Origin of the sequence: Vibrio sp. SCSIO 43009 (assembly GCF_023716525.1) — a bacterium.
Lineage (GTDB): Bacteria > Pseudomonadota > Gammaproteobacteria > Enterobacterales > Vibrionaceae > Vibrio > Vibrio alginolyticus.
On sequence record NZ_CP071843.1, the window covers coordinates 748974 to 806644 of the forward strand.

The window sequence follows — 57671 nt, forward strand, 5'->3', positions numbered from 1 at the left end:
TACAGGTGCTGCAGGACGCGCGTTCAACGACGGTTTCGTTGTTGTAATCCTATTCTTAGCCAACGCATTTGGCTACTTCATGAACTACCTCTATTTTGCTCCAAAGTTCCGCCAACTACGTGTAGTGACGGCGATTGAAGCAATTCGTCAACGTTTTGGTAAGACTTCAGAGCAGTTCTTCACTTGGGCTGGTATGCCAGACAGCTTGATCTCGGCCGGTATTTGGTTGAATGGTCTTGCGATTTTCGTGGCAGCGGTCTTCAACATTCCTATGGAAGCGACCATCATCGTTACGGGCTTAGTGCTAATGCTAATGGCGGTAACAGGCGGCTCTTGGGCGGTTGTTGCATCTGACTTTATGCAGATGCTGGTTATCATGGCAGTGACGATCACTTGTGCGGTGGCGGCATACTTCCATGGTGGCGGTATTGGCAACATCGTGTCGAACTTCCACGGCGACTTCATGCTGGGTAACAACCTGAACTACTTCAGTATCTTTATCCTTTGGGTTGTGTTCATCTTTGTTAAACAGTTCGGTGTCATGAACAACAGCATCAACGCTTACCGCTACTTATGTGCAAAAGACAGTGAAAACGCACGTAAAGCTGCAGGTCTTGCATGTGTGCTGATGATTGTTGGTCCTATCATCTGGTTCCTACCACCTTGGTACGTTGCGGCATTTATGCCTGATTTCGCAGAGCAATACGGCTCAGTAGGTGGTGATGCAGCATACCTAGCATTCGTACAAAACGTAATGCCAGCAGGTATGGTGGGTCTTCTGATGTCAGCAATGTTTGCGGCGACCATGTCTTCAATGGACTCTGGTCTTAACCGTAACGCGGGCATCTTTGTGATGAACTTCTACAGCCCGATTGTGCGTCCACAAGCGTCGCAAAAAGAACTGGTTATCGTGAGTAAAGCAACGACTATCGTGATGGGCTTCATCATCATTGGTATCGGTCTATTCATTAACTCACTACGTCACTTGAGCCTGTTCGATATCGTACTGAACGTCGGTGCATTAATTGGCTTCCCAATGCTGATTCCTGTACTACTTGGTATGTGGATTCGTAAGACGCCGGATTGGGCTGGTTGGGCAACACTGGTTGTTGGTGGCTTTGTTTCTTACATCTTCGGTATCTCTCTACAAGCACAAGATGTTGAGCACCTATTCGGACTAGAACAAGCTCTAACAGCACGTGAGTGGGCTGACCTTAAAGTTGGCTTGAGCTTAGCGGCGCACGTTGTCTTCACTGGTGGTTTCTTCTTACTAACAACACGCTTCTACAAAGGCTTGACGCCTGAGCGTGAAAAAGAAGTGGACCAATTGTTCGAGAACTGGAATACGCCACTTGTGGCTGACAGCGAAGAGCAGCAGAACCTAGATACAAAACAGCGCGGCATGCTTGGCAAGCTTATCAGCGTAGCGGGCTTCGGTATCCTAGCTATGGCTCTAATTCCAAATGAACCATCTGGTCGACTACTGTTTATCTTGTGTGGTGCGATTGTTCTCTCGGTGGGTGTTCTATTGGTGAACGCAGCACGAGGGCCTAAAAGCCCAAAGTTAGCTAACGCGAAAAGCTAACCAAAGTTAAAGACTCTCAATGAAAAATCCCGCGGTGTTAAAGCCGTGGGATTTTTTGATCACGCTGACTGAGAAAGCGTGGCGCATCGTTTGTTGTTATTCGTTGTATTGGGGAACTCCCAATAAGGTGCGACTATATTCGCATTAGAGTCGTCAGCCTAAAGCGAAAAAGCAATCTAACTTTCTTTGCACGCTGTGTTTACACTTTACACCCCAAACCTGATGCTTTGTCTATTTAAATAAATATGTGTGCCTTCTTAGCAAAGAAAAAGCATTAAATCAGACGTAGCTTTAATGAGGCGTACGCCAGAAATAGGAGAGAGGTTTTGAAGTGTTAGTGGAAAATATATAAGAGAATTGGAAGAGGCAGCCCTGCAAAACCTTAATGGAGTGGCTAGGGTATCAAGGAGTGATGAGCGTCAGGGGAAGAGGAAAAACAAAAAAAGCCCAGCTACATTAGTAGCTGGGCTTTTAGTCACAACTGAGTGTGACTAAGCTTCTAGCTCTGCAAAGTAGTCGAAGATGACTGGAACGTCATTTTGACCAAGGCCTTTATCAACTGCTGCTTGTAGACTCTTAGAAGTGCCCTCTGCAATCAGGGAAGTTGTACCAAGCTCTTCGCATAGAGCAAGGAAGTAACCGAGGTCTTTGTTTGCGTTTGCAACAGAGAAGCCTAGTTTTTCTTCGCCATCTACGGCGTAAAACTTACAGAATTGCATAAATGGTGAGTTTGATGGTCCTGCAGACATGATGTCGAATAATTGTTGACCATCAACACCAGCACGTTTAGCAACAGCAAATGCCTGAGACATGGTTGCTACGGTTGTCATACCCATAAAGTTATTCACAAGCTTAGTTACGTGACCAGAGCCTAGTGCGCCAAGGTGGAATACGTTTTCACCTTGATCGTCCAGCACTGGCTTAACCTTATTGAATGTTTCGACGTCGCCTGCGGCCATGATGTTCAGTAAACCATCTTTTGCGTGGGCAGGTGTACGACCTAGAGGCGCATCAATCATACCAGCCCCTTTCTTAGCAAGGTCAGCGCCAATCTTCTTCGTTGAAGCTGGAATAGATGTACCGAAGTCGATGAGTGTTTTACCTTCTGACATGCCAGCTAGAACACCAGTGTCTCCGTAAACAACTTTTTCGACAACTTCAGATGTTGTTAGGCACAGCATCACGATATCACTTTTCTCTGCTAGTTCTTTACCTGAAGAAGCTTCAGAAGCGTTTCCACGAGCTAGTACTGCGTCAACAGCATCTTTATTGAGGTCCATTACAGCAACTTCGTAACCACGTTTCTGTAGGTTTTCAACCATGTTTCCGCCCATCAAGCCTAGGCCGATGAAACCAATGATAGGTTTAGTCATTTTAACTCCAAAAATACTATTGTATGATTATATTGCTTGTTGATAATCATAATGACTATTGTGGCTTTTGCAATTGAAAATTATGAGCATAGCGGGCTTGGGATGGATTTTTTCTAAAAGTGAGATGTAAGTAAGGTTTGTGAGGGTTTTATTCATCAGAGTATATAAGAAAAGCGGATTCATCACGCTTCCATTTTTATCGTGAACAAAGCCTTTAGGAGGCTTAAATAACGTAAAAAATAAAATTTATTGTAATACAAGTGGTTTTGTTTCAGCTAGAGGAATACTGTCCATACCAAAAAATGGGTGAAACGTTACAAATGGGGTGAAAGGCGAGGTGGTATAAGGATAAGCCGCAGTACAAACATACTGCGGCCGTTATCAAATCAGTACTAAAGCGTACTTACTGATAGGTAAAAAGACTTATTGGTACTAAATGCCTAAAGCTTGACCACCACCAATTTGCAGTGTTTCTGCGGTAATGAATGATGCATCTTTACTTACCAGAAAAGAGATAGCAGAGGCGACTTCCTCTGGCTGGCCTAGGCGTCCAAGCATAATACTGTCTGCCCAAGAAGCAAATACTTCAGGCTTGGTTGCTTTGATTTGAGCATGGAATGGTGTATCGATAGTGCCAGGAGATACTGCATTGACTCGAATTCCAGCCGGAGCTAACTCTTTAGCTAAAGCGCGAGTTAATGTATGAACGGCGGCTTTTGATGTACCGTAAATACCTGCACCTGGACCACCTGCATTCCAAGCAGCGTTTGAAGTGAAGTTGATAATTGATGCGTTATCAGACTTTTTTAGAAATGGAATCGCTGCGCGTGATACGAAGAATGCACTATCGAGGTTTAAAGCCATGACTTTACGGAAAAAAGCAGTTTCCATACCTTCAATAGGACTACGACCACCAAGACCACCTGCGTTATTAACGACAACATCGATTTTGCCGTATTTTTCACCAATAGCATTGATGTTTTCATCGACGGCATGTTCATCTGTAACGTCAAAACCGTAGTATTCAGCCTCAATTCCTGCGTTATGTAGTTTGGAGACACACTCCGAACCTTTTTCATCTTCAATGCCGTTTAGAATGACCGTGTATCCATCCTGACCAAGACGCTTTGCTACTTGGAAGCCGATACCGCCAGTAGCACCAGAAATAAATGCAATTTTAGTAGACATAATGGTGTTCTCTCATGTTTGTAGAGTTGGAAAGGATTTTTTATTTAACATAGAGTATTATTGTAATACAAATGGTTTTAATAAACAGAGAAACACCAACAATGAGAAGTCGATCACGTACTTTCTTGAGATGCTGACTCATCCAGTGGTATATATCGACTTTTACGGTCGTGTATGGTTTGTATTTAGTCAGGATAATTGGGATGCATAAACAATTGAGCTTATAGCTGCGGGCTTAGCTCGTTGGGCTGAGGTTTGTTTCTAGTAGAAAGAAAGCTGATTAACCGTGGGTCTTTGTTGCCAAACTTATGATTTCATTTAGGCTTGCCAAGTGATGGTTGGAGAACTTTGTCGAGAGGTTGAGTTTTAAGCGGGTAGGGAACCTTTTTAGGATCTTAAGTCTTTCAAGGTCATTCTGAATAGCGAGGGACGAGCGTGATTTAGAATCTCTTGCCCGAGCACGCTGTTATGATATATGACGCCGTTTCGCCAAGCGTTATTTATCACCATTATTCTGAAGAGTCGAGTTAGGACCTATTGGATAATGATTTTGACTAAGCTGAGATAAAAATGCCCGCTAAATCAGCGGGCACTTTTGTTTGCGTCATTAATGATGCATGTGTTTTTCCATGTGGCCTTGTTTCTCAACCGCCATTTCCACTTCAACCTTACCTGCGTTTTTAAAGGTTAATGTCATAGGGAAGCGGTCACCCTCTTTAAGAGTTTGTGTTGGGTTAAAAATCATTAAATGGAAGCTGCCTGGTTTAAACAACACAGATTCATTGGCTGGAACGCGCACTTCGTCAATCTTAATCATTTTCATCACACCATCTTCTTTCTTATGCGTGTGAATTTCGACATGCCCTGCGATTGGGCTTTCTGCTGCGATCAATGCATCTTCACTGTCACCGTGGTTGGTTAATTGAAAAAAACCACCGATAACAGGTGCGTTTGGTGGCGCTTCGCGGCTCCATGGATGGTCGATATGAATTTTTCCTGCTTCATAATCGTGCGCTAAACTCAGTGGGCTAGCGATGACAGCAATAAGCGCGATAGCGGCGGTTTTTAATGATTTAAGCATGTGTTTTTCCTTTTGAATTAATAGCTTCTCTGAATGGACAACAAACAGAGTCATCGTTATTTTTGAATAAAGTTGTCAATGATTAGATGCCTGTTAGGCAGGAAAAACACTCGGCGGAGAGTGCTTAGGCGCGATGTGTTTGTAAACGAACTTATCGCATTTTGAAAAATGATAAGTCGTCAGTGCATACTTTACTCGGCGCAGCCAATGGATGGTTGTCAGGTAAAGCCCAATCGCAACCAGAAGAAAGAATTGAACAGCTTGAAGAAGCGGACATTCAAACTGAAAGCCGTCGTGTAAGTTAAGATCTTGGATGAGCTTAGAAGAAGATTGAGCGTTAGCCTCAATCAACGTATTGATATCCACCCATTTGAAACCATCTGCGGTACACAGTAAAACCTTTTCACTTTGGACTTTGTTGAGCCAAGTTGTGCTGTGAACTTGTGTAGGATTAAGAGCGGCTGTGGACGCTAAATACAACTGAAACAACACCGCGATAATAACCGCAATAGCGTGCAAGCGATGGTGTTTGTGCTGTATTAGAGTGTTTTCCATACAATTGAGTGCTTATCTTCTTCGGCGCGGGATACTAACAAATTAACCAAACAATGTAATTATCAGTTTACTAAAAGGTGATGCAAGTGTGCATTATTTGTTTTATTGCCTATTTTTAACGCTTTAATGTCTTGATTCGGCTGACATTCACAACCTCCAATTCAACTTGTCAGTCTTGCCTAGTCGCTTTTGAAGATACCGAATTAATCTCTCTTATATGCCACTGAAGCTTCGGTTAGTGGGTGTCGTGGTGGTGTTTTTACGTGCTAGATTTGGCTGATATCGATTCAAAATGCACACCGAATCTTCACTTGTTTTCCATTAACGGAATTATGACAGTAATTTAATAAAGGATACGGTATTCTGCGCTCCTTTGTACATGCCAGAAACGTCCGTCCTACTTAGTCGGAGGGGCGATTAATCTTAAGAAATTTCTCAAATGAAATACGAACAACAGATTGGATATCGATACCCTAAAGGTCGATTTGCCATGGTGAGTGTATATGCATTCACCGGTGCTGCGATTTTAGCATCGACTATTTTTTCTCTATTGCTGTTTTTGTCTATCGACGAAAACCCGATGATGCAAACCTTATTTGGTGGTTTAGCGATCATTTTTGAAGCAGGTAAATTTTACGCTTGGTATGAATACGGTGAGCGCCGAGCCCATCGCAACTACACAGGAGCAGCAACCGCTCTCGTGTTTTATTTAGTCTTAGCTGCGATTTCCATTGGCGGTAGTATTGGTGGGATTAATAGTGCAACCAATAGTGCACAAAGTCATATTTCGGTAGAGCAGGCGAAAGTGGAAGCGTTTAATCGTCAGATTGCGGCAATCGATAAGCAGATTGAGCTCAACAATATGGCAGCGCAGAAATACATCGAGATGGAGCGTATCGCGACTGGTGTAACTCGCATTCAGGATCAAAACAAAACCTTACGTGAAGAGCAGCAACGCTTGGCTATGGAGCGTGATAGTTTACCGCCGGTTACGCAAGGCTCAGTGATTGGTTTGATTGATAGCCTAGCCAACGCATTTGGTACCACCTCTCAGCAAGCTCAGCTTGGCTTGGTTGTATTTCTTTCGATTCTTTTGGACTTCTTTGCTGCATTTTTTGTTGGCTTGATTGGTGAAGAGCAACGGTTCCGATATTTCTATCGCAGAAATGAGGGCATGATATTGAAAACAGTTCGCGATATAGACCCAGCGCCTGCGGGTTATCTTCCTCATATAAAAGAGGAAGAAGAGCAAGAAATACCAGCTGCGCCGGAGCCAGAAGAACCAAAGGAACCGAAAACCTTGTTAGAGCAAGTTAGCGATGCACTTAAAACGCATCAAATTACGTGCACCAAAAAAGCCGTTGCTAAACAGTTTAGGCTGTCTGCGGAAGAGGTAGACAAGGTATTTGAAGAATTGGCAGAGCTCGGTTTAGTGGGAAAAAAAGCCAACCACCATTATCATTGGATAGGTGAAGCAGAAACCGCATAATTGGTTATCCATTAGAGTTCGGAAAGAGCGTCAATCGGCGCTCTTTTTTGTATTAGCTCCCCATGAACTCGTTGTTAATTGTTAAATAAACTATGAGCAGTTGGTGATACAAACTACAAATTCATTTGGATATAAGTTGAGGTTAGATTTGAGATGTCCGAGACGGCTAGATATTCACGAGCAAGGTATATGTGTTTCAATACATAAATAATTTTCTATCACGGTACAGCGAATAATTCCGACGTCTCAATAGAGGGTATGAACTATGCGCATTCAGACGTCCAAGAGCTCTAAATCCCCGAGTCAAAAGGCTCTCTTTTTTTCATTAAAGAAGTCATGATAGCGGTCTCGTGCTCGAGGGTGAACGTTAGAAGATATTCGAACCGGCCTTACTCGCCAGATCAGTTATTAATAAACCAATAATAAAATAGGCACCAATTTGATGCCTTTGGTGATAGCTGGACAACCCGATACCACTAATCTCTTTCTGACTTAAAACGATACTGTTCCGACAAGCAGACCAGAAGGCCAACTAAAGCTGAGACTAAAACTACACACACTTGGTAGCTGGTTTTCTCTACATTAAGATCGTTCAAAATCTCGGTAGTCGCAATCATAGGAAGCGTTACCGTGATCAACAAGCTAAATAAGCGAGAAACCCTAGATTTCTTTCCATGTCGCTTGGTATAGAAGTAATGCGCGTAATCCGAGTACATGATAAACAAGGAAACTAAAAGACCCAGTATCCAAAACATAGCTTACAAATCCTCTATTCCAAGCATGTTACGTCGTAACAACTCTTTCTTTGCAGCTAGCGCATCTGCCTCGTTAAAGCCTTTGAGTACACTAGCGAGAATAACAGCTACAAAAAATGCTCTCGCGCCAGCTTGTTGTGCAGTTGATGAGAGGCTGAGTTTTTTGAAAGTCTCTTCAGCGATGTGCACTGAAGCCATTTCTTTAATCAATGCAGCCCCTTGACCTTTTGATAGTGCGTATATAACAGCTGCCATAAAGCCGACCTCAAGTTTAATATCGATGGTGATAAACCATGTAGAAAGGAAATTTGCAACTGCTTTATGAGTATTAAAATACTGGCGCAGCTCACCATCTGATAGGCTCCAAGGGTTCCACATTGGCTTGGCAATACTTTGCGCTACCAGCATTTGAATCTTACCGAAAAATTTCGAATTCCCTAAAGCCTGTGCCTGCTCAAGGACTTTTCTTTGGTCGCGTCTATTGAGCTGTCGATACAAAATGACACCTGTGATTATAGGCAAAACCTTTTCTCTGTTGTTTCTGATGAAGTTCAAATCGGCATCTAAGCCTGTCAGTACCGCCAATTGAACTACAGGTTCGGCTTTTAGAGTCTGTTCACTATAACCTCTAACCATCGTTAAACCTCCTTTCTTCGATATATAGTATGTGTACAATATAGCCAAGTGACTTGTATGCAAGTTGTTACATTTCTCGTTAGGCTCAAAGTCTCAAAGTTAGGAGGAATTATTACTAATTTTTGAACTTGTGTAGTAAAAATAGTGTGTGGTCAAATGCAGGTTTTTGAATATGAAAAACCAAGATTAGACGTGTGCTTCAAACAACTGGTAAATCGCCACTTTATTCTAGGAAAATGTTTTCTACGCTCAAACATCTATGATGTAGGTATCAATCTTTATTGAGCTTTTTGGTTACGTCTTTCACCGTTTTCTTCTCTTTTTCCGGTGTCATTGCATCAACAGCTTTACCCGCCATCCCTTCATCTGGCAATTTGTCTTTTCCTGCATCAACTGCGGTATCTTTCAGTGCCTCTTTAGGCGTACAGCGACCACCAACACCAACCACGGCTTTTGTCGCAGCGGCTTTAGCTGCCTTTTCTGCATCGCAGTCAGGATCCATAACGCTAGCTAAGCTCGTGGCTGAACCAAAAAACAAGATTAACAAAATGAGGTTGCGTTTTTTCATATTCGTCACCAATGTTGTGAAACATAGGTAAAGTGTAACGGAGAGAAAAGGCTTTGGCTGAGAATTTGTTGGTTTGAGCTTGGGAAGCAAAGTAAGGTGAAAAGAAAAAGTGCCATCGAAGTGACACTTTTTCTTAAGCGTAGAAGGGATTAGTTGTCGTAAACGTCTAACTCCACTTCACGGGCAATATTTTGGTCGTTAATGATCACACCTTCGACTTCGACACGAGCACCATTTAGGTTAAGTTCTTCGATGCCTTGGAAGCGTGTTTGTGCATCAATCACAACGGTCGTGTTGTTTAGCAATTGATCTGCGTCGTTTTCGCAACGCTCGATTTCAAATGTTCTTGCTTCAGCATCATAGTTTGATACGTATCCTTCACATTCAAATTCTTTACCTTGCCATTGGTTGTTATCGTCAAAGTCTGGTTGCTCAAACTCAATAACGGTAGCGATGCGTTTGCCATTTTTCATGACAGACGTTACTTCCACTTCTTGGCCTTGTTTTAGGTTCGCTTTGCTGCCGTCTTCAAATCGTGTTGCGTTATCAATGAAGAAGGCTACTCGGTAGTTTAGAGAGAACTCACTATAATCCTTGGCAACCCAAGTCACGATACCTTCCACATCGCTGTCATTTTTTAGATCGTCGTAGTCTTCAACTTCTACCTCATGTGCCATGAAGATACCGTTTTGCATTTCACCTTCTACTTCCACCCATTGGCCGATGCTAAGTTGGCTAATGTTGTCGTAAGATACGGTTATATTTGTACCAAGCTCAAACGTGCCAGCATTTTCATCGGTACTAGTAATGCGACCTTCCAGTTCGTAGTAGCTTCCAAGGGCTGGGTAATCGTTATCTACGTCGATTTCGACCACAGACAACACTCGATAACCCGCATCGGCAGTTGGCAATGATGACACCATCACCCAGTCGTTGACCTCTATATCATCACTTAAATCGTCAAACTGCAGCTCTATGCCGTTTACCGTGAATTTTTTCTTCACATGATCAATCGCTGTCACACGTCCAGTAATGGTTGGTTCAAGTGTGACTCGGACGCCATTGTCCGAAGCTTGCCGAATATCTGAACCCACGCGAACCACCATTTTGGGTTTTACATCGGCCAATTGCACTTGTGTGTCGTCATAAACCACCTCAGACACACGATACGTATGTCCATTGACGGTTAACGTGCTTTCTTCAGCGTTGACCGCTTCAACAGAGCCAATCGCTACACTTGGTTTCACTACTGGTTGAGTTGGCGTGCTATCGCTATTGCTGCCACCACCTGAACCACCACAACCAGACAATGCCAAACCTACTACAGAAATAAGAGCGAGTTTTTTCATTGTATTAACCTCAATTTACGAGCGAGTTTAGGAAATTGCCTGTATCTTATTGGGCATATCGTGAAGAGATCGTGAAGAAATGTGATTTTATGAAAATTTTAATTGTAGATGACAACCATAACGTCTCGGAGACGATTGCAGACTATCTTGAGCTCGAAGGCATGATTATCGATTGTGCGTTTCATGGAGAGGCTGCGATTAAGTTAATCGAGGAAAATCATTACGATGTAATCATCATGGATATCATGATGCCGAAGCTCGATGGCATCAGTACGGTACAGAAGCTTCGACAAGATAAGTTATGTGGAACGCCAATTCTCTTCCTAACGGCAAAAGATACGCTAGATGACAAAATCGCGGCTTTTAAAGCGGGGGGAGATGATTATTTAATGAAGCCATTTGCGATGGAAGAGCTCAGTTTGCGTGTTCATGCTTTGGCTAATCGTGGTCCAAGACAAGATATCGGAGCGCTCAAATTTGCAGATATTTGTTTAGATGCGCGTACAGGAAAAGTAACGAGAAAAGACAAAGAAATTAAGCTGAGTCGAATTCAAACTAAAATTTTAAAATTGCTTCTCCAACGTGCTCCAGCAGCGGTCTCGCGCACAGAAGTGATCGATAGTGTGTGGGGAGACGAACCACCCGGAAGTGATGCACTTCGTAGCCATATTTATGGTTTAAGAACCGCACTAGACAAAGGTTTTGAAGAATCACGATTAGAGACTATTCATGGACAAGGTTACCGACTTAAAGCATAACGAATATCCAAGCATTTATCGCAAGATCCGTTGGGGTTTTGGGGTCATGACGTTTGTGATGTTTACTCTTTTTTGGTCGCTGATTTATGTGGCAGAAAACAAACTGGAAGTGCTGAGTTTACATCACTGGCTCGATACTGAAGCGGCGCTTTATAGTGAGAATTTCGAGAAACAGGGTTGGGATGCGCCATTGCCAAACGTATTGGAATTCAACTCATATTGGAGTGAAGCACCGACACCCGATTGGTTGCTCTCTTTTACTTCACCTGGTTTTTACGAATACCTGCTTGGTGAAGAAGATAAACACTTTGTTGTATTGAAACACCCCTCAGGGAAGGGGCTTATGTACATTGTGTTTCAAGATGACTCAGATGATTACTTGGACGAATACGAAAGCTCGCTGCATCAGTTTACGCTGCTGCTCGGTGGTTTGTTTTCATTTGTCATGGTTGGGTATGGCATTTACATGGTTCGAATATTGTCTCGGCCATTAGCGCAAATTGAAGACAAAATTAGCCAAATGTCACCGGATCAACCCGCTTTCCAAGTTGAAACTAAGTTCAGCGAAACACGCCAGATAGAGCAGACTTTGCTGGATAATAAGAACGATATCGCGGGCTACTTCAAACGAGAACAAGAATTTAGCCGTTTTGCATCGCATGAGTTGAGAACGCCAATCATGGTGATTAAAGGCTCAACAGACATTCTGACGCGTCTTCCTGATCAACCTCGAGTTGCGCAAAAAGCCATCACGAGGATGCAGTCAGCTTGTGACGAGATGCGTGTACTGACAGAAGCGTTTCTCTTACTTGGTAAAGAGAAAATAGAGCCTCAGCATTACGGAGAGCATCAGCTTCTTACTTGTTTACAAAAACAACTGGAAGAGCTGGCTCCTTTATTTGCCAAGCAAGATTCGAACTACGCTTTGCACGAACAACATAGTGGTGTAGTGAAGGCACCGGAGAGTTTTGTGACCATTGTAATCAACAATCTGATTAAAAACGCCTTTAGCTATAGTGTGGGAGATATTGAAATTGAGTTGAAAGGTCATGCGCTTAAGATCCTAAACCGTCACGATGGCAACGAGACGTACAACGCTGGTTATGGTTGTGGGCTTGTTATCGTACAACGAATATGTGAACGGATGGGGTGGGCGTTAGTACTGGACGATGATGGTGTTCGATTTAGTGCAAAAGTGGAGTTCTGCTCTTAGCTTTGTGCGTATTGATTCAAGTGAGACTTAACGCTCTAGCTTTTTCTTGTCGTACGCATCTAACCCGCAGTCAAACAAGAAAAAACTGGAATTTGAATTAGACTGAAGTTAGTGAAGCGGAAACTCGAGGAACCGTTATGCTCTCTTATCAGGTCAGCCGAAGTATTGAAATTAATAAGAATCAAAGTGAAATTATTGGCTATCTCAAGAACTTCAATAACTGGCCCAGCTGGTCACCATGGATCATTCTTGAACCAAGCTGCGAGCTGACATTCAGTGATAATCAGGGCCACGTTGGAGCTGGTTATCAATGGAATGGTCAGCGTATTGGGACTGGCGCGATTGTACTGGAAAGTACTCAAGAGCATCGATTAGATATGGAGCTGCATTTCTTTCGTCCAATCAAGAGCCATGGAAAGGTGACTCTAATCGTGACGCCGTCACAAAATGGCTGTTTAGTCGAATGGCAAATGCAATCTCGCGTCCCTTGGTATCTGTTCTTTCTGAAAAGTATGTTTAAGTCGATGATAGAGATGGATTATCAACGTGGGTTACGCATGCTTAAAAGTAAGCTTGAAACCGGAAGAGTGCATTCAGACTTAGCCGAAATTGGTAACCGAACGTTGCCTCAAATTCATTACATTGGGATCAAGGGTGTGGCTAGCTTGCAGGAATTAGGTTCGGTAATTGAGAAGCATGTTCAGCAACTAGAACAGTTAATTAGTGACGAAACCCTATCCGTGAATGGTGAATTGTTTTGTTATTACCAGTCGATGGATATGCAGAAAGGTACATTCGAGTTTATCACTTGCTTTCCTCTTCATAACTCAGTACCAGCGCCTCAAGGGGCGGTTACTGGTACCATTCCTGAGAGTGAAACATTTGTCGTTGAACACCGAGGTGAATATCAGTTTTTGGGAAATGCATGGGCTTTAGCGATGAACTTGGTTCGTCAGAGTGGTATGAAAGTCAAAACCAGTCCTTTAGGAATCGAACGCTATCTGAATAGCCCGAAGGAAACCACGGAAGAAGAGCTAAGAACGGAAATTATTTTGTTTAAGAAATGACAGGCGCAGGCGAGTAGGGTGTTTAGGTATCATACTGGTTATGCGAAATGTTATTAAAGAATAATAGCCTATATGTTACTACCCATAAAAATGCCTCAGCAATCGCTGAGGCATGGTTTTACAGGCCAACTTCTCTTGTTAGAGAATTATTGTGCACGGTATTTACCGCTGTTTAGTTCAATTTTAGACGCTTTTACCCGGCTGTCTGCGTTTAGGTAGTCGCTAATACTTAGCAGATCTTGATCTTGAGATGCTTTTAACACCGCTGATTCCCCCTCTGCGAAGATAACTTCTAATTTTAACTCTTTGGCGACTGCTTTCGCTTCGTTAGGATTGTTTACGGTGATGTAAACCAGTCCAGTGGCTTTGGATACGTTACTAAACGCATTCTTAAACACCTCATCACCCGCTTGAAGTTTTACGTCTTCAGATAGGGTTCTAACAGTGCCAGTTTGCACTTTTCGATAGTCTTGGCCATTAATCTCAACCGCTTCTGATGGCACAAACAGTTCTGGTGCAGGTTGTTGAGAGAGCTGTTGCTCTGCGTATACACTCGACGTCATGATAACGAGAGCCAGCATAGAAAATGATTTGTATTTCATGTTATTGACTCCTTAGTGTCCAAATATGCGCATCGACCAGTTCTTAATAACACCGGGTTGAGCGTTGTTTGCCATCGGAACGTCATAGATGGTGGAAGAGTTGAAATATGCAATGTAAGAATAGGCTTCATCGCAGTTCGTATCTATTGCTCGCAACGTCCATTCGCCTTTTGCATCTTCGCCATAAAATTGGTTAGACAACATTAATTGATCTTTGTAGCCTGTAATCGTTGGATCAAGAGATTGACCAACAAGACCATTGCGCGGTGTTTGCAAAACGGAACGAGTCCCTGATGGCGAAATGAGCTCGATAGCTAAGTCGGGCAGACGAGCGTGGTCCAATGTCAATGTCACCTGAACGGATTCTACTGTCAGCTCATCGGCAATGGCGATACTTGAAGAACCACCAACTAGACTTGCATCGGGTACACTTACTTCTGTAGCGTTATGAACCCATGGCGTAATGCTTTGAGCTGGTAAAACACGATTCGTCATGCGAGCACGTTGCATCGCTTCATCTAAATCTACAGCGCCGAAGCCATAAAAAGTATGGAAATCTACGCCTGCTGCGTTTTTTTGCCAAGGGGCAATGGCCTCGTAGCTAACCTGTTCACCTTTATGGTTAGTAAATTCAAGCTGTACGCCTGGATGCGCTTTATCCGTTACTTTTGCTGTCTCCGCTAGTAAAGCACGTACATCACGAGCAGAAAGTGCGTGGTTGGTTGACATGATTGCCGCGATGGCACCCGATGTGTTTGGCGCAGCCGATGAGGTTCCGTTCATCGTACTGGTATAGTTACAGTTCGGATCGAGCTCCGTTCCGCCGTGTAACCCATTAATGCCAAGGCCTTCACTGGTATTTTGCCCTTCTTCACAACCCATTAAATCAGTGGTGACCATAGCAGGGAAATCTTGCCCATATTCACCTGCTGGTGCTGCAACCCACACGTTCGAACCCACCGATGAGTAACTCGCTCGCGTACCATCCGCTCGTAGTGCACTAGTGACTAAATTGAAGTAATTGGCGTTATCATAAGACTGAGCAGAGTTGTGCATCGGTAAGCCTTGATTGTCTCCACCAGCAAAGAAGTTACTTGGCAATACGAAGAATCGCCCTGCATTGAAATAGCGGTAACCATTACCTGCTGACTTTACAAATACAGCACCTCGACCCCAGGCGTTACTGTTGCTGACGTTTTTCATCACGTCCATTTCAAGTTTTAGCTGAGGGTCGCTTTCATCAAAAGTAATCGGGTTTATAGGGCTGAAACCGTAACTTTGGTTAAATACGCGAACATCGCGTGTTGCTGGGTCCATGCCATGGGAGATTAACCAGCCTTCTAATGTCTGGTTGGCTAACCAGTTAAAACCGATGAGGGAAGAGTGAGAAGCGACACCGCGTCCGCCTTCACCGTTGTTGCCGACGGCGCTAATCAAACCGGCTACAGCAGTGCCATGACCATTAGTATCAACCGGATAACTTGGTGGGAATGAAGAGTCTTCGACGAAGTTTCTGCTACCTGTAACTATATTACCTGCAAGGTCGGGGTGATCGATCTGCACTCCAGAATCAATAACGGCAACTTTCACACCAACACCTGCAATCCCCATTGCCTGAGTGAGCTTAGTGTTTAAGTCGTTCCCAGCAACAGCAGGATTAGCCGCAAACGCAGTTTGCCCCGTGTTGTCTAAGTGCCATTGTTCAGAATAGAGTGGATCAAACGCCGAGACGGCAGGTGCAATGCCTACTGCCAACATAGCAGCAAATAGGCGATTAATGCGTATTTCCATTTTTGACCTCATGTCTTTGTTTGGAATTTTTTAGTTCCTGTTTCATATTCCGCTAACAGGAACAAACAAAGCTAACGACAAAGAATAAGGACGAAAACCATTTACAACTTGTTTACATTAAAAGTTCGATGGACAACATAAGTCTTTGTTAATTTACTGAAACCATGAGGTTTTTATATGTCGCATCGAGCATGCATGAAAAGTGAAAAGCAGAAAATACGAGTGTACCGTCTGCTTCAAGAGGGGAGTTATTTAGTTGAAGCGGGTTGAATAGTTGCTATTGGTTTCTTAGGTTCGGCTTTTTCTTTAGGCAGCACGTTATCAATCCACTTTTTAATGTACAACTTATCGAATTCTTTATCACACCACTTTTTGTTTAATCCACGTCGATTGAACTCAGCACCAATCGCCACTTTGGTTTGGTTGGTTGCACGGTTGTAGTAGAGAGTTTCACATAGTTGAGTGTTACTCATTTGCTGGGCATATACATTGACACTGCTGCTGCGCATTCCCAGTTGAGATGCTTGCTGATTACTGCACGCCATAAGAAATAGAGGCGCAAAAGTAATAATGATTAGATTTTTTTTCATGTGTGCTTTTTTATGATGTAGGGTGAATGATGAACTGGTTTCTGCCAGCTTGCTTCGCATCATACAAAGCTTGGTCTGCCAAGAAAAACCACTGATCCCATTCTTGTTTAATTATTTGTGCCGACAGTTTGTCCACTGCTCCAAGGGAAATTGTCGCGCTTAATGGTTTAGAGTCAACCACCAATGGCGTGTTTTCAACAGTATATCTCAATCGCTCCAAAAACTTAGCGCAATCTTCAACTCGCTGTACTTCGAATAATAGGACAAACTCTTCTCCACCCCAACGAATGAGTAGGTCACCAGAGCGAGTGGATTCATTAAATAGCGTGGCAATATGAGTCAGCATTTTATCGCCAATATCGTGTCCATATTGATCATTAAAGGTTTTAAAATGATCAACATCTAAAACTGCTAAGGCAAATGTTCTATCTGGGCTTCTACGAGCCATTTTGTCCAACCAAATGTGAAGATAGCGACGGTTATGCAGTTGAGTTAATGGATCGGTAGTATTTTCTTGAGTGAGTGCTTTATTAATACGTCTAACGCGCAGTACGTAACGAAAACCAACGACTCCAATTGCCGCAATAGCGATAAAGTAGAACATTTCTCGATAGCGCTGTGAACGCAGTTCAGAGGCTTGTAGCGCATTTTTTGTTTCTAGCAATTTGAGTTCTTTCTGGGCTAACTTAGCTTCGAGGTCAAACTTAATGTTAATCATCTCTTCACCATGAATATGATGAGAAAACTCAGCCTCTAGCTCTCTTAATTGGGTTAAATAATGAAAAGCCGCTTCATAGTCATTAAGAATTTGATGAGCGTTTACCAGTACCGAAAGCATATCAATACGCTGACGCAGCTCTAATTCACTGGTTGATTTGGTTTGTTCTAGAACGTTAAGTGCTGTTGTAATAGCTTTATCGTATTGTTTGTTTGCGAGGTAAGCCTCTGCAAATGCCTCGTAACAAGACGTTTTTAGCATTTCTAGATTTTTTGGAATGGGCAGGTCTACGCAACGCTGTGCGACCATTAATGCATCATCAATTTTTCCTACCGAGCTCAACATTTGTGAAAAGCTGGATAAAGAGTGGTGCTTGACTGTGTCCGACCCTGTTTGCATTGAAAGTCGAATGGCTTCATTGAAATAATATTCCGCTTCTTTGTTATCTCCGAGGCTCGAGTGAACGATGCTAAGGTTTGCGTAGATAACCCCCATAAAAAAGCTATTATCGTATTGATATTCGCTCTCTAGGTAAGTGTCGAGAGCTTGCGTTAGGTAACTGTTGGCCCGAGCCCAATCTGATGCGTCGATGTAGACCGTCCCAATGTTGTTCAGTGTCATCGCGACTTGTATTTCAAATACTGTTTTTTCTAATAACTCATAGGCATTGCGATAATATTTTAGGCCACTGCGTAGTTGATTTCGAGATACTTCTAGATTGCCTAACCAGCGGTAAGCACGGCCTTCTAATGCTAGATAACCAAGATCACGGGCTGTAGAAACAACGTCATGGAGTAACAATTCTGCGTTCCAGTTATCGTCTTGCTCAATCATTGTTACAGCCTTATTGAGCTGTGCTTCAGCGACGACCCATTCCAAATGGTGCTTTTTACCGAATTCGATTAAATCGGGCATATCTTTCGGTAATGGAACGCCTTCGTAACGCTTAAGGTACTTTCGTGCAAAGTAATACAGAGCAAGAGACTCCGCTGATGCATTCTGTGGCGCATTTAACTCATCTTTTTGAATTGATCGCGGCTTACCCATCGAGCGAAAGTAGAGTTTTAACATGGGCTTGCTTTCTGCTGAAATGTGTTCTTCCAGATAAGCTTGCTTTTCGGTACTCGCCAGTACGTTGGTGGGATGCAAGAAAAGTCCAAGTGCAGTACAAAGTGCGCAAGCCAGTTTTTTAATTGAGAAGTGCATGAGCGTATTAATAAAATGTGATCTCTTAACCGAATACCAGTTAAGTCTACCATTTCTTGTTGGTTAAGTGCGGATGGATTCCCAGTGGCAAAGTGTTTTGGGAGTGAGATACGAGAAGGAGCTCTATAATATTATGATTTATAAAACAAAATCTATTGAAAACTTATGCAATGATTAGGCGATGGTATAGATAAGGTAACGATGACAGGTAGGCGAGCATATTCGGTGGACTCAATCTAATGATTTAAGCCGCGGATTCATCGCTCAAAATCAGGGCGAAGTGTAAAAAATTACGTTTCTGTCATAAATATTTAATGTTTGTATGGGTTGTTAAAAAACTGGATATTAGACATAGTGTTACTAAGCCAATAAAAAATGGCTTTTATAATAAATAGGAGATTAACTATGCATAATGAAATGATTCAACCTTCGCACTTCGGCATTATCGGCCGTACCTGCATCGCTTCAGTACTTATGATTGCGGGTGTTTTCGCTCTTATTTAAGAGTCAAGGGTAACGATGATTACCTTTTAAAGAGTAAGAAAATTCAGGGAATCACCTTAACCTTGTGTAAGGTATTCCCCTGAAAATCCAAGCTAGTCTTTAGTTATTAGCTGAAGAAGCTAAAAATCAATGCACTTACCGCCACAATGCCTGCTGCTAGAACAAAGTAAGTAGAGACATTTCCTCGATATTGTTTCATCGCCTCGATTTTATACACCGCTAACATTGGCATAATAAATAAGATCATTGCAATAACAGGCCCTGACAATGCTTCCATCATACCAAGAATACTTGGGTTCATGATCGCGGCCGCCCAGATTGAGAAGAACAGTGCTGCCACGCTGATACGATCAACACGCTTCTCAGGTAGGTTAAAATGCTTGTTAATTAAACCATTTAAGCTTTCACGCGCACCTAAAAAATGCCCAAGGAAAGATGAAGTGATAGCGACAAACGCTACTAAAGGACCAAGTGTTGCAATAAATGGATTATCGGTTGCGTTCGCTAAGTAAGACAATACGGATACGTTTTGTTCTTTTGCTTGAGCCAATTGTTCAGGTGACAGTGTTAGCACACAGGAAAATACAAAAATAAGAACAAAGGCAATCAGCATGATGCTAGTGCGACGAAGAATAACTTCGGATTTGGCATCTGCCTGCTTACCGTAATGGCGACGTTGTACATTTGCAAAGCTTGAAATTGCAGCTGCGTGACTAAACGAGAAAATCACTACAGGAACTGCTAACCACATAGTGCTAGCAAAAGCTGACGCTTCTGGCACATCCATGACAGGCATGGTCCAGTTCGGTATTAAGTAAAATGATAGAAAGGCAAGAATGGCAACAAGTGGGAACACCATAATGGCAAAGGCCCGTAGCATTACTTTTTCACCCGCCATCATAATAGCAATTAGTGCAAACACTAGTACGCCAGAAAGCAAAGGTCTAGGTAAAGAAGCCATATCAGCCTGATTTACCATGAAGCTATCTACTGTGTTTGTTATTCCAACACCATATATCAACAGGATCGGGAAGATCGAAAGAAAATACAGCAGTGAAATAGAACGGCCTGCTTTTGCGCCGAAGTGCTCTTCCACTACATCAGTGAAGTCTGCGTTTTTGATCTTAGAAGATAGAACAAAACGAGCTAAGCCACGGTGCGCAAGATAGGTCATTGGAAAAGCAAGTACTGCCATCGCGACTAAAGGCCAAAAACCACCAATCCCAAGGTTAATTGGCAGAAACAGGATGCCTGCGCCAACGGCTGTTCCAAATAGGCTAAGAACCCAATGTGTATCATGTTTTGACCAAGCTGTGGCTGTGTTTATTTCACTAGGATTTAAGGCATTTCGAGATTCTTTCACTTTAAAACTCGCTTTTATAAAAATAATAATGCTGAAAATGGTAAAGGTTTTAGTGTTTATTATCACACGCGAAGCTTGGTGAATAATGCTGTGAATTTGGGGTGGTTGTAAATTATCCAACTATGAATTTTTCAATAAACCAGAATAAAGTTCTTAAATCTAATGCGTTTAATGGTCGTATGTATTGAAATTTTCATCTTGTGTGGTTTTTGATTTTGCGGTTAAAACTTAATCACGGATGTATGTTCTAAGTGAGTTAGGCCTAATTTTCAGGAAGAATATTACATTTCTTAAGCACTTAATTGAGATGTTTGTGTCCCGTCATTTAGATGAGATTTAGGTATACTGCTGCCATTCATGTTAAAGAAGGAGTCATTGAATGGACATCTTGTCTGCGCAAAAAGAGGACTTATTTGCCATATATAAGCTCGAAAATACTTTATTTGGAGAACACGCCTATCCTCAATTTTTCTTTCGGCAAGCTTTTGATTGTTGGGGAGAGAGTTTACTGGTAGCAAAAGAGGGAGAGCAGGTCGCAGGGTATATATTGCTAACGACTAGCACAAATGCACATCAATATTGGATCATGTCATTGGCCGTCGATATTCAACATAGAGGTAAAGGTATTGCGCGTTCCCTCCTTGAAAACGTTATTGCGCCGTTGACGTTAGGCTCAAGCGTGAAATTGACTGTCGATCCTAAGAACCAACCTGCATTGTCTTTATACCTCTCCCTTGGCTTTAAAACGTTAGAAGAAGAAGCGCATTATTTTGGTGACGAAGAATCCAGGTTAGTTATGGAATTAGTAAAGTAATACTGCACGATAATGACCGAAGTTTGCACACAATCAGTGCGTAGCATTGCGTTGCTATAATTGGTTTTAAGCTAACCTTTTGTATAGTAAGGGTTTTTAATCTTGGCACCTCACTTGCTTTACATAAACGTTCATCGATAACTCGATGCGCCGCTCTTAATAGCAGGCGAGAGCGGTATAGGGTATTACTTTTTGAAAATGTACTAACAGCGTTAAAGGCATTGCTGCCTCTCTCGATTCGGGAGAGGCTTTTTTTTGCTAGTAAGTTGGGCTGAATCGCACTGGAGGTGTTATGTCGCAAGGATGCAAAAAAACCACTTGTCCCTATTGTGGTGTTGGATGTGGTGTCGAGGTCAATGCGAAAGGAATCGTTGGGGATGCGTGTCATCCTGCAAATGCGGGATCACTGTGCGTGAAGGGTGTCGCGCTGGCAGAGAGCTTGAATATGCCTTCGCGCTTGTTGTATCCAAAGCTTGTCACCAAGCAACGACCTCAAGGGCAAGAGGTGCAATGGCAACAAGCCACGGATCTGATTGCTGAAAAGATTCATCAAGCGAAAGCGGAGTTTGGACCGGATTCCATCGCGATGTACGTGTCAGGGCAGTTGTTAACGGAAGACTATTACGTCGCCAACAAACTCATGAAAGGCTATGTTGGCAGCGCAAACATCGATACGAACTCGCGTTTGTGTATGTCTTCGGCGGTTGCGGCTCATGTACGAGCATTTGGTGAAGATGTCGTTCCCGTCAATTACGACGATATTGATAAGACTGAGCTATTGATCATTTGCGGTGCTAATACCGCTTGGACGCACCCTGTTTTATTCCGACGTATTCAACAAGCGAGAGAAAACAATCCTAACCTCAAGCTGGTGGTCATTGACCCGCGTGAAACGGTCACCGCACAGCAAGCGGATTTGCATCTACCGATTAAAAACGATGGTGATGTGTCACTCTTCAATGGGCTGCTCAAGTTTCTTATTGAACAACAATTGATTGATTCTGAATACATAAATTCTTATACCGACGGATTTAATGCACTTAGAGAAGAAGTTTCTGATTTGCGTTACGATGTCACTAATTTGACGTCTTCCATTGGCATTTCAGAAGAAAAACTCACGACATTCTTCCAATGGTTTGCGCAAAGCCCAACCGCAATTACGTTGTTTTGCCAAGGGGTAAACCAAGCCGAAAATGGCGTCGACAAAGGCAATGCAATCATTAATGCACACTTGGCGACGGGTAAAATTGCCAAGTCAGGTTGTGGCCCGTTTTCTATTACAGGTCAGCCCAATGCGATGGGTGGGCGAGAAGTCGGTGGATTGGCAAACCAGTTAGCGGTTCATCGTGCTTTTGACGCAAAGTCTATAAAGCAAGTGCAGGCGTTTTGGGATTCACCAGAAATTGCCACTCAGCCCGGTTTAAAAGCTGTTGAACTGTTTGAGGCGGTAGAACGTGGTGAGATTAAAGTTCTCTGGATCATGGCAACCAATCCTGTTGTCTCTTTGCCAGATAACCAATTGGTAAAACGTGCACTAGAGATTTGTCCGTTTGTGATTGTTTCCGATATCACAGCGGATTCGGATGTAGCGCATTACGCGGACCTATTGCTACCCGCCGCTGGCTGGGGGGAGAAGCAAGGCATGGTGACCAATTCTGAGCGTCGACTTTCAAGGCAGCGCCAGTTTCAAACGCCTCCCGGTGAAGCAAAATCAGATTGGTGGGCGATAAGCCAAGTTGGGCAAGCTCTGTGTGCATTGGAAAAGACACAAAATGGCTTTGCGTTTACTTCTGAGCGGGCGGTATTCAGAGAATATGCCGCGATGACAGGCATGAATGCAGATTCGCCATTGAAGCTAGATCTTTCTCAATACGCCAACTTAACCGAGCAAGAATACGAAGAGTGGGTGCCAACACAATGGGGAGGAGAGCGTCCTTTTGCTGATGGCGTCTATTCGCACCCAGATGGTAAAGCGCGTTTTGTCGTGACCAGTGAATCTCCAACGCGTTTAGAGAGAACAAAAGGCTGGTGGCTCAATACGGGCAGACAACGCGACCAATGGCATACCATGACTCGCACAGGGCATATCGCACACCTTGCCGCCTCTGAGTTAGAACCAACCGTGTACATGAACACACTCTCTGCCACTCAAAATCGCTTAAAAGCAGGACAACTCACCAAGCTGTTTCAGCCTACTTCAAACACCAGTATTTATGCCAAAGTTGCTATCGATGAAGGTTTGGGTTTTCAGGAGCTGTTTATGTCAATGCACTGGGCGGGTAGATATGGCGGTGAAAGCAGTGTTAATGCGATAGTAAACAGCGCAAAAGACCCTATTTCTGGGCAGCCTGCGTTTAAGTCGTCTTATGTTGAAGTGCAAGATGCAGCGGTAAAAACCTACGGTATGTTCATCGGTACACAGTTTGATTCCGGCAAGTTTCTCTACAGCGCATTTCAAGCAGAAAGCAATTTGGGCATTTGGCGCTTTGCACACGATAAGCGACCAAAGAAGCAGAGTTTTTGTCGAACAGAAAAGAGCCGCAGGATTACGATAGATATTGCCCAAGGTTGGCTAGCGGTGGATTACGACCTTGTTGGAGACGTTCGTATCATTCGCTCTGTTTTAGTGGTGTCTAGTGAACCGATTCAAACCGGCTACACCAACTTTACCGGCTTGATTGGCAAACCGATGGAGCTATCGCAACTGCTGACCATCACTCAATCGCAAAGCAGTGCCAAACTGGTTTGTAGTTGTTTCCGTGTCACCGATAAACAAATACATGACGCGATGGAGAAACAAGACTGCACGTCACTGACCCAGCTTCAAAACAAACTCAAATGCGGTACTAACTGTGGCTCGTGTGTTTCTCAAATCAAACAAATGGTCGACAGCCATCAGCATCAAAAGGGCAAACAGCAAGCGAACCAGCAAAGTCTGGCTATTCAAATAAAGTAAGTCATAAAAAGGATAAGCACATGGAAGCGCCTTATCAAAAGTCTTGGTTTAAGAAAGGACAAGCGAGTCAGAATCAAGAACGCTCGTCTCGCTTTTCTAAGCATGACCAAGCAAGCAAACTGAACCAACTTTTAGAAGACCATTCACTAGACCTGGACGCGAACCACAAAGGTTTTGTCTCGATTGTCGGAGCAGGGCCGCACGATCCTGACTTGTTAACGGTAAAGGCTGTAAAAGCGATTATGTCGGCAGAGGTGTTGCTTTACGACCGTTTGGTTAACAAAGATATTTTGGAGTTGTCTTCGCCACAAGCTGATTGGATTTACGTGGGCAAAAGATGCGGACAACCCAGCATTGCTCAGGAAGAAATCTGTGATTTGATGGTGTCGCTCGCTCAGCAAGGAAAGCGAGTTGTACGCTTAAAAGGGGGAGATCCTTTCGTATTTGGCCGTGGAGGCGAAGAAGCATTAGCGCTCGTCAAACACTCAATCGCGTACGAAGTCATTCCCGGCATTACCGCTGCGATTGGATGTTCAGCAAACAGCTTGATTCCGCTGACTCATCGTGGCGTTGCTCGCAGCGTTACCTTTGTGACGGGGCAAGTGGTTACAGGCGTATTTGAAGCGTGGAGCCAACTGATGCAAAGCGGACAAACGTTAGTCTTCTATATGGGGTTAGAAAAGTCATCGCAAATACAAACGGGTTTAATAGGCTCTGGTTTAAGAGCAGATTTCCCAGTCGCGATCATCACTCATGGTTGCAGCCCTCAACAACAAGTGCACGTTACACAACTCAATCAGGTCAATGATTTATCGATTACACTTAAAGGCGTGAGCCCAGCATTGATTGTAATGGGAGAAGTTGTCAAACTGCGCGAACAACTAATAGAAACCGTACAGTCAGTGACGGAATACGAGGGAATATGAGCAGCATTTTGGAATGTATTAGAACAGTCGGTCGTGGCGAACGTGGTAGAAAACCACTGAACTTTGACCAAGCGTTTCGAGTTATGGATGAATACCTAAACGGTGAGTGCGACGACGATCAGGTGGCAATGCTGTTGATGCTGATCCGCGTACAGAACGAGACTCAACAAGAAATCGCTGGCTTTGTGAAAGCATTCCAATCCCGCATGCCAGCCATTGGTGCAGACATTGACTGGCCATGTTATGCAGGCAAACGTGAAGCGGCAGGTCAGCCTTGGCACCTGTTGGCAGCGAAGATCCTCGCCGATAATGGTCATAAGGTGCTGATGCATGGCTACCACGATCGTCAATCTGGTCGTTTACACGCAGAAGATTACCTCGACAAGTTTGCTATCAAGAAAGCGGAATCAGCAGAAGAAGCAAAGCGTGTCTTAGAAACGCAAAACATCGTGTATCTGCCGCTGAGTGCGTTTGCTCGTCAAGCAGAAACCATGATCGGTTGGAAGAATCGTTATGGGCTTAGAACGCCGATTAATACCGTGGTTCGTGCATTGAATCCGGGGCAGGCGACGGTTGGTATTCGTGGTAGCTTTCATCCCGGGTTTCAACAACTTCATGCTGAAGTCGAATTCGAGATTGGCAAAACCGCTCATGCCGTTGTGTCATTCAAAGGACAATCGGGTGAGTCCGAATACAACCCGAAAGTAAGCCAAACCGTATGGTTAAGCCAAACAAGCGGCGTGACATCGCACTACTGGACGGAGCAAATGCTGTCTGAGGTGCCAATGCCTGCGAACTGCCCGTTTGGGACGTCAGAAGATGACATGAACCAAATGGCGAATACGGTTCTCGCTACGATGACAGTGGTCTTGTTTGCACAAATGCACGACAGGGAAAAAGCATTCGAACGCGCCTTCTCCTACTGGCAAGCCTATTGTGGCCAGCAATAACGCACTATTGTCAATTAATGTAAAACCAACGACGCAAAGTTGTTGAATCTGAATCCATTATCTATTGTTTGAAGAAGGTAAAAGATCCTAGCTCGCCAATGATGTGTTTCACCACCTTGCTCCGTATCAGAGTGGTGAAACCGCAGTTTTAGCCTCAATCGCGTTCGTTTCTCGCTGCGCTTTTGAGAATGAGAAAATCCCATATGGTAAGACACAGAGGACATGGATAATGGTTCTAAAGCATACCACTCCTAGTGAAAAGGCTTCTCACCCGATCCCGCAAGAAGCCTTCGATTGGTACGACGAATACGCCCACGGAAAAATCTCGCGCCGTGAGTTTCTTAATAGGCTGGGTGGTCTTGCTGTGCTTGGCTTTAGCATGACAGCACTGGTCGACGCGCTAACCCCTAATTACGCACTCGCAGAACAAGTTTCATTTAACGATCCTGACATCAAGGCAACGTACGAAACCTTTCCATCTCCAAATGGACATGGAGAAGGGCGTGGTTATTTGGTGATGCCACAGAAGAAGACCTTAAAATCGCCGACTGTGTTGGTGATTCATGAAAATCGAGGTCTAAACCCATACATCAAAGATGTCGCAAGACGACTTGCAAAAGATGGCTTTATTGCTTTCGCTCCAGACGCACTTTATCCACTCGGCGGCTATCCGGGGAACGACGATGAAGGTCGCGCCATGCAGAAAGAGATGGACAGAGCCAAGATCGAACAAGACTTTATTGCAGCCGCTAACTTCCTCAAACAATACGAGGGTGGCAACGGTAAATTGGGCGCGGTTGGATTCTGCTTCGGTGGATACATTGTCAATATGCTTGCAGCGGTAATGCCTGAAGAGCTCGATGCAGGTGTGCCTTTTTATGGAACACCAGCTGCGCAAGAGATCCAAAAGCAAGTCAAAGGGCCGTTGATGATTCACTTTGCAGGGCTCGATAAGCGTGTTAACGACACATGGCCTGCTTATGAGCAGCAATTGATCGCAACCGACGCACAGTATCAAGCGTTAATGTATGAGAACGTCAACCACGGCTTCCATAACGACTCAACAGCACGCTACGCACCGGAAGAAGCAGCACTCGCTTGGGAGCGCACACTCGGCTTCTTCAAAGAACATCTCGCCTCTAGTTAAAAGGCTTCTACTTTAGTTGGCACATTCCTTGTTATGTCTCTCTTAGTGAGTGAGATATAAACAAGGAATGTGCATGACTCAATCAACGTCAAAAACACCCATCATAGTATGCTGTGATAGCCTCCAAGAGCAGGCTCGATTGTCCGGTTTATTGAGCAAAGATTACGACAACATCATCGGCTGCCAATTGGCACAGCTAGAAACGCTTATGCAGCGAGAACCGTCAGCAAGCGTTGTGGTTGGATGGCAGCAACCAACCGCAGAACTGCGTTTGATCGTCGATTTCTGCCGCAGAAAATCGGCACCACTTCTTATCGTCTTAAAGCAGTTATCATCTAATGATATCAATCGGTTATCAGAAAAAATGGACTATGTGCTCATGCCGCACGATAGTGAGTTTGCGCTTCAGCCTTGGATTGAACATGCGACACTAGTGAGAGCGAAATTCGAAAGTATGCAATCGGAAATTGAATCGCTGACCCATAAGATTGAAGAGCGCAAGCTGGTGGAAAAAGCCAAAGGTCTGCTGATGAAGATGCACAGCGTTGATGAAGAACAGGCTTATAAAGCACTTAGAAATTCAGCCATGCAATCGAGCCAAACGCTCGCACAAGTTGCCAAGAATTTGATAACTACTTTGGAAGTGTTGGATTAGTCGCTCTACCACTTTGGGGTTAGGGTGCATTTTCTAACGTGGTGCGTGTTGCACTATCAGCAAGCAATAACAGGGAATAAGAAACGGTGGAATAAACTAATTCATTGTATTTACTGTGAAAAATAAGTTGGCACAGTAATTGGATTACTAGGTATGGGTTTATTGTTGAATCGCTTATCTCAATTATCAACGGCGGTAATTGTAGACTTAGCAACGGCGCTACTGCTCTTCGGAGTAGTGGCGCTTTTTTTATGGGAGCAAACCAATGAAATGGAGTTCGATGCTGAAAGTGTCAGCAATTTCGTTATCGGTATTCACCACGGTTAGCGTAAAGGCAGAGTTGGGTGAGCCAGAAATTGAAGACCTGAAGTTTGGTTTTATTAAGTTAACCGATATGGCACCGCTGGCGGTTGCTTATGAGAAAGGCTTTTTTGAAGACGAAGGCTTGTACGTCACTTTAGAAGCTCAAGCAAACTGGAAGGTGCTTCTAGACCGAGTCATCGACGGTGAACTTGCCGGTGCGCACATGCTTGCTGGTCAGCCATTGGGCGCAACGATTGGTGTTGGCACAAAAGCAGAAGTGATTACTGCGTTCAGTATGGATTTGAACGGCAACGCAATCACGGTTTCCAATGATACTTGGGAGCAGATGAAGCAATACATTCCAAAACAACCAGATGGCAAACCTGTTCACCCAATCAAAGCGGATGCACTGAAGCCTGTGGTCGACAGCTATCTGGATAAAGGCAAACCGTTCAACATGGGTATGGTGTTCCCTGTATCGACGCACAACTATGAATTGCGATACTGGCTAGCGGCAGGTGGGATTCACCCAGGTTTTTACGCGCCAGACTCAGGCGATAACAGTGGTCAGTTGGATGCTGACGTTCTTTTGAGTGTTACACCGCCACCACAAATGCCAGCAACAATGGAAGCGGGCACGATCAAAGGGTACTGCGTTGGCGAACCATGGAACCAACAAGCTGTGTTTAAAGGCATTGGTACGCCAGTTGTGACCGATTACGAGATCTGGAAGAACAACCCAGAGAAAGTGTTTGGTGTTTCCAAAGCTTGGGCTGAGAAGTATCCAAACACGCACATTCGCGTAGTGAAAGCCTTGATTCGAGCGGCACATTGGTTGGATGAAAACGACAATGCCAACCGCCAAGACGCAGTGAAGATGCTATCAAAAAGCGAATACGTTGGAGCCGATGCTGAAGTTATCGCCAACTCAATGACCGGCACATTTGAATACGAGAAAGGCGACAAACGAGACGTGCCAGACTTCAACGTGTTCTTCCGTCATAACGCCACTTATCCGTATTACAGCGATGCGATTTGGTACCTGACCCAAATGCGCCGTTGGGGACAAATCTCAAGCGAGAAATCCGATGATTGGTACATGGATGTCGCAAAAGAGGTTTACCGTCCGGACATTTACCAACAAGCGGCTCAAGCACTGATTGAAGATGGTGTGTTGAGCAAAAAAGACTTCCCAGATTTCAGTGCTGAAGATGGTTTCCGTGCGCCACAAACACACTTTATCGACAACATCGTTTATGACGGTCGTGAGCCAAATAAATATCTAGAGAAGTTCTCTATCGGGCTTAAAGGAAAAGACAAAGTTTAACCATAACAGTATACCCAAGTAACCCCAAGAGGCGAGGTTCAGCGAGGATGTATTTGCTTGAAGACGAGGCAACGAGTTGAAAATCTAGTGGTTCTAAATTGAAAGTCGTTAACGAAGTATACAAGCAAAAACAACTCGCCCTGTGGGAGCGTGTCACTGACACAACTTCATCGTTAAACAATTTGGAAAGAAAAGGTTCTTCCACGGCATTGTTTGCCTTGAATTTGAATCAGTGACAACGCTCTGAATCCGCCCCTTTGAGGTCACTTGGGTATAGATGCCACAGGCGAGGGGGATTCGCTTGTGGCAACAAGGATGTAAATTTCTTAGGAGTGAGTATGTCTAGTAATGTCATTTCCCTTTTTCCTGCTAAGCAGGTAGTGAACCGAAGTAGGTTGGTGCTTTTGCCCGTCATTGGTTTGCTGATCTTCTTGGCAATGTGGCACTTAGCGGCGAGAGAAGTGCAAACTTCATTAGGTACGCTACCGGGACCAGTGCAAACTTTTCAGCAGTTTAGCAACCTTGTCGATGACCATTGGCAAGAGCGAGAAAAGGAACAAGCGTTTATCGAGCGTCAGGAAAAGCGCAATGCTGCAAAGTTAGCCGAAAATCCAGACGCCGAAGTAAAGATTCGTCCTTACACTGGTAAACCGACGTTCTTCGACCAAATCATAACAAGCTTAGTGACTGTGACTGCAGGCTTTCTGTTGGCGACGGTTATTGCGATTCCGCTTGGCATCGTGCTTGGTCTTAATCAAGGGCTGTATCAAGCGTTCAACCCAATCATTCAATTGCTCAAGCCCGTATCACCTTTGGCTTGGCTGCCTATCGTCACTATGGTTGTAAGTGCCACTTATGTGAGTGATGACCCGATGTTTGCTAAGTCGTTCATTAACTCTCTGATCACAGTGGCGCTGTGTAGCTTATGGCCGACGCTGATTAATACCGCCGTGGGTGTAACGAGCGTTGATAAAGACTTAATCAACGTGAGTAAAGTGCTTCAACTTTCGTGGTGGCAGCATATACGCACCATCGTTTTACCTTCTGCCATTCCAATGATCTTCACTGGTTTACGTCTCTCTTTAGGTATCGCTTGGATGGTATTGATTGCGGCAGAAATGCTCGCGCAGAACCCAGGGTTAGGCAAATTTGTTTGGGATGAGTTCCAGAACGGCAGTTCAGCGTCATTGGGGCGCATCATGGTGGCTGTCATCACCATTGGTTTTATCGGTTTGATGCTCGATAGAGGCATGTTGCAACTTCAAAAGTGGCTGTCTTGGAATAAACAACAAGCGTTGAGATAAGGGAAAAGATCATGGAAAAAGCATTATTAGATCTAACGCGTTTAGGGATGCGATTCCCAACGCCAGATGGCGAGTTCATCGCGCTTAAGAACGTCGATTTACAAATCAATAAAGGCGAGTTTGTATCCCTAATTGGTCACTCTGGCTGTGGTAAATCAACGGTATTGAACTTAGTCGCAGGGCTGCACATGCCAACAGACGGCGGCGTAATAGTCGATGGGCGAGAAGTAGCTGGACCGGGACCTGACCGCGCAGTGGTGTTCCAAAACCATTCATTGTTACCTTGGCTCACCGTATATCAAAACGTTGAGCTAGCTGTAAAACAAATTGCCGGCAAAAAGGGCAAAGCGTGGATTCAGGAGCAAGTGAATCACTATTTGGAGTTGATTCAAATGCAGCATGCTGCGCACAAAAAGCCGGATGAAATCTCGGGCGGTATGAAGCAGCGAGTCGGCATCGCGAGAGCACTGGCACTTCAACCAAAGGTTCTGCTGATGGATGAGCCATTTGGTGCGTTGGATGCGTTAACACGTGCGCATTTGCAGGATGCACTGATGAAGATTCAAGCCGAGCTAAACAACACTGTCATCATGATTACCCACGACGTGGATGAAGCCGTGCTGCTATCCGACAAAATCGTGATGATGACTAACGGACCGGCAGCAACCATTGGTGAAGTGTTAGAAGTGAATCTACCTCGCCCTCGTGAGCGTGTCGCACTGGCGGATGATGCGCAGTATCAGAAGTGTCGACAAGCGGTGCTGAAGTTTCTTTACGAGAAGCAATCCAAAGTCGAGATTCCTGTTTCGAAAGAAGACAAACCCAAAACCGCAGCGCAAACGGCATAAGGAGGCAGCGATGAACAGTCCTTTAACGATTCCAGTAAAGAACGCATTGAGCCACATCGTTGTGGTAGGCAACGGTATGGTCGGGCAACACCTTGTCGAGCAATTAGTGCAGAAAAACGCGCATTTGGAGCACCGAATTACCGTGATTGGTGCAGAGCGTTTTATCGCGTATGACCGTGTACAGTTGTCCTCTTTGTTTGCGGGTAAGTCTCATAATGATTTGATGCTGAGTAACCAAGAATGGTACGACATGCATGGCATCCAACTCGTACTTGGCAGCCAAGTAACAGGTATCGACAGAGAGCAAAAGCGCATTCTGCTTGATGGTGAAGATGTGCTGGGTTACGACCAACTTGTGCTCGCTACTGGTTCGTACCCATTTGTGCCGCCAATTGAAGGTAAAGACCGCGACAACGTGTTTGTCTACCGCACGCTTGATGATCTTTCACAAATCAAAAAGGCATGTGAAGGTGCAAGAACAGGCGCAGTGATTGGCGGCGGCTTGTTGGGTTTAGAAGCGGCAAACGCACTCAAACTGTTGGGGCTTGAAACTCACGTCATTGAGTTTGCACCTCGCCTGATGCCCGTACAGTTAGATGATGGTGCTGGCTTAGTGCTAAAAGAGAAGATTGAGGCGCTAGGGCTAACCGTTCACACCTCAACGGGTACGGAACGAATCTGCGATGGTGAAACGGCTAAGCATCGCATGGTGTTTAAAGACAAAGATCCTCTCGAAGTGGATGTGATTGTCTTTTTCCGCAGGGATTCGCCCTCAAGATGAGCTGGCAAAAATGGCTGAGCTAGAAGTAGGCGAGCGAGGCGGTATAGTGATTAACAACCAATGCCAAACCAGCGATGAGAACATTTATGCGATTGGCGAATGTGCCCTTTGGGAGCAGAAGATATTTGGTTTAGTCGCCCCCGGTTACACCATGGCGAGAACCACTGCCGATGTCTTGACTGGAATGCCGAGCGAAGGTTTTAAAGGTGCAGACATGAGCACCAAGCTCAAGCTACTTGGGGTGGATGTGGCGTCTATCGGCGATGCACAAATGCAAACCGAAGGCGCACAGGAAATGGTGTTGCAAGATGCGGTTGCAGGCATCTACAAAAAGCTGGTGGTTGATGCGAGCGGCACCCAACTGCTTGGTGCGATTCTCGTTGGTGACAACAGTGACTACGATGCGCTCTTACAGTGTTATTTGAACAAAACGGTTCTACCAGACCACGCCGCGAACCTGTTGTTTGATACCGGAATGCTTGATGGAGAGATGCCAGACAGCGCCATCATCTGTTCTTGTCACAACGTCACAAAAGGCGACTTAGTTGCCGAGATTCAAGCTGGCACCACCAACCTTACGGACCTTAAAGCGAACACCAAAGCCGGTACTGGCTGTGGTGGCTGTAGCAATATGGTGAAGTCGGTATTGGATACTCAACTGGCAGCCATGGGGGTAGAGGTTAACAACCACCTTTGTGAGCACTTTGAGTTAAGTCGCCAAGAGATGTTCCATATTTGCCAAGTGGAACAAATCAAAGACTTCGACACCTTAATTGCACTGCATGGCAAAGGGCATGGGTGTGATATCTGTAAGCCGACAGCGGCATCTGTTTTTGCTTCTTTGTGGAATGAACACATCATGGAGCCGCAGCATCAATCTCTGCAAGACTCTAATGATGCCTTTATGGCGAACCTACAAAAAGATGGCTCTTACTCGATTGTGCCTCGTGTTCCGGGTGGCGAAATCACACCAGACAAACTCATCGTGCTAGGCGAAGTCGCTCAGCAATACGATCTATACACCAAAATCACTGGCGGTCAACGCGTGGATTTATTTGGCGCGCAGTTAGAACAGCTTCCTGAAATCTGGCAAACCTTGATTGATGCTGGTTTTGAAACAGGGCACGCCTACGGCAAGTCGGTGCGCACCGTGAAATCTTGTGTGGGTTCTACTTGGTGTCGCTATGGTGTTGATGACTCGGTCGGATTAGCGATTGAGTTAGAGAACCGCTACAAAGGATTGCGAGCGCCCCATAAGCTTAAGTTTGCCGTATCGGGATGTACTCGCGAGTGTGCAGAAGCGCAAAGTAAAGACATTGGGGTGATCGCCACTGAAAACGGCTGGAATCTATATGTGTGTGGTAATGGCGGCATGAGACCAAGACACGCTGATTTGTTTGCATCCGACTTATCCAAACCAGAGTTGATCATCATGATTGACCGAGTTTTGATGTTCTACGTCAGCACCGCTGATCGCTTGCAGCGCACGTCTGTGTGGATGGAGAACATGGAAGGGGGCCTAGATTACCTTAAACAAGTGATTTTGGATGACTCTCTGAATCTATGTGATTCTTTGGATGAACAAATGGCACGAGTCGTAGATACCTATCAATGTGAGTGGAAGAGTACGTTAGATAATCCTCAAAAATTGCAACGCTTCCGTCCTTTCTTGAACAGCACGTCGGGCAGCAAAGTCTTGCCGTACCAACGTGTGCGCGGTCAGCGTATTCCATTGAAACAGGAGGTGTAAATGGCAGCTTTAACCAAAGTGAAATTGTGTCAGCTTGATGACCTAATGCCGTTCATCGGTGCCACGGTGTTGATTGAAGGCGAGCATGTCGCGTTGTTCTACATTCCTGATAGCGGTGTTTACGCCGTTCAAGATTGGGATCCAATTGGTAAGGCTTATGTGATGAGTCGAGGGATTGTCGGTGATATTGATGGTGAGATGTGTGTTGCATCACCACTGTATAAACAGCACTTCAGTTTAAAGAGCGGGCAGTGTTTAGAAGACGATGCGCACTGTCTAAAAACGTGGCAAGTAATGGTCGACGATAATCAGGTTTGTTATTTAGTCGAAGAGTGATCTCCGAAGTTAGCTTGCTCGATATGAGTGAATTCTTCGCGTGAGAGACATGCGAATAAAGCTCCAGAGACACCACAGTATGGTTCTGGAGCTTTTTACTATTTGGAAGGATTCACTTGTAGTTCGGTATAGCCAGTCGAGTCGTCCATCGCTCTAGTGAACTCAAGTTCTGAGTAAGAATGGATGATCAATTCTGCGGTAGTATCAATCACTGTGCCTTCCAGCAAATGCCCACCGCAAACTAGTCCATCACGATCAGACACCGAGATATGAACGTGCTGATGCTCAGGCGTTAGTGTTCCCATCACAGAGACGATTTCAAATGGCTCTTGTTTGGTTAACGTACTCTCTGCACCAGCCAAACGAAGGTTGAGGTTAGAGATACAGCCAACGCATGAGGCAATCGAGCCTGCTTTGATACCATGCTGCTCGACCAATTTCGCTAGGCTCAGCTTTAAGTCCATGCCTTTGGTAAGACGTACTGCTATCACTTCAATCGACATGTCACTTCCTAATCAAAACCAGCAAGCAGGAAAGCGCGGTATCCAAGTCGGCATAACGTTTGGCTTTGCCAAGTACGCGCATACCTTGCATGTTGTTGAGAACAAAACGAGCGAGCTCTTCTGGTTTCAGCGTTTTCGGCACTAAGGTTTCTTTTTGCGCATTGGTCAGCGCATCCGCAATGATGTCGATAAGATGGTCAAACAAAAAATGCCCTTTACGCAGTACGTCATCGTCTTCACCAGCGTGCTCAATCAACGCATTTTGGATAAAACACCCACAGTTGCGTTTGCGTTGCAGTTCAGCAAAAGATTTAAGGAACGATTCCAACTCAGGTAAAGACGCATCGTCTTTTTCCAAATCATTCAGTGACGGTAGCGAGACCTTTTTTAAGTAAGTATCGAGCGCTTCGTAGTAGAGCTGTTGCTTGTCACCATAGGTGTTGTAAAGACTGAAGCGGTTGATGTTCAACTCGTCGGTGAGATCCGAGATAGACGTGTTCGCAAAGCCCTTGCGCCAAAACACATCCATAGCCACGAGAAGCTTTTCATCTCGGTCGAAGTTGGCTTTTCTTGCCATAAATTACCTGCCTGGGTCTGCTTATCGGGTAATTAAATTGCTTTGGAGGGATGGTACAGAGAACCTCTAGCGCTCGAACTGAACCAATATGATGAATACCCATCTATCCTTGGGTATCAGCCTCCAAATTCATGTGAACTCACAAACGGCATCAAAAATCTCGCTCAGCAAACAGACCCACAACTGTTTGAAAATTTTTGATAGTGAAGTTCTTGACTGATCGTTTATAAACTGGCTACAGTATATCCTAACCAATCGGTTAGAAAAAGATAAAAGGATGTGAAATGAAGCTCTATGAAACCGCAATGACTCCAAGTTGTAAGCGAGTTAGCATTTTTCTAAAGGAAATCGGTGGCGAGGTTGAGCGAATTGCGCTGAACGTTCGTGAGGGCGATAACCTATCTGAACCGTTTAAATCGAAAAGCGTGAACGGCAAAGTGCCTTTGCTCGAACTGGATGATGGTACGACGATCTGTGAAAGTGTGGCGATTTGTCGCTACCTAGATGAAGCGTTTGAAAATGATCTGGCGCTGTTTGGTGCTAACCAGCTCGAACGTGCTCAGGTGGAAATGTGGCATCGTGTGGTGGAGTTCCAAGGACTAAATGCGGCATTTCAGGCGTTTCGAAACATGACCGGAGTTTATGGAGACAGAGAACGTTGCGTTGAAGCATGGGGCGAAGAATCAAAACAACGCGTCTACGAATTTCTGCCTGTCTTAGACAAGCGCCTTGAACATAATGATTTTATCGCCGTAGACCATTTTACTATCGTCGATATAACAGGCTTTATTTTGATCAGTTTCGCAATTAAAGGCCTAGAAATTGATGTGCTATCGACGTCGCCAAGCATTGCTCGATGGTATAACCAAATTTTAGCTAGACCTGCATTTCAGAGTTAATGTATTGCAGCGAGTGGATGATAGCTCGCTGCTACCACCTTACAGGTTCTTAACTCAGCAGGATATTCAAATTTTTTCAGATTTTTCTTATTTTTTCTCCTATCGCCTATAATTGGAAAAACAACCTCAATTTGCTTCGTTGCGTTTTAGAGCCTCGAGCTCTTGGTCCGTAGACGCTCTCTTTCATCATGGAAAGTCTAATAATAGACAAGGAGAGGTCATGAATATTCAAGTGAAAACTATCAATAATATTCTAATAGCCCTGTTAATGGTTTCGGTTTTTGGTCTATTCGCACTGTACCTCAATTACACACAGCAGAATGAACAGATTGAAAGGCTGCAAAGTCAGTTAATCGAAAAAGAGCATCAGATACTAATTTCTAATGAAGCGTTGTCTTACACTCGATATCAACACCAATTATTAGCCGAAGACTACAGCCGTTTTAGAAATGAGCAGTCAGTGACTAGTGTTTTGCGTTAGCCAGTATAGCAACCACTTTAAGGAGGCAGATGAAACCCATTCTTTTGGTCGATGACAGTAAAACAGTACTGCTTTACATCAGCAGTGCATTGGAAAAGCAAGGCTATGAAGTGCTTGCTGTTGAAGACGGACGAGCGGCGCTCGAAGTGCTAACCCACCGCCCTGATATTCAGTTTGTGCTGAGTGATTTAATGATGCCTGGAATTAATGGTATTGAATTGTGTCGCCAATTAAAATCTAAAGTTAGCGAACGTTACATTTTCTTTGTTCTACTGTCTTCTAGAAATGACCAAAGTTCGATCGTGAAAGGCATTGATGCTGGCGCAGATGATTTCGTAGATAAGAAGACGTCTGTAGAGGAACTTCAGGCCAGAATCCGTGCGGGGTTTCGTACTTTAGAACTGCACAACAAACTCGTTGAGAGAAATAAAGAGCTAGATGCGGCCTATCAAACAATCCACCAAGACCTACAGTCTGCGAGTCATCTGATGGAGCAACTACTCCCTTCTGAATCAACTATCCAAAATATACAGTTTAGTTATGTCTACAAACCATGCTCCCAGATTGGTGGTGATATGTTGGGGTATTTGGAGCTCGATGAACAACATGTTGCGTTTTATGTATTTGATGTTTCTGGTCATGGTATTTCTTCAGCTTTGATGGCTTTTTCTATTCAACAGACGCTATCTCAAAGTCAGGGGCCTGATTCGATCACGATGGAGTTGAGAGATGACGGCTATTGCGTAAGTGAGCCTGCATCTGTGATTGAACGGCTAAATCGGCGTTATCAGCAAACTAGAAACAGTCAACTTTACTTTACTATGGCTTACGCCATTCTTAACACAAAATCAGGGCAACTTAGCTATTGCACGGCTGGCCACCCCAGGATCTTAGTTTGGCGAGCGAGTACGAAAACGATGGAACAGATAGGTGACGATAACTTTATCGTTGGTGCAATGCAGCCGATGGAATATAGCGGTAACCAAATTAGTCTAGATGAGGGCGATGCATTGTGGCTTTATTCGGATGGTTTGATTGAAGCGAGGCAGGGTGAGGAGATGTTTTCACTACAACGATTGGCATCGAGTATAAAAGCTGTTTGCACGCTGCCAGTTGAAGATCAAGTGGGAGACGTCTTTAAAAAAGTACAATCTTGGCACAACGAAGATGAGTTTGATGATGATGCCAGCCTTTTACAGGTAAAATGGCATGGTGAGAGGCTCGATTTTAAGGAAAAGAATGTCAAAGAGCGAATTTAAACGAACTTACGGGAGCTCCCTTACTCACTCACGAAGTGCGAGCAAAGACGTTGTTCGGTTTTTGATGGGTCATCAAATCCCCTTAAATGCAATTCAATCATTGGAGCTTTGTGTCGTTGAGCTCATGAATAACGCTTATATTCATTCTTACAGTGAAATAGAAGGCCTGCCAATTGAAGTGGAGTGTAGGGTTGGGGATGACCAAGTGTCCGGTTTCGTGGAACTGAGAGTCTCTGATTGCGGAGCGCCGATCAATGAAAAGACGTTCATCCAACATAAAAATAAACAGATTGAGGCACCTAACTTAATGGATGACGATAGTTGGTCCTCCTCTGGTCGCGGACTGATGTTAGTCGCTCAATTATCTGACCTGTTTAAATTGGAAAAAGGTTTCGAAAACAATACGTTTGTTGTAGTGAAAAGGAATAGGGAGAGAAACTAACAACCAAGCAAAGTCGATTTGCTTCACTTGGTCCCTAGCGTTAATCTGACGGTTGCGTTGTATATCATTGTTATTTTGTATTCGTTGTTGGTGCCGGTGATAGTAACGCCTCCAACTCTTCTGGTGTTAGAATATCACTGATGTTTAACATATTACTTTCATCATCTAGCGCCATCTTTGTACGGCTAAGTAAGTACCTTTTTTGAGTTGGTGTTAGGTCTTTGAGAGACTCAATCAACTCCCTGAAATTGCTATTATTCATTGCCATATTTCCCCCAGTTAAGCCTTGAATTTCTTTATTGCATATTCTTCAAGTAAGCGAAGATTTGTTGATTAATTGCAGCTAGTTCTTTAGTAACTATAGCTATATCTGAGCTATCTGGCGCTGTATCGTTTCTGGTTTTTTCTTCTATTCTTTGAAACGCAATGACCGCGGTGTCTTCTCCGAAACTCTCTAGAATGCCTTTTAAACTATGAGCTAATAGATAGAGTTCTGACCAACATCTGCTTGCATATAGCTCATCTATACGCTCTATATCATTCGTGTGATCTTCAAGGTATGTAGAAAAAACAGTGACGATCAGATCTACGTCGTTATCCATGTATGTATTGAGAACATCAAAATTAATCATGTATACCCCTATTAAACGTTGAGGTAGAGGAATGTTTCGGATAATGAAGGCTTAGCCGAAGGTATGAATGGCATAACCAGTATTTGAGCAGAAATAGTTTGCTTGTCGCTTGAGATAAACTTACAAAAAGAAAGTCATTGTTAAAGATATTTTGACTTATATCCAAACGGCAATGGTCGAAATGTAGGGATGAAAAAACTTCAACTCGTGTGTTTTTAACACAAGTAGCAAAGGGGACGTTTCCAAGTAAAACGGCGAGTCGGTAAGTGTCTTGCAGTCCTAGTTTAAGGCTATCGTTACATACGGACGCCAGACGTTCGCCAACTTTGACTATTCCTTCAGTCAAGGCTAACTCTCCTCATTAAGTACAAGTATAAATTAGCAATCTAGTTGCATATTGGCAAGTAATCTGCGGCAAAAAAGGGACTCGCGTCCCTTTTGTATTACTAGCTTTGCTTAGAGTCCTGTTCTATTTGCTTCATAAGCTCGTTGGCTTTCTTCATAGCGCGTCTTGCGCTTGAAGTCCTTCTCTTATTAAGTAATATATCGGAGAAGCGTAAGTATTTATCAGCAGTTTTGAATCTTAAATCGTTAACATCCTGAAAACCAATAGGAAAGTTTTTCGAGAACAGATCCATATCCTTCACCAAGTTATCGAGATGAGTTGTCGTCCTTGCCTTTTCTAGGCGAGAATAAAAGTTTTCAAACTCTTCTTGGAACAGGATTCTAGCGGCATCTTCTGGAAACGGTAGAGGGCTGTTGGAATCTAGCGCTGTCTCATATAATTTCATTTCCAGCACTGCATCTTTCATCGCATTACTTATCTGTAAGTTCTCTTGATGCTCTTCTACGTTTGAAAAGAAGGTGTTCCCAACCTTAATAAGAGCAACAAGTGCAGCTGCGTCTTTCTTTTTGAGTGCTTCAGTGAGGTGCTGACCGAAAACATCGCTAGATAACGAACTTGGCGTGAAAGGATAACCTTGATGAATCTGATTTAACTCATCCTTGAGCTCATAGATGGATTTACTGCCGTCTTCTTTACTGTACCGAGACTTTTCAAGTTGACTGTTGATTTGCCTTGCTATCGAAAGTAACGTGGAGTGCTTGCTTGACTGAATATCTAAGGCAAGAACTTCTATTTTATGTGAGTCAGGGTAGTAGGTTTTTGCTTTATCAAGTATGGACTCAATTTCATCATAATTCGGGTAGTTGTTGGCATCAGAATTCAAAACCTGATCAATTTCAGATTCAAACTCGCTGAGAATATAGGTCTTGTGTAAGCGTAATAAGCCAGCCTTAACGACTGGATGTAAGCTTTTTTCACTATCAATCAGTGCCAAACTTTTTTCTGCTGGCGTATCAAGCTGCCACTCTTGTCCGGCAATTTGATCATTTTTCTTGCTAATAACGGTTTCCAAAGTGGCGATGGTTTCTTGTTGCTGCTGATAACCAAATACAATGCCGCTAACTAATAATATACTCGCTGCCGCGCCGCTAGCAATAGGCCAATAGCGCATATTCAATTTGCGTTTCAACTGCTCAGGGGTCAGCTCGTACGGAATGATGCCAGTTGAAAATACGCTTGAAAATATTGGCCACTTAGATGCAGGCATGTTAGTTGGTTTAGAGACCTTGATCTTCTTTTTGAGAGCTTCATTAACTGGAGTTCTTGCGTAAGGGTGTTTGCAACTCAATAACTCGTAAGCAATACAAAATAGAGCAAACATATCGTCGCTTAAGTTCGGTTCCTTACCGGATAACAGGTTGAGTGATGCATAGTTGGGAGTATAACCAAGCGTTTCAACATTTTCGGATTTACGTTTAGCCGCATATTGATCCTGCTTTAATTGATGAGTTTTAGATACACCAAAATCAAGCAGCTTAACGTCACCCTCAGACGTTAAAATCACATTAGCGGGCTTTAGGTCGGCGTGCACTACACCAAGAGAGTGAGCATATGAGAGTGCATCGAGTACCTGATTTAGGATTGATAAAGTTGCATTAAACTTCAGCCCATGGGGCCTAGAACGCTGTATTAAACTCTCTAATGTTTCTCCGTTAATATACTCCATAACTAAAAAGTATATTTCGCCATCAACACCAAAATCAAAAACCCTAATGATATTAGGGTGGCTTAACCTTTGAGTTTGTTGAGCTTCACGTATTAACATGCGTGCAGTCTCTGGTTGAGAAGCAAACTCTTTCTGTAATATTTTTAACGCAACGTAGGGTGTTTCTGAACCTGAAGATTCAAGAATCTTATCTTTAGCTAAGTAAACATCGCAAAGCCCACCATGCCCAATAACCGACTCAATTTCATACCGATTTTTAACGGTCGTTCCTATTAAGCTTTCGTTAATAACATCTTTGTTATTATTTAATGAGTCATCTTTATTGTTTTTTTTCTTATTAACTAACGGAGTGTTTTCTTTTTGAGACAGTTTTGTATTTGTTTCATTTTTATTTTTAACGGAGGTTTCATTATTAGTGAGTTTGGTTGATTTAATTGCATTGTCTCGTTTTTGAGTCTTTACAATTTTAGTTTTATCTCCGCTTTCTTCGTTATTTATAGAATTGTTTTTATTACTGTCTTCCATCACAAGAACTCCGTATAAATGATGGGGGAATATATACCTTTCTGCTCAATGAAAAGTCATTATGTTAGAATTTCTCGGCCAAACTAACATTCGTTTTTTTATTGATGAAAGTCTAAGTGTCAAAAATTTGAACTTGGTTGGATAATTAAAATTGTTGAACAATACGTGATTGCTTTGATAAAAAAATGATTCATTATTCCGTGCATGATTTTCAATGGCAGTATTAAGATTTTTATTAATCTTACTGTTAATAAGAAAGCAGTTAATAATAAAATTAAAAATAATATCTAGCAGGTCTTTGGCGAGGTTTACATGAAGTTGGTTTTAACCATAACAAGTTTTCACAAATTTACTCCAGAGATTGAGAGTGAGTTCGTGTTTGAATCAAGTGATGAACATGCCAAGGTTACATTTGGTAGGTCTGAACAATGTGATTGGACACTACCAGATCCTGAAAGAGTGGTATCCGGAACCCACGGAGAACTGATTAAGTTTGGTGACAAATACTTGATAAAAGACCTCTCAACTAATGGTACTTTTGTAAATAATGCTGTAACTCCTGTGGGTCAAGGAAATGAAATAGCACTAAGCGATGACGATATGGTTAGCTTAGGGGATTATCAAATTTCAGTTTCTATTCAAACAGATACAGATGTATTCAGTCTTGAGACAAGTAAAAGTCTTTCTAGCGCACCCCCTGAAGTAGTCTCAAGTCCATCGGAAGCAGAATTTGTTGACCTAGGCCTTAGTGCTAGTGAACTCTTAAACGAAAGTGTTCCTTCTGACTTTCAGCTAGATATTGGTTTAGTCGATGATTTTATTGATATCCCAAAGCCCGAAAAACAGAGCACCGTATCTGAAACTTTACCGAAAGTTAACCGACAATCAGAACACCTATCGACTCCCAACTTTGATACCAATGGGGGTGAACTTGCGGCTTTTGTTAGAGGGGTGGGTATAGATCCAATGATGATTCCCAGCGATAACCGAGAGGAATGGTTCGAACAACTGGGGGAGTCATTTTCTTTGATGCTAGTTGGTTTAATGGAAACACTGCATAACAGAGCAGTGTTTAAACAAACAAATCGACTTAGTCATACCGCATTTCGTAAGTCAGAAAATAACCCTTTAAAGTTTTCTGCAAACTTAGAAGATGCGATTCATAACTTATATAACCGTCAAACCGCTAGCTTCTTAAAGCCAAATGCAGCCATTAAAGAAGCATTTAATGACATCGAAAGTCATGAGCAAGCCTTAATGAAAGGTGTTGAAGGTACGGTTTCGAGTGTTATGTCACTTGTTGAACCTACTTCTATATACTCAGATGCTTTAGCGAAAGACACGGTTATTAATAAGGTTATTCCAGCTAGAAAATATGCTCAAAGTTGGAAGAGGTTTGAGGATATTCATGAAAAGTTATCCGATGATATTATCAATAAAGAGTCTCCGTTCTATTTAGAAGACTTCGCTAAGCACTATGAATTAGCATTAAAAAACAAAGGCTAGGAATTAGGGTGATGAAAAAGTTTTACCAATATATTTTGTTATTAATTTCAATGGCTTTATTTGGGTGCTCAGCAGCGAACCTAGTTGTTGATCCATACTCAGATTTAGAAATAGCAGCAAGTCATAACATTAATCCTGATTCAAACGGCAGGCCTTCTCCTGTAGTGGTGTATGTATTTGAATTAACGTCAAATACCATTTTCGAAAGCCAGGACTTTTTTTCTATTTATGAAGAAAGTGAAAAAGTCTTAGGACCTGATTTAGTGAATAAATATGAAGTTTCATTAACTCCAGGTCAGAAAGAAACATATCAAGCAAGTATGTCTCCAAAGACAGAATATTTAGGCATTGTCGTCGCGTTTCGAGATATTGAAAACTCAAATTGGCGACAAGTCATTAAAGTGGATAAGACCGGTTACAACACATATCAAGTATTGTTAGAAGATCTGTCTTTGGTCGTTAAATAACGTTTAGTTGGCTAATTATAAATGACGCAATACTCCAAGACGGCTTGGTGCGAAGGAATGTTTTTACGTCCCCAGCACTTCCAACAACAAGAACGCGCAACCTCTCAAGAATTCAAGGGCTTACATCAGTTAGGTGGGGCTTACAATTGGGGAGTTTGGAAATGTCGAGTAAAAAAACACGCGCTAAAAGATGGTCTTATTGAACTTGAGCATCTTGAAGCTGTTTTGCCAGATATGACGTTGGTTAATACGTTAATATCCAACGATTCAGTTTCGCCTCTACTTATTGATAAAAACACTGAAAATACGTTAGTAAAAATAACTCTCCCTCTTTCAAGTGTTACAGGTAAAAACGTTTCGGATGTAAGCGAATCGATCGTCTCTCGTTATGTACTTCAAGATATCGACGTGATAGATAACCTTACAGGACAAGATGAGGAAACCATCCAAGTTGCAGCCCTTAACCTAGAGTTGAAAGCGAGTAATGACAAATTAGCGGGTTATGTGGAGTTACCTATCTTAAGGATCAAAGAGGTAACTCCTGAAGGGGAAGTTATACTAGACGATGAGTACGTTCCTCCGCTTATCAATCTCCTTAGCGACAAAGTTATGTCAGCCTATCTACGTAACGTTATCGCGATGACAAAGATGCGTGCTGACGTTATTGCGCAGCGCTTGATTAAGGGTAAATCTGCATCGGCATCTGCTGTTGATTTCATTATGCTCCAAATGCTGAACCGATATGAGGCTAAGTTAAAGCATTTCAGTGAGTTAGATAGGTTACATCCACTGGAATTAGCGACGACACTTAAAGGTTACATTGGTGAGTTAGCCACTTTTTCTAATAAAACTAAAAGAGTCCCAAGTTTGCTTGCGTATGATCACTTAGATGTATCAAGTGTCTATAGCGAGTTGAATCAGATACTCAGTCAGTACCTCAGTGTTGTTCTTGACCAAACTGCGACCAAACTTCCGTTGGAGCCTCGCCAGTACGGTATTCAAGTGACGCCACTTCCAGATAAACGCTTGCTTGAGTCATGCCAATTTGTGCTAGCAATTAAAGCAGATACCACAACAGATGAAATAAGACGCCTGGTCCCAGCGCAACTCAAGTTTGGCCCCGCAGAACAGATTCGCGATCTAATTAATAATCAGATCAACGGTATAAACGTAGTGCCGTTGAGTGTCGTCCCGAGACAGATTCCTTACCAAACGGGCTATGTCTATTTCGAAGTTGTCAAGAAAGGGCCATTTTGGATGAGGCTAAAAGATAGTGGCGGTATTGCGCTTCACCTATCAGGGCATTTTCCGAATGCTGAACTTGAGCTTTGGAGTATTAATCAATAGGCGCGCTCAGTATGGAACAAACGATCGTAAAACCAACACCGGGTGGAAGAGCACCCGCATCGAAACCACAATCAGAAAAGTCACTGGATAATACCGTAGTTATCTCAAAAAGCCCTGAATTGGTGAACAATGATTCAGTGGTCGCTTATGGGAATAACTCTCTACTAGCAGAGGCGAATGGCCTGTTATCTATTATCGGTCAAATTCGGTCGACAGCGACTCATTCCGATCCGTTGTTTCTAAAAGAGACATTGGCACAAAAGCTTAGAGATTATGAGAACCGATTACGTCAGCATGACGTTGATTTGGATACCATTGATACAGCTCGTTATTGTTTATGCTGTTCACTAGATGAAGTTGTCCTTAACACCAATTGGGGTGGGCATTCATTCTGGAGTCACGATTCATTACTCAGCTCCTTCTATGCTAGCAGTCAAGGTGGGGAAGCGTTCTTTAAGCATCTTGATAAGTGCATGGCGAAACCAGATGCGAACTTAGATTTGCTTGAACTAATGTATGTGTGCTTATCTCTCGGGTTTCTGGGTCAATACCGTTTAGAAAAAAATGGACTGGAATCGCACCGGAAATTGAGAAGACAGGTTATTGCTACTCTTAAGTCTTATGGGAGAGGAGTCCCTCAGGAGCTAAGTAATAGTATCGACCAACACATTTTGAATGGCTCAAAGGCTTCTGATAGAGCCCCTCTTTGGGTTGTATGTTCTGTAACGGCGGCATTATTGGTCTGCATATATATGTATTTTAGCTATGAGCTAAATAAGGCATCCAATCGCACCTTTTCTCAATTAGTCAATTTGATTCAACCGCAACAACTTAACCAAGATGCAACGTCAGAATCAAAATCAGCGCCAATTGCAGAAAAGATTTCAATGTATCTAGCAACTGAGATCGGTAAGGGGCTAATCAATGTTGAGCCGCTGCAAGACAGGGTAAGAATTTCGTTAAAGTCTCAAGATCTATTTGAATCAGGTAGTGCTGATGTTGTCGCTTACATCCAACCCGTTATTTCTAAGCTTGCGAGAACATTGGAGTCGACCCAAGGCAAGATCATTGTTACTGGTCACACCGACGATAGGCCTATTTTCACGAGTAAATATCCCTCGAACTGGCACCTATCATTAGCTCGAGCCACTGCTATGTCTGAACAACTGATCTCGAATAGTGCATTAGAAGGGCGAGTGATACCCGAGGGATTGGGGGATGCAAGACCATTAGTTGAAAACAGTAGTGATGAAAACCGAGCTATTAACCGCCGGATTGAAATCGACCTTCTTGTCGCGAATTAATAATAGGTAGATAGAGATGCGTATTAAAGAAATTGGCAGAATATTTACTCAAAGATGGTTTCTCGGTCTTATCGGTGTCGCTGCTTGTTCTATTTTCATTTGGGTTGTTGGTCCACTTATTACGATAGCGGGGTATGAGCCCCTAAAGAGTGACTTTCAACGGCTAGTCACTATTCTTGTGTTAGTGTTGCTTTGGGCGATATTTAACGTTACCAAGCAGCATAAGCAGAAGGTGAAAGAAGACGAAAGTATTCAAACGTTGCTTGAGGTTGATAGCCAATCAGATAAAGAAGCGGCAAGTGAAATTGACTTAATGCGCGAGCGTATTGAGCAAGCTGTCAAAGTAGTGACGAAAACACACAAAGGCAAGAGAAGTTTGTATGACTTACCGTGGTATGTATTGATTGGCCCTCCTGGAACGGGGAAAACAACCGTATTAAAGCAGTCGGGGTTAGAGTTTCCATTAGGAGACAGCCTTGGCTCTGACTCTATTGCCGGTGTAGGTGGCACTCGCCACTGTGATTGGTGGTTTGCAAATAAAGCAGTTCTTATAGATACGGCTGGCCGGTATACGACACAAGACAGTCAAGAAAAGGTCGACTCTAAAGCGTGGCATGGTTTCTTAGGATTGTTGAAAAAGTATAGAACGCAAAGACCAATTAATGGTGCGATTGTTACGATAAGCTTAGCCAGCGTGATGTCTCAGACTCGAACCGAGCGAAGTCTTCATGCTCGAGCAATTAAGTCGAGACTTCAAGAACTGAAAAACCAGTTAGGCATGCAGTTTCCGATTTACGTATTGCTCACCAAAATGGATTTAGTTGCCGGTTTCAATGAGTTCTTTGCCGATTTAAGTAAGGAAGAGCGAGAGGAATTATTTGGTTTCATGTTCCCTCGTGAAGTGGATGATGAAAGAGGCGTTATTTCTCTATTCAACAAAGAATTTCATGGCATGTTGGAGCGCCTTGATGCCCGTATGCTTAGAATACTTGAAACAGAGGACGATTTAGATAAACGCGCGCTTATCTTTGAATTTCCAAAGCAATTAAGAGTGCTACAAGCTAATCTTGACGAGTTTTTAGCTGAAATTTTTGCACAAAACAGTTTTGAAGAGCCTGCCTTGATTCGTGGTGTGTTTATGTTGAGTTCGGTTCAAGAAGGCTTACCAGTCGATAAGCTGATGAATGAATCAACCAATGGACTTGGGTTAAATCGTTTAGCTCTAGCAAAGAGTCAGACTGGTTCTCATAGTTATTTCGTAAAGAATCTTTTTGACAAGGTTATTTTCAAAGAGCAACTGTTAGGAACAGTTAATCGTCACTATCAAAAGCAGTCAGGTTGGATGCGTCGAGGTGTTTATATTGGATGTACAACGCTACTGCTAGGAGCTTCTGCGCTTTGGTTTATGAGTTATAAGTGGAACTCACGGTTAATTGTCGACACCAATGAACAAGCTAGCCATATTGATGCAATGATTGGCGCTCAAAGTTTAGATTTTGAAGCGGATATTGTTTCAGCTGTAGAAACATTAGATAGGTTGATGACGCTTCCTCTCGGAAAGCAAAGCAACTACGGTGATGCCGACTCTGTAAAGAGGTTTGGTCTCTATCAAGGAGACAAAGTATCTCAGGCGGCAAGCAATGCATATTCTGATGCTTTGACCCAATATTACGCCCCTTTGCTTCTTGATAGCCTGGTGTCAGAAATGGAGAGCAATCAACAGCATCGTGAGTATTTGTACGAAACGTTAAAAACGTATTTGATGTTATTCAATCCAGACAAATATCAACAAGATGAAGTGTTGGCTTGGTTTAACTTTTATTTCGAACGTCAATATCCGGGTGAGCTAAACGTAGACTTAAGAAGACGCTTGCTACAGCACACTCAATATTTATTAGGCAACGATGGACAAGGCTTTACTTACAACACTGCTGCTGTGACGAGTGCTCGAGAAGTGTTGACTCAAATGTCTCTACCTGAACGTGCTTATCAGCGAATGAAAATACAATTTTCTAAGAGTCATGTACCTTCATTTCGCTTGACTGATGTATTGGGACCCAAAGGGCTTGAGCAGTTCGAGCGAGCGAGTGGAAAACCGCTATCACAAGGCATTTCGGGCTTCTACACGTACAATGGTTTTCATAGCATTTTTCAGATTCAGATCAACCGTACAGTAAAAAGCCTAATGGAAGAGAACTGGGTTTATGGTGACGATCTTAAGGCCCATGAAATTGATCAAGATAGTGCCATCCAAGGCGTTCAGTCTCGATACTATCAAGATTATGTTAATGAATGGAAAACGTTGATCGAAGATATTCAATTGAAGCAGGCTCCGAGCCTAGAACTTGCGACAGAGCAAGCGAGGGTTTTATCTGGAGTTGAAAGACCAATCGAATCTTTGTTGAGAGCAATCCAAAAAGAGGTTGCTCTATCAAAAGTATCATTGTCAGAAAATCAAAAAGCCGCTTCTGAAGTTGTTGGTAAAGTTGCCAAAGTTAAGTTTTCAAATACGGCAGATAGACTAGACATGTATTTACCTGAAGAAAACGGTTTCAATGTTGCTCTGCCAGGTAAAGAAGTCGAATCGCATTTTTCAGAGATCTTACGCCTTGGTGAGCAAGACTTTGATGATATTCAACAAGCAATGGTTAACTTGCGTTCGTATTTAAGTGACTTATCAAGCTCTGGTAACAATCAGAAAATTGCCTACAAAAGTATTTTAGATGGAACCGTTACACAAGATGTCGCAGCTTCCTTTGCTCGTGCTAAAGAACTTTTGCCGAGACCATTTAATCAATGGCTAGGTGAGCTTTCTCAAGAGTCGGTTAAGTTTGCGGAGAGCGGTTCGAAGGATCATCTAAATCAACTTTGGGTAACACAGGTGGTCCGCCCTTATCAGCGGACTATTGCTGGCAGATATCCATTCGAGCCCAACGCGAGCAGAGAAGTTAGATTGAAAGACTTTAAGCGATTCTTTGGTTATGGAGGTACGCTTGACGCATTCTTCCAAGAATACCTCGAACCGTTTGTGGATACTTCGAAAAGTCGTTGGCGATTAGAAAAAGAAATTGGAGTTCGTCCAGAAACACTAATGGTCTTTCAAAGAGCGCAACGTATCAGGCAGTCTTTCTTTGAATCCGATAATTCCTTACGCGTAGAGTTTGGGATGAAGCCTGTTTATCTAGACCAGCACATTACTCGATTTGTCTTAGAGTTGGGTGGACAAGATTTGGTTTATAAGCATGGACCAGCAAGAGCTAAATCGTTGAGTTGGCCTGCCGGTCAAGATCAGACTCGAATTGTGTTCACACCACCTGAATCTAAACGCGAAATTGCGCATACCTATGAAGGTGAGTGGGGCATATTCAAGCTTTTGGATCAATCACTTAAAGCAAGGCCAGAATCGCGTAAAGACAATATAGTTATGATTGATTTAAAGGGAAATAAGGTGCAACTAGAGCTTATTCCTTCTAGTGCCATTAATCCGTTTTGGTCAAATGAAATGGAGAGGTTCAGATGTCCACGAACCTTATAACATCAGGCTGGGGTTATATCGGTAAAATGCCTGCAAAAGGGGACTTTGTGAAAGATGGTTTATCACAAAATTTCTCGGAGCGTTGGCATGATTGGCAACAAGCGGTTATTGCAGTCAGCAGGGAACAACTGGGTGAAAGCTGGAATGAGCACTTTTTAACGGCTCCTGTGTGGCACTTTGCTTTGGATATTAGCTATTTAGAAGACTCAACCTACATTGGTAGCATGATTCCTAGTGTTGATGCATGCGGTAGATACTTTTTCTTTACTATAGCTCGTGCCGTAAAAGGTGAAGCTGCGCAATATTGGGGTGACAGAGCTTGGACCGAGGACAGTGCAGCTCTTGCTCTTTCAGTACTTGAGGACGACTTTGTCTTTGATGTTTGGCATAAGAGTACTCAAGAAAAAAATGACCTCGTTGCGAATGTAACAAGTGAAGTGAGGCCTCTGGAGTTTCTTTATCAAAGCCAAATATCTACAGTTTTTCATGATCACGGCAATACTGATCAAAACACGCTTTTGAATTACTTCATTAAAGAAAAATTGAGTAAACCATGTTTTTGGTGGACTGAAGGTTCAACGAAGGTTGAACCATGCATGTTCATTACGAGTGGATTTCCTTCAATTGGTCAGTTTTCAGCCATGCTTGATGGCGGCTGGAAAAAGTGGAATTGGTAGGATAGAAGAATGAATTGGAACTATTTTACCTTTGCTAAATCGCACGCAGGAAAAGTACGCCCTTATAACGAGGATGCTCTGTTGGATATGACAGAACAGCATATTTGGGTGGTTGCCGATGGAATGGGTGGACACAGTGCTGGCGATATAGCAAGCCAGATGCTAGTGGATAGAGTCGCGCGCCACATGCAGGATGTCTCCAATACTAATATCGATGATATCCGAAGAGTGGTTCAAGAAGCGAACTTAGAAATTTACCAATACGCACAAAATCACTTAGACGGTAAAACGATGGGAACAACACTTGTTTTGTTGTTTATTCAGGATGGGTATTACCACTGTCTTTGGGTGGGTGATAGCCGAATTTACCAGCTTAGAAGTGGTAATTTTGTCCAAAAAACACGTGATCATAGTCAAGTCATGGACTTAGTGGATCAGGGCTTATTGGCATTTGAAGATGCCGAATCGCACCCTCTTGCAAATGTTATTACCAGAGCTGTTGGGGTCGACGAAAGTGTCACTATTGATCAAGTTTCAGGGCAGTTGGCTGACGGCGATCAGTTTCTACTCTGTAGCGATGGACTCTCTAAGGAACTTACGAGTGATGAAATTCATCGGACATTGTATGCAGACTCAGTCAACCAAGCTGGATTAGCGCTCATGCATTCGGCTTTGGTTCGGGGCGCAAGTGATAACGTAACTTGTGCTTTGATCAAAGTTCGCCAAGCGCAAACGGAGTGCGAAACAGTAACTAGAGAAGACGCGACGATACCTGTCTTTCTAAGAGGGAGAGCTTATGAGTAATGAAATGTTTGATTGGTATGAACAAGCGTTGGCTCCTATATCTCAAGAAAATCCTACAGGTATTGATCCTAGAGAGGATGTATCACCACAGTCTGCTTACTATCGGTTGAAAGATCAGCGTATGGCCGCCCGCAACGCTGAACGTAATGCTCTTATAGAAGAAGAAAGTATCTATACCCACAGTAATTTATGGCGAGTATTTATTGAAGATGTCCCAGAAATACTCACGAATCAGTCTAAAGATTTGGAATTTGTTGCCTGGCTTATAGAAGCCCTAACTCGATTGTATGGTTTTCGTGGTATGGGCGTTGGCTACAAACTCGCAACCAGTTTAATTGAGAACTTTTGGGATGATCTGTACCCAATGCCTGATGAAGATGGTATTGAGACAAGAATATCGGCGATTATTGGCCTCAATGGTATCGATAGTGAAGGAACACTTATTTTTCCAATTGCTTGTATACCATTGACTGACTTAGGCGTGGAGCAAGCTTATGCCTATTGGGAATATCAGCAAGCTATAGAGCTTGAGCGCTTAGACGAAGATAAGCGCCGAAATCGAGTCGAGCTTGGGGCTGTTGAGCTATCTGAAATTATAACTACGGTTAAGTCGACTTCTGATACGTTTTATCAAGAATTAATCACGGATTTGGAGTTCGCTACAGAATCATTTAATGAATTCAGTCAGCGATTAGACGAAGCGGTCGGTGATGTGACTCCTAGCTCTTATATATCAAAAAGACTCGAATCAATACACTCGGCATTAAAGCACCTTCTAGGAGATCGTTTCAATCAACCACAAGCCGTGTTTGAAGAGCTAGAGGATCTTGATGAATCTTCTTCTGAACAACCGTTAAGTTCACAAAGTTGTGATGCATTATTAGCGACAAACATGAAATCACGAGAGCAGGCAATTAGACAATTGCAGCAAGTAGCTGATTTCTTCCGAGAGAGTGAACCTCACTCACCAGTTTCTTACTCCATCGAACAGATCATTCGTTGGTGTGGGATGCCTCTGCCGGAGTTACTGGCGGAACTTATCTCCGACGGGGATGCAAAGAAAAGCTACTTCCGTTTGGTTGGCATAGCAGAACAAAATGAAAATTAATAAAGGGAGAATGGTATGACGAGTATCCACTCGAAACTATCACGAGTACGGAAGCCTCGTGTCCACATTACCTATGATGTTGAAACTGAAGGTACAACTCTTAAGAAAGAACTGCCTTTTGTTGTAGGTGTAATGGGTGATTTCGCTGGTCAAAACACAGAAGCGTTGAAGCCATTAAAAGACCGCCGTTTTATTCAGATCGATCGAGATAACTTTGACGATGTACTCAAAAAAATGAATCCATCGGTGAAGTTTAAAGTTGCGAATAAGCTTGCGAATGACGATTCACAGTTTGAGGTCGATTTAAACTTTAAATCAATGCAAGACTTTGAGCCTGCTGCGATCGTAAATCAAGTTGATCCACTACGCCAATTGATGGAAACGCGTAATAAACTGCGTGATTTGATGACAAAAGTTGACCGCTCAGAAGAGCTTGAAAATATCCTAGAGGATGTTTTGAACAATACGGACAATCTGGCAAGACTTGCAGGCGAGTTAGATCTTGACAAGAAAGCGAAGTCAGACAGTACTGAAGGAGCGGAATAATGACGACTGAAGCTGAAAAACAGTTAGATCCAACAGTTAATGAACAGACAACTTCATTCTTAGATCAAGCTATTGGTGCGACTAAGCAGACCGAAGCTTCTCGTGCTGAGGAGCTGATTAAAACGCTCGCTGAAGAAGCAATGAAAGGGACAGTTACTTGGAACAAAAACCTAACAGTAACTTTTCGTGAAGCGATTAATTTGCTCGATAGGCAGATTTCTGATCAGTTGTCTGAAGTAATGCATCACCCAGAATTACAGAAACTCGAAGGTTCTTGGCGCGGCTTAAATTATCTAGTGATGAATTCAGAGACCAGCTCTACTCTGAAAGTTCGCATGATGAGTATGACCAAGAAAGAGCTACATAAAGACTTGAGCAAAGCTGTTGAGTTTGATCAAAGCCAGATCTTTAAAAAGGTTTACGAGTCTGAGTTTGGTAGTGCTGGTGGTGAACCGTATGGTGCATTGATTGGAGACTATGAGTTTACCAACCACCCAGAAGATATTGAGTCGTTACGCCTAATGTCAAATGTAGCGGCTTCTGGCTTCTCTCCATTCTTGTCCGCGGCTTCACCAGCACTATTCGGCTTTGATGAGTGGACTGAGCTGTCAAAACCACGCGACCTAGATAAGGTATTTGAATCACTAGAATACGCCCAATGGCGTTCGTTCCGCGAGAGTGCCGATTCGCGCTTCGTTAGTCTGACGATGCCAAAAGTCCTTGCTCGTTTGCCATACGGACAAGCTACCGCTCCAGTCGAAGAGTTTGGGTTTGAAGAGTTCGAAGTAGATCCTGTTTCAGGTATTGCTGTTAACGCTGAACATAACGACTACTGTTGGATGAACTCTTCGTATGTTCTTGGTGTTAAGTTAACTGACGCATTTTCAAAATATGGATTTTGTACTGCCATCCGTGGTGCAGAAGGCGGCGGTCGAGTGGATAACTTGCCAACGCATTTCTTCATGAGTGATGATGGCGACCCTGATATGAAGTGCCCAACAGAGATTGGTATTACCGACAGACGTGAGGCGGAGCTTGGTAAGCTTGGTTTCTTACCGCTTTGTCACTACAAAAACACCAACTATGCAGTGTTCTTTGGTGCGCAAACCTGTCAAAAACCAGCGAACCATGAATCCCCTGAAGCAACGGCCAATGCGGCTATTTCTGCCCGCCTACCTTATATGATGGCAACATCTCGTTTTGCGCATTATTTGAAAGTAATGGCTCGAGATAAAATTGGTAGCTTTATGGAAGCAGAAGACGTTGAGTCTTGGCTGAACCGCTGGATCCTAGGTTACGTCAATGCTTCTGAAGGCGGTGGTCAAGAGATCAGAGCGAAATACCCTCTAGCAGACGCTCGTGTTCAGGTTAAGGAAATTCCTGGCGCACCTGGTTCTTACAATGCCGTAGCATGGCTGAAACCTTGGTTGCAAATGGAAGAACTGACGACATCTTTGCGACTTGTGGCCAAGATCCCTCAGTCAGGTGGATAAGAAACGAATTGGCTGGTCGAAAGGCCAGCCATGACCAATCTTTATGTTCTAGATGGAATTAGCAGTGTCACTTAACTTTCGCGACCCTAGCAAGCTAAAACATGAGTTCAGTACCGGAGGCTACGCTGAACTTGATAGCCCGTGGTTGACTCGATTCAATGAATCTTCTGATCTTGTATCGTCAGCGCGAATTTGGCTAGAAGGTACACGTTCAAGAGATTTGGACAGCTTTCGTCATAGTGTGATGAACACAATTAACCGCATTGATGAGCTATTAGAATCTCAACTAAATGAAATATTACATCATCCTGAGTTTCAACAGCTCGAAAGGGGGTGGGTTGGAGTTAGGTATTTATGTGAACAGGTTGATTCTCATTCATCGGATTCTGTAAAAGTTAAGGTTTTAACGGCGACATGGAATGAAATCAGTAAAGATGCTTTAAAAGCCATCGAGTTTGACCAATCAGCACTATTTAAGTTGCTCTATCAAAATGAATATGGGATGGCAGGGGGAGAACCCTTTGGTGTGGTGGTTGGAGATTATCAGCTTCGCTGTGATCCTAGTAAAAATTATTTTGATAGAGATCTGTCTGTGTTGAGTAAGATCTCTCAGTCTGCAGCTGCAGCATTCAGCCCATTTATCATGTCTGCATCGCCAGAGATGTTTGGTGTTGATAGTTTCGCTCAACTCTCTGCGATAAGAGATATAGCGGCCCAATTTGAACAGGAAGATTATGCAAAGTGGCGTAGTTTGAGAGACAACGATGACGCTAAATTTATTGGTTTGACTGCACCTAACGTCTTGTTCCGTCAGCCATACAAAAGTGATGGCTCGCGGAATGATAAATTCAATTTTCAAGAACACATCTACGACTCCAACCGAGATTTGCTATGGGGGAGTAGTGCGTACTGTTTTGCTGCCGTATCAATTAGAGCATTTCAGGAACATGGTTGGTTCACGCATATGCGAGGGATTAAACAAGGCGATTACAGTCAGGGTATTATCGTCGCTCCTACAAGGAGCAAGATGCGTGTTAATGGCAAGAATGATCGTGAAAGATGTCCGTTAAACTTGAAAATCTCTGAGAGAAAAGAACAAGAATTGTCTGAGTGCGGTTTTATTTCTATTTCTCCAATACCTGAGACCGATATGGTGGGGATGACCTCGAATGTATCTCTCTACAAGCCCAAACAATACGCAGAAAAGCATATTTCAACGAATGCAAAACTGACATCGATGTTGCAATACACATTGTGTGTATCGCGAGTCGCACATTATCTCAAGGTTATGGGGCGTGACAAAATTGGTGGGTATCAAGACGCAGAAAGCCTAGAGCGTGACTTTCAACGCTGGTTACATCAGTACACTACCGCATCAGATGAAGCGTCTGATGAGCTTCGAGCTAAATACCCCCTAAATGAAGCGAAAATTACAGTTCGAGAGAAAAGAGAAACTCCTGGACATTATTACTCAGTTATCCATTTGCGACCGCATTTTCAACTCGATCAAATGGTATCTAGCATTAAATTAATTACCGAATTATCACCAGAGCACATGGTGTAAGGAAATAACAATGACTCAATGGAAAAATGCTTTGTCCCAAGGCCTATTGCAACACGCTCTAGAGCAATTAATTGATGAAATTAAAGCAACACCTAAAGATGCGAGCTTGAGAAGTTCCTTCATTGAGCTTCTGTGCATTGATGGTGACTTCGAGCGTGCGGACGCTCAGCTCATGCAATCGATTAAATTGTTTCCTGAGTATCTGCCTGGTGCAAGTCAGCTACGACATTTAGTGAAAGCAGCTCAAGCTAGAAAAGATTTTATCAATGGTGCGGCTAGTGCCAAAGTATTAGGTGATGAGGAATTAACTAAAGAGCTTGTTCGATTTAATCTTGCTCTCGGAAATCAAGAGTACGAAGAAGCGTCACGTCTATCGCATCGCATTGAAGAGCATCGTACTATTAAAGGGTTTAACGTAAACGGCACAAACTACGAAGATGCTAGAGATATTGATGATCGTTTAGGTGGTTACATTGAACTGTTTTCTACAGCAGGTAACTATTTTCTTGTACCCATATCGAGCATCCATACGCTAGAAGTTAAAGCACCTACTTCTTTGTTAGAGAGTATTTGGCGACCTGTCGAGTTTGATATCGATGGACTTGGTGAAGGCGAAGGCCATATGCCGTTGACATATGTTGACTCAGAGACCGATGCGCAAAAGTTAGGTCGAGAAACGGATTGGAAGCAGATTGGTGAGCAAGAATCTTTTGTTGGCTTGGGTCAAAAATGTTGGTTAGTCGATGACTCAGCGCTTCCAATCTGTGATTTGACTACATTATTAGAACAGAAATAAATAGCGTAGAAATATCATGTCGTTAACCGTTTCTCTGCTCGACAAATTGATAGATAGTGATCCTCTCACTCGAGATGAGAAAGACTTCCCTGCAAGCCAGCAACAGATGTTGAGCAGCTTACTTAGAGATCTAGAGTCGATGCTGAATAGTCGTATTGGATGGAAAAATATTCCTGATGATCTTCTAGAGGTTCGTTATTCAATATTGAACTATGGGCTGCCAGATTTTTCCTCAATGCCCTATAGCAGCCAAGAAGGGCAGAATCAGCTTTGCGACATCGTTCATGATGCAATTAAAGAGTTTGAGCCGAGGTTAAGGAACCCTCATGTCCAGATTTCGGACGAGAAAAACGCTATTGATAGGGTATTGAGGTTACAGATAAATGCCACTTGCTTAATTGATAACAGTATTCATGAAGTGCGATTCAATTCTGAAGTAGAGCCGGTAAATTTAGGTATGAAACTGAGTAGAGCAAAATGAGTGAAGAGTTTCTCAAGTACTATAATCGCGAGTTAGCTTATTTGCGTCACAAAGGGCAAGAGTTTGGTGAGCAGTATCCCAAGATTGCCGCGAGACTTCGTATTAGTGAGGAACAGGTTGACGATCCACACGTAGAAAGATTGTTAGAAGGCTGCGCATTTCTAA

General features: G+C 43.3%; 52 protein-coding genes and 1 pseudogene (2 of these 53 cut by a window edge). 35 read left to right on the top strand and 18 right to left on the bottom strand.

Translation table 11 applies throughout. The features are described from left to right. On the top strand, positions 1 to 1585 hold the 3' portion of the coding sequence (locus tag J4N43_RS18970) for a sodium:solute symporter family protein (protein ID WP_053349961.1). 173 nt of this gene lie to the left of the window's left edge; 1585 of the gene's 1758 nt are visible here — the last part of the coding sequence; its start codon lies off the left edge, out of view; it ends in the stop codon at positions 1583 to 1585. Positions 1586 to 2076: 491 nt separating this feature from the next. Here the strand turns inward: J4N43_RS18970 and J4N43_RS18975 are convergent, their stop codons facing one another. The 4 genes from J4N43_RS18975 to J4N43_RS18990 all read right to left on the bottom strand — a co-directional run bounded on the left by J4N43_RS18975 (position 2077) and on the right by J4N43_RS18990 (position 5782). Next, positions 2077 to 2958, bottom strand: coding sequence for an NAD(P)-dependent oxidoreductase (locus tag J4N43_RS18975; RefSeq protein ID WP_053349960.1), 882 nt, complete (start codon positions 2956 to 2958; stop codon positions 2077 to 2079). A 432-nt stretch (positions 2959 to 3390) separates the two neighbouring features. Next, complete coding sequence (locus tag J4N43_RS18980; RefSeq protein ID WP_017634222.1) at positions 3391 to 4146, bottom strand: SDR family NAD(P)-dependent oxidoreductase; 756 nt, start codon at positions 4144 to 4146, stop codon at positions 3391 to 3393. Positions 4147 to 4753: 607 nt separating this feature from the next. After that, positions 4754 to 5227, bottom strand: a complete 474-nt coding sequence (locus tag J4N43_RS18985; RefSeq protein ID WP_062730964.1) for a copper chaperone PCu(A)C — start codon at positions 5225 to 5227, stop codon at positions 4754 to 4756. A gap of 93 nt (positions 5228 to 5320) precedes the next feature. Continuing rightward, positions 5321 to 5782 (bottom strand): hypothetical protein, encoded by a 462-nt coding sequence (locus J4N43_RS18990; RefSeq protein WP_005375842.1) that lies wholly within the window; start codon positions 5780 to 5782, stop codon positions 5321 to 5323. A 439-nt stretch (positions 5783 to 6221) separates the two neighbouring features. Here J4N43_RS18990 and J4N43_RS18995 point away from each other — a divergent pair, with 439 nt between their 5' ends. Continuing rightward, positions 6222 to 7271: a hypothetical protein gene (locus tag J4N43_RS18995; RefSeq protein ID WP_017634220.1), complete on the top strand. Its 1050-nt coding sequence runs from the start codon at positions 6222 to 6224 to the stop codon at positions 7269 to 7271. 476 nt (positions 7272 to 7747) lie between these two features. Here the strand turns inward: J4N43_RS18995 and J4N43_RS19000 are convergent, their stop codons facing one another. The 4 genes from J4N43_RS19000 to J4N43_RS19015 form a co-directional block, all read right to left on the bottom strand. Beyond that, complete coding sequence (locus J4N43_RS19000) at positions 7748 to 8026, bottom strand: hypothetical protein (protein ID WP_080996836.1); 279 nt, start codon at positions 8024 to 8026, stop codon at positions 7748 to 7750. A 3-nt stretch (positions 8027 to 8029) separates the two neighbouring features. After that, a complete protein-coding gene (locus J4N43_RS19005) occupies positions 8030 to 8662 on the bottom strand; it encodes a hypothetical protein (RefSeq protein ID WP_225473152.1) in 633 nt (210 codons plus the stop codon). A gap of 271 nt (positions 8663 to 8933) precedes the next feature. Next, a complete protein-coding gene (locus J4N43_RS19010; RefSeq protein ID WP_017634219.1) occupies positions 8934 to 9230 on the bottom strand; it encodes a hypothetical protein in 297 nt (98 codons plus the stop codon). 149 nt (positions 9231 to 9379) lie between these two features. Further along, positions 9380 to 10579 (bottom strand): DUF5666 domain-containing protein, encoded by a 1200-nt coding sequence (locus J4N43_RS19015; RefSeq protein WP_053349955.1) that lies wholly within the window; start codon positions 10577 to 10579, stop codon positions 9380 to 9382. Positions 10580 to 10668: 89 nt separating this feature from the next. On the opposite strand from J4N43_RS19015, the gene J4N43_RS19020 reads away from it, so the two are divergent. The 3 genes from J4N43_RS19020 to J4N43_RS19030 all read left to right on the top strand — a co-directional run bounded on the left by J4N43_RS19020 (position 10669) and on the right by J4N43_RS19030 (position 13617). Next, on the top strand, positions 10669 to 11337 hold the full coding sequence (locus J4N43_RS19020; protein WP_053303698.1) for a response regulator transcription factor: 669 nt from the start codon (positions 10669 to 10671) through the stop codon (positions 11335 to 11337). Continuing rightward, entirely contained in the window at positions 11309 to 12550 is a 1242-nt protein-coding gene (locus J4N43_RS19025; RefSeq protein ID WP_053349954.1) for a sensor histidine kinase, read from the top strand. Before J4N43_RS19020 ends, J4N43_RS19025 begins: the two co-directional genes overlap by 29 nt. A 137-nt stretch (positions 12551 to 12687) precedes the next feature. Then, positions 12688 to 13617, top strand: a complete 930-nt coding sequence (locus tag J4N43_RS19030) for an SRPBCC family protein (protein WP_053349953.1) — start codon at positions 12688 to 12690, stop codon at positions 13615 to 13617. Positions 13618 to 13763: 146 nt separating this feature from the next. Here the strand turns inward: J4N43_RS19030 and J4N43_RS19035 are convergent, their stop codons facing one another. The 5 genes from J4N43_RS19035 to J4N43_RS19055 all read right to left on the bottom strand — a co-directional run bounded on the left by J4N43_RS19035 (position 13764) and on the right by J4N43_RS19055 (position 20391). After that, on the bottom strand, positions 13764 to 14219 hold the full coding sequence (locus tag J4N43_RS19035; protein ID WP_025767689.1) for a serine protease external chaperone: 456 nt from the start codon (positions 14217 to 14219) through the stop codon (positions 13764 to 13766). 12 nt (positions 14220 to 14231) lie between these two features. Next, the gene (locus J4N43_RS19040) at positions 14232 to 16010 is read right to left on the bottom strand and encodes a S8 family peptidase (RefSeq protein ID WP_053349952.1); all 1779 of its coding nucleotides are present in this window, start codon (positions 16008 to 16010) and stop codon (positions 14232 to 14234) included. 248 nt (positions 16011 to 16258) lie between these two features. Beyond that, a complete protein-coding gene (locus J4N43_RS19045; protein ID WP_025767691.1) occupies positions 16259 to 16600 on the bottom strand; it encodes a hypothetical protein in 342 nt (113 codons plus the stop codon). A gap of 10 nt (positions 16601 to 16610) precedes the next feature. Next, positions 16611 to 18524 (bottom strand): tetratricopeptide repeat-containing diguanylate cyclase, encoded by a 1914-nt coding sequence (locus J4N43_RS19050; protein ID WP_081051357.1) that lies wholly within the window; start codon positions 18522 to 18524, stop codon positions 16611 to 16613. Between the two features lie 610 nt (positions 18525 to 19134). Further along, positions 19135 to 20391 carry an aromatic amino acid transport family protein gene (locus J4N43_RS19055; protein WP_033907092.1) on the bottom strand — a complete coding sequence of 419 codons (1257 nt, stop codon included), beginning with the start codon at positions 20389 to 20391 and terminating at the stop codon, positions 19135 to 19137. Positions 20392 to 20770: 379 nt separating this feature from the next. On the opposite strand from J4N43_RS19055, the gene J4N43_RS19060 reads away from it, so the two are divergent. The 12 genes and pseudogenes from J4N43_RS19060 to nirD all read left to right on the top strand — a co-directional run bounded on the left by J4N43_RS19060 (position 20771) and on the right by nirD (position 34488). After that, positions 20771 to 21205 carry a GNAT family N-acetyltransferase gene (locus tag J4N43_RS19060; protein WP_005375870.1) on the top strand — a complete coding sequence of 145 codons (435 nt, stop codon included), beginning with the start codon at positions 20771 to 20773 and terminating at the stop codon, positions 21203 to 21205. A gap of 292 nt (positions 21206 to 21497) precedes the next feature. Then, positions 21498 to 24161, top strand: coding sequence for a nitrate reductase (locus tag J4N43_RS19065; RefSeq protein ID WP_158159368.1), 2664 nt, complete (start codon positions 21498 to 21500; stop codon positions 24159 to 24161). Positions 24162 to 24181: 20 nt separating this feature from the next. Beyond that, entirely contained in the window at positions 24182 to 25087 is a 906-nt protein-coding gene (gene cobA, locus J4N43_RS19070; RefSeq protein ID WP_158159367.1) for a uroporphyrinogen-III C-methyltransferase, read from the top strand. Beyond that, a complete protein-coding gene (locus J4N43_RS19075; protein WP_158159366.1) occupies positions 25084 to 26037 on the top strand; it encodes a glycosyl transferase family protein in 954 nt (317 codons plus the stop codon). Before cobA ends, J4N43_RS19075 begins: the two co-directional genes overlap by 4 nt. A gap of 229 nt (positions 26038 to 26266) precedes the next feature. Beyond that, on the top strand, positions 26267 to 27184 hold the full coding sequence (locus J4N43_RS19080; protein WP_009704599.1) for a dienelactone hydrolase family protein: 918 nt from the start codon (positions 26267 to 26269) through the stop codon (positions 27182 to 27184). A gap of 73 nt (positions 27185 to 27257) precedes the next feature. Beyond that, positions 27258 to 27839, top strand: coding sequence for an ANTAR domain-containing response regulator (locus tag J4N43_RS19085; RefSeq protein ID WP_012842515.1), 582 nt, complete (start codon positions 27258 to 27260; stop codon positions 27837 to 27839). A 153-nt stretch (positions 27840 to 27992) separates the two neighbouring features. Then, on the top strand, positions 27993 to 28166 hold the full coding sequence (locus J4N43_RS19090; RefSeq protein ID WP_172677725.1) for a hypothetical protein: 174 nt from the start codon (positions 27993 to 27995) through the stop codon (positions 28164 to 28166). Further along, positions 28105 to 29469, top strand: coding sequence for a CmpA/NrtA family ABC transporter substrate-binding protein (locus tag J4N43_RS19095; protein ID WP_053349948.1), 1365 nt, complete (start codon positions 28105 to 28107; stop codon positions 29467 to 29469). The genes J4N43_RS19090 and J4N43_RS19095 overlap by 62 nt, the downstream gene beginning before the upstream one ends. Before the next feature lie 338 nt (positions 29470 to 29807). Then, the gene (locus J4N43_RS19100) at positions 29808 to 30773 is read left to right on the top strand and encodes an ABC transporter permease (RefSeq protein WP_017818740.1); all 966 of its coding nucleotides are present in this window, start codon (positions 29808 to 29810) and stop codon (positions 30771 to 30773) included. An 11-nt stretch (positions 30774 to 30784) separates the two neighbouring features. Beyond that, on the top strand, positions 30785 to 31621 hold the full coding sequence (locus tag J4N43_RS19105; protein WP_053053060.1) for an ABC transporter ATP-binding protein: 837 nt from the start codon (positions 30785 to 30787) through the stop codon (positions 31619 to 31621). Positions 31622 to 31631: 10 nt separating this feature from the next. Further along, positions 31632 to 34152: pseudogene (nirB, locus tag J4N43_RS19110) on the top strand (nitrite reductase large subunit NirB). Then, entirely contained in the window at positions 34153 to 34488 is a 336-nt protein-coding gene (gene nirD, locus J4N43_RS19115; RefSeq protein WP_053349946.1) for a nitrite reductase small subunit NirD, read from the top strand. Positions 34489 to 34586: 98 nt separating this feature from the next. On the opposite strand, the gene J4N43_RS19120 is transcribed toward nirD, so the two are convergent. Then, positions 34587 to 34991: a PPC domain-containing DNA-binding protein gene (locus J4N43_RS19120; protein ID WP_053349945.1), complete on the bottom strand. Its 405-nt coding sequence runs from the start codon at positions 34989 to 34991 to the stop codon at positions 34587 to 34589. A 1-nt stretch (position 34992) separates the two neighbouring features. Further along, positions 34993 to 35568: a TetR/AcrR family transcriptional regulator gene (locus J4N43_RS19125; protein WP_005375904.1), complete on the bottom strand. Its 576-nt coding sequence runs from the start codon at positions 35566 to 35568 to the stop codon at positions 34993 to 34995. Positions 35569 to 35852: 284 nt separating this feature from the next. Between J4N43_RS19125 and J4N43_RS19130 the strand changes: the two genes are divergently transcribed. The 4 genes from J4N43_RS19130 to J4N43_RS19145 all read left to right on the top strand — a co-directional run bounded on the left by J4N43_RS19130 (position 35853) and on the right by J4N43_RS19145 (position 38649). Next, complete coding sequence (locus J4N43_RS19130) at positions 35853 to 36467, top strand: glutathione S-transferase family protein (protein ID WP_053349944.1); 615 nt, start codon at positions 35853 to 35855, stop codon at positions 36465 to 36467. 220 nt (positions 36468 to 36687) lie between these two features. Further along, complete coding sequence (locus J4N43_RS19135; RefSeq protein ID WP_005375908.1) at positions 36688 to 36948, top strand: hypothetical protein; 261 nt, start codon at positions 36688 to 36690, stop codon at positions 36946 to 36948. Between the two features lie 29 nt (positions 36949 to 36977). Continuing rightward, on the top strand, positions 36978 to 38207 hold the full coding sequence (locus tag J4N43_RS19140) for a PP2C family protein-serine/threonine phosphatase (RefSeq protein WP_054730367.1): 1230 nt from the start codon (positions 36978 to 36980) through the stop codon (positions 38205 to 38207). A gap of 64 nt (positions 38208 to 38271) precedes the next feature. Next, entirely contained in the window at positions 38272 to 38649 is a 378-nt protein-coding gene (locus tag J4N43_RS19145; protein WP_242013639.1) for an ATP-binding protein, read from the top strand. A 70-nt stretch (positions 38650 to 38719) separates the two neighbouring features. Here J4N43_RS19145 and J4N43_RS19150 read toward each other — a convergent pair whose 3' ends face one another. The 3 genes from J4N43_RS19150 to J4N43_RS19160 form a co-directional block, all read right to left on the bottom strand. Next, positions 38720 to 38911, bottom strand: a complete 192-nt coding sequence (locus J4N43_RS19150; RefSeq protein WP_025767706.1) for a hypothetical protein — start codon at positions 38909 to 38911, stop codon at positions 38720 to 38722. 34 nt (positions 38912 to 38945) lie between these two features. Next, positions 38946 to 39281 (bottom strand): Hpt domain-containing protein, encoded by a 336-nt coding sequence (locus J4N43_RS19155; protein WP_025767707.1) that lies wholly within the window; start codon positions 39279 to 39281, stop codon positions 38946 to 38948. Positions 39282 to 39727: 446 nt separating this feature from the next. Continuing rightward, positions 39728 to 41878 (bottom strand): serine/threonine-protein kinase, encoded by a 2151-nt coding sequence (locus J4N43_RS19160; RefSeq protein ID WP_199266787.1) that lies wholly within the window; start codon positions 41876 to 41878, stop codon positions 39728 to 39730. 312 nt (positions 41879 to 42190) lie between these two features. Between J4N43_RS19160 and tagH the strand changes: the two genes are divergently transcribed. The 14 genes in view from tagH to tssF are tightly spaced (at most 52 nt apart) and all read left to right on the top strand, a layout consistent with a single transcriptional unit that may run on beyond the window. Further along, positions 42191 to 43384, top strand: coding sequence for a type VI secretion system-associated FHA domain protein TagH (gene tagH, locus J4N43_RS19165; RefSeq protein WP_005375931.1), 1194 nt, complete (start codon positions 42191 to 42193; stop codon positions 43382 to 43384). A gap of 11 nt (positions 43385 to 43395) precedes the next feature. Then, a complete protein-coding gene (tssJ, locus tag J4N43_RS19170; RefSeq protein ID WP_017820223.1) occupies positions 43396 to 43851 on the top strand; it encodes a type VI secretion system lipoprotein TssJ in 456 nt (151 codons plus the stop codon). Positions 43852 to 43872: 21 nt separating this feature from the next. After that, positions 43873 to 45198 (top strand): type VI secretion system baseplate subunit TssK, encoded by a 1326-nt coding sequence (gene tssK / locus J4N43_RS19175; protein WP_080276943.1) that lies wholly within the window; start codon positions 43873 to 43875, stop codon positions 45196 to 45198. A gap of 11 nt (positions 45199 to 45209) precedes the next feature. Continuing rightward, complete coding sequence (tssL, locus tag J4N43_RS19180) at positions 45210 to 46502, top strand: type VI secretion system protein TssL, long form (RefSeq protein WP_053307737.1); 1293 nt, start codon at positions 45210 to 45212, stop codon at positions 46500 to 46502. A gap of 16 nt (positions 46503 to 46518) precedes the next feature. Next, on the top strand, positions 46519 to 50037 hold the full coding sequence (gene tssM / locus J4N43_RS19185; RefSeq protein ID WP_062730966.1) for a type VI secretion system membrane subunit TssM: 3519 nt from the start codon (positions 46519 to 46521) through the stop codon (positions 50035 to 50037). Further along, positions 50019 to 50714, top strand: a complete 696-nt coding sequence (gene tagF / locus J4N43_RS19190) for a type VI secretion system-associated protein TagF (protein ID WP_053349939.1) — start codon at positions 50019 to 50021, stop codon at positions 50712 to 50714. Before tssM ends, tagF begins: the two co-directional genes overlap by 19 nt. Positions 50715 to 50723: 9 nt before the next feature. Next, positions 50724 to 51518 (top strand): PP2C family protein-serine/threonine phosphatase, encoded by a 795-nt coding sequence (locus J4N43_RS19195; protein WP_005375947.1) that lies wholly within the window; start codon positions 50724 to 50726, stop codon positions 51516 to 51518. Beyond that, a complete protein-coding gene (tssA, locus tag J4N43_RS19200) occupies positions 51511 to 52626 on the top strand; it encodes a type VI secretion system protein TssA (protein ID WP_053307735.1) in 1116 nt (371 codons plus the stop codon). The genes J4N43_RS19195 and tssA overlap by 8 nt, the downstream gene beginning before the upstream one ends. 15 nt (positions 52627 to 52641) lie before the next feature. After that, positions 52642 to 53172, top strand: coding sequence for a type VI secretion system contractile sheath small subunit (gene tssB / locus J4N43_RS19205; RefSeq protein WP_005387524.1), 531 nt, complete (start codon positions 52642 to 52644; stop codon positions 53170 to 53172). Further along, positions 53172 to 54665 (top strand): type VI secretion system contractile sheath large subunit, encoded by a 1494-nt coding sequence (gene tssC, locus J4N43_RS19210; protein WP_005375950.1) that lies wholly within the window; start codon positions 53172 to 53174, stop codon positions 54663 to 54665. Before tssB ends, tssC (J4N43_RS19210) begins: the two co-directional genes overlap by 1 nt. 52 nt (positions 54666 to 54717) lie before the next feature. Further along, positions 54718 to 56229, top strand: coding sequence for a type VI secretion system contractile sheath large subunit (tssC, locus tag J4N43_RS19215; RefSeq protein WP_053349938.1), 1512 nt, complete (start codon positions 54718 to 54720; stop codon positions 56227 to 56229). Between the two features lie 10 nt (positions 56230 to 56239). Further along, complete coding sequence (locus J4N43_RS19220; RefSeq protein ID WP_062730968.1) at positions 56240 to 57025, top strand: type VI secretion system accessory protein TagJ; 786 nt, start codon at positions 56240 to 56242, stop codon at positions 57023 to 57025. A gap of 16 nt (positions 57026 to 57041) precedes the next feature. Then, positions 57042 to 57506 (top strand): type VI secretion system baseplate subunit TssE, encoded by a 465-nt coding sequence (tssE, locus tag J4N43_RS19225; protein WP_017635621.1) that lies wholly within the window; start codon positions 57042 to 57044, stop codon positions 57504 to 57506. Beyond that, positions 57503 to 57671, top strand: the 5' end (the start) of a protein-coding gene (tssF, locus tag J4N43_RS19230) for a type VI secretion system baseplate subunit TssF (protein ID WP_053349936.1). It continues 1655 nt past the right edge of the window; the window shows 169 of its 1824 coding nt (coding positions 1-169); the start codon lies at positions 57503 to 57505; its stop codon lies off the right edge, out of view. Before tssE ends, tssF begins: the two co-directional genes overlap by 4 nt.

What these genes read in the sequence shown, in the direction of transcription:
- J4N43_RS19005 (WP_225473152.1), bottom strand. Translation starts at nt 8,662, where the DNA reads ATGGTTAGAGGTTATAGTGAACAGACTCTAAAAGCCGAACCTGTAGTT.
- tssC (WP_005375950.1), top strand. Translation starts at nt 53,172, where the DNA reads ATGACGACTGAAGCTGAAAAACAGTTAGATCCAACAGTTAATGAACAG.
- J4N43_RS19090 (WP_172677725.1), top strand. Translation starts at nt 27,993, where the DNA reads ATGGGTTTATTGTTGAATCGCTTATCTCAATTATCAACGGCGGTAATT.
- J4N43_RS19220 (WP_062730968.1), top strand. Translation starts at nt 56,240, where the DNA reads ATGACTCAATGGAAAAATGCTTTGTCCCAAGGCCTATTGCAACACGCT.
- nirD (WP_053349946.1), top strand. Translation starts at nt 34,153, where the DNA reads ATGGCAGCTTTAACCAAAGTGAAATTGTGTCAGCTTGATGACCTAATG.
- J4N43_RS19010 (WP_017634219.1), bottom strand. Translation starts at nt 9,230, where the DNA reads ATGAAAAAACGCAACCTCATTTTGTTAATCTTGTTTTTTGGTTCAGCC.
- tssC (WP_053349938.1), top strand. Translation starts at nt 54,718, where the DNA reads ATGGAATTAGCAGTGTCACTTAACTTTCGCGACCCTAGCAAGCTAAAA.
- J4N43_RS18975 (WP_053349960.1), bottom strand. Translation starts at nt 2,958, where the DNA reads ATGACTAAACCTATCATTGGTTTCATCGGCCTAGGCTTGATGGGCGGA.
- J4N43_RS19050 (WP_081051357.1), bottom strand. Translation starts at nt 18,524, where the DNA reads ATGCACTTCTCAATTAAAAAACTGGCTTGCGCACTTTGTACTGCACTT.
- J4N43_RS19155 (WP_025767707.1), bottom strand. Translation starts at nt 39,281, where the DNA reads ATGATTAATTTTGATGTTCTCAATACATACATGGATAACGACGTAGAT.
- tagH (WP_005375931.1), top strand. Translation starts at nt 42,191, where the DNA reads ATGAAGTTGGTTTTAACCATAACAAGTTTTCACAAATTTACTCCAGAG.
- J4N43_RS18990 (WP_005375842.1), bottom strand. Translation starts at nt 5,782, where the DNA reads ATGGAAAACACTCTAATACAGCACAAACACCATCGCTTGCACGCTATT.
- J4N43_RS19130 (WP_053349944.1), top strand. Translation starts at nt 35,853, where the DNA reads ATGAAGCTCTATGAAACCGCAATGACTCCAAGTTGTAAGCGAGTTAGC.
- J4N43_RS19160 (WP_199266787.1), bottom strand. Translation starts at nt 41,878, where the DNA reads ATGGAAGACAGTAATAAAAACAATTCTATAAATAACGAAGAAAGCGGA.
- tssL (WP_053307737.1), top strand. Translation starts at nt 45,210, where the DNA reads ATGGAACAAACGATCGTAAAACCAACACCGGGTGGAAGAGCACCCGCA.
- tagF (WP_053349939.1), top strand. Translation starts at nt 50,019, where the DNA reads ATGTCCACGAACCTTATAACATCAGGCTGGGGTTATATCGGTAAAATG.
- J4N43_RS19140 (WP_054730367.1), top strand. Translation starts at nt 36,978, where the DNA reads ATGAAACCCATTCTTTTGGTCGATGACAGTAAAACAGTACTGCTTTAC.
- tssA (WP_053307735.1), top strand. Translation starts at nt 51,511, where the DNA reads ATGAGTAATGAAATGTTTGATTGGTATGAACAAGCGTTGGCTCCTATA.
- J4N43_RS19120 (WP_053349945.1), bottom strand. Translation starts at nt 34,991, where the DNA reads ATGTCGATTGAAGTGATAGCAGTACGTCTTACCAAAGGCATGGACTTA.
- J4N43_RS18995 (WP_017634220.1), top strand. Translation starts at nt 6,222, where the DNA reads ATGAAATACGAACAACAGATTGGATATCGATACCCTAAAGGTCGATTT.
- J4N43_RS19145 (WP_242013639.1), top strand. Translation starts at nt 38,272, where the DNA reads ATGGGTCATCAAATCCCCTTAAATGCAATTCAATCATTGGAGCTTTGT.
- J4N43_RS19125 (WP_005375904.1), bottom strand. Translation starts at nt 35,568, where the DNA reads ATGGCAAGAAAAGCCAACTTCGACCGAGATGAAAAGCTTCTCGTGGCT.
- J4N43_RS19015 (WP_053349955.1), bottom strand. Translation starts at nt 10,579, where the DNA reads ATGAAAAAACTCGCTCTTATTTCTGTAGTAGGTTTGGCATTGTCTGGT.
- tssE (WP_017635621.1), top strand. Translation starts at nt 57,042, where the DNA reads ATGTCGTTAACCGTTTCTCTGCTCGACAAATTGATAGATAGTGATCCT.
- J4N43_RS19065 (WP_158159368.1), top strand. Translation starts at nt 21,498, where the DNA reads ATGTCGCAAGGATGCAAAAAAACCACTTGTCCCTATTGTGGTGTTGGA.
- J4N43_RS19000 (WP_080996836.1), bottom strand. Translation starts at nt 8,026, where the DNA reads ATGTTTTGGATACTGGGTCTTTTAGTTTCCTTGTTTATCATGTACTCG.
- J4N43_RS19030 (WP_053349953.1), top strand. Translation starts at nt 12,688, where the DNA reads ATGCTCTCTTATCAGGTCAGCCGAAGTATTGAAATTAATAAGAATCAA.
- J4N43_RS19020 (WP_053303698.1), top strand. Translation starts at nt 10,669, where the DNA reads ATGAAAATTTTAATTGTAGATGACAACCATAACGTCTCGGAGACGATT.
- tssK (WP_080276943.1), top strand. Translation starts at nt 43,873, where the DNA reads ATGACGCAATACTCCAAGACGGCTTGGTGCGAAGGAATGTTTTTACGT.
- J4N43_RS19150 (WP_025767706.1), bottom strand. Translation starts at nt 38,911, where the DNA reads ATGAATAATAGCAATTTCAGGGAGTTGATTGAGTCTCTCAAAGACCTA.
- tssM (WP_062730966.1), top strand. Translation starts at nt 46,519, where the DNA reads ATGCGTATTAAAGAAATTGGCAGAATATTTACTCAAAGATGGTTTCTC.
- tssB (WP_005387524.1), top strand. Translation starts at nt 52,642, where the DNA reads ATGACGAGTATCCACTCGAAACTATCACGAGTACGGAAGCCTCGTGTC.
- J4N43_RS18980 (WP_017634222.1), bottom strand. Translation starts at nt 4,146, where the DNA reads ATGTCTACTAAAATTGCATTTATTTCTGGTGCTACTGGCGGTATCGGC.
- J4N43_RS19195 (WP_005375947.1), top strand. Translation starts at nt 50,724, where the DNA reads ATGAATTGGAACTATTTTACCTTTGCTAAATCGCACGCAGGAAAAGTA.
- J4N43_RS19135 (WP_005375908.1), top strand. Translation starts at nt 36,688, where the DNA reads ATGAATATTCAAGTGAAAACTATCAATAATATTCTAATAGCCCTGTTA.
- tssJ (WP_017820223.1), top strand. Translation starts at nt 43,396, where the DNA reads ATGAAAAAGTTTTACCAATATATTTTGTTATTAATTTCAATGGCTTTA.
- J4N43_RS19045 (WP_025767691.1), bottom strand. Translation starts at nt 16,600, where the DNA reads ATGAAAAAAAATCTAATCATTATTACTTTTGCGCCTCTATTTCTTATG.
- J4N43_RS18985 (WP_062730964.1), bottom strand. Translation starts at nt 5,227, where the DNA reads ATGCTTAAATCATTAAAAACCGCCGCTATCGCGCTTATTGCTGTCATC.
- J4N43_RS19035 (WP_025767689.1), bottom strand. Translation starts at nt 14,219, where the DNA reads ATGAAATACAAATCATTTTCTATGCTGGCTCTCGTTATCATGACGTCG.
- cobA (WP_158159367.1), top strand. Translation starts at nt 24,182, where the DNA reads ATGGAAGCGCCTTATCAAAAGTCTTGGTTTAAGAAAGGACAAGCGAGT.
- J4N43_RS19075 (WP_158159366.1), top strand. Translation starts at nt 25,084, where the DNA reads ATGAGCAGCATTTTGGAATGTATTAGAACAGTCGGTCGTGGCGAACGT.
- J4N43_RS19060 (WP_005375870.1), top strand. Translation starts at nt 20,771, where the DNA reads ATGGACATCTTGTCTGCGCAAAAAGAGGACTTATTTGCCATATATAAG.
- J4N43_RS19025 (WP_053349954.1), top strand. Translation starts at nt 11,309, where the DNA reads ATGGACAAGGTTACCGACTTAAAGCATAACGAATATCCAAGCATTTAT.
- J4N43_RS19100 (WP_017818740.1), top strand. Translation starts at nt 29,808, where the DNA reads ATGTCTAGTAATGTCATTTCCCTTTTTCCTGCTAAGCAGGTAGTGAAC.
- J4N43_RS19095 (WP_053349948.1), top strand. Translation starts at nt 28,105, where the DNA reads ATGAAATGGAGTTCGATGCTGAAAGTGTCAGCAATTTCGTTATCGGTA.
- J4N43_RS19105 (WP_053053060.1), top strand. Translation starts at nt 30,785, where the DNA reads ATGGAAAAAGCATTATTAGATCTAACGCGTTTAGGGATGCGATTCCCA.
- J4N43_RS19080 (WP_009704599.1), top strand. Translation starts at nt 26,267, where the DNA reads ATGGTTCTAAAGCATACCACTCCTAGTGAAAAGGCTTCTCACCCGATC.
- J4N43_RS19040 (WP_053349952.1), bottom strand. Translation starts at nt 16,010, where the DNA reads ATGGAAATACGCATTAATCGCCTATTTGCTGCTATGTTGGCAGTAGGC.
- J4N43_RS19085 (WP_012842515.1), top strand. Translation starts at nt 27,258, where the DNA reads ATGACTCAATCAACGTCAAAAACACCCATCATAGTATGCTGTGATAGC.